Genomic DNA, 57671 nt, shown 5'->3' on the forward strand with positions numbered 1-57671 from the left:
TGGATCTGCTTATAATATATATCTGTAAACGTATGATAATTAAGGGATTTATATTTTTAATTTTTAATCTGTCATACTTCCTGTCATACTATTTGTTCCCGTACAGCTCCTTCACTAGTTGACCAACCCTTTGTTTGCTTAGGTTGAGATTTCTAGCGATGGCGGTTTGATTTAGCTTTTTATTGTTAATTTTAGCTATTTTGAGCTCTTTTTCAATATCTGAGCGTAGCTTTTGGTTTTTATCTTTTCTCACGCTTCTTGATAAAGATTGCTCGGTAATTATGCTTAATGCTTCAAACCTCGCTATTGTGAACAATAACTGAGTAAACCATATTTTACTTTCTTTTTTTGTATCATATGCGCTTATCTCGCTTTCTGCCTGAGTGATATTTTTTGTGCCCAAAGCAAAGTGGGTTGCTAAAAGTACTTTATGGATCGATAGATTTAACTGATTAATGTGCTCACCCAGTGATCCAAGGCGCTTAAAGCTAACAGGATAGTATAGACGCGTTGTTTTGAGTAACTCTTGTATCAAACCCTTTGCAGCCCTTATTTCAGTGAGTGTTAATTGTTTTGGATCTGCGACAAGCGTCGATGTTAATTCATCTAAGTTGGCCGCTTGTTTAATCCGCATATCACTTTTGGTTAACGCGTCTTGATATTGCGAGACCCATTTATCCAGCATCCTGCGGGCGCGCATATATTCGCTCTTCGACTTACCGCTAGGCTTATGAAGCCTACAATACGTTTCTAACCCACCTCTTTTAGCTTTCTCTGTAATCGGCCGCCAACAACATAGGCAATAAGTAGGTCTAATGATGTTTATCGATTCATTCATGGCGCAAGCATATATTAAGCTGCATCAAAAAGTAAATAGATAAGTGTGGAACTGGATAAGATAACTTCTTAAACAACGTTATTATGAGGAGTGCATTAAATTTGTTTTACTTAATATGGAGGTTAAATTTATGCACTTCAAACAACCGTTTATTAGGCAGCATCAACTAGCTGAAGCTTTAGGTGTTAGTACAGTCACGCTGTGGAATTGGAGAAGGCGAGGCTACTTACCTGAGCCGGTGCAACTTGGGCCGCGTTTTGTTGGTTGGAAGCGTGATGTGATTAATGAGTGGCTTGAGCAAAGGTAAGTTGCTCTACTCTCAGCTACCTTATTAGTTGTCGAATTCATTCACTCGAGGGACGGTAACAAGAGCAATAATCCCAGCTAGTTGCTCAATATTAGTGTCAAGATAATTGCTCAGTTTGGGCGAAGGAATGAAAATCAGCTTGCCTAGTTTTTTAGCAGTATTAACCGCATGCATAGTACCGCCATCAATCGAGGTTTCAATTGAAAAGATTGCATCTGATAGCGCAGCTTGTAGTCTATCCCGTCTAATAAATGAAGTAGGTCTCACTGCAATATTGGGAGGGTTTTCCGCCAACAATAGGCCGCCACATTCTAAGATTGCATCTGCCAAGCCTTTATTTTTTGCAGGTGTAATTTTGACTACATCAACTACAATAGCAATAGCGTGTGCATGCTTCTCAACACAAGCCCAGTGAGCAACGGCATCTATTCCTAGCGCCAATCCACTGACAATAATGTAATCTTTTTTCATCAGCCCTTTGGATACGATGTCGGCAATACGCTTACCTTCATCGGTATTATTGCATGTTCCAATGACAGTAGCCGTTTTTGAACTGTTCAATAAATTAATATTGCCTCTGCAAAACAATAATGAAGGTGCATCATCTAATTCATGGAACCTTGTTCGATAGTTAGGGCTAGGTATCGGAATGACGGTCACACCCTGCTCCTCCCATCCTTGAATCGCAGCTTTTGCCACACCAAGTGCGATGGTAAGGGATTTGGTATTTTGCTCACTTAATAGCTTTTTATAACGTGACAAAGGCGGATCCCTTGACAATGTTATAAAATCACAGGAACGCAACGTTTTAATCTTCACCAATGGCAAAACTAACAAGTAACGCGGTCGAGTGTAAACACCGGTCCAAAACCGCTGTTGTTTGCCGAAGTTTAGATTCCTTTTATATATCCGCCCTTTTTTAATGTTTTTGAGTTCTAGCCAAAGTTGGTTATAAGTGATTTTTTATAACGTGAATTTGGTTTTCTTTGGTAATCGACATTGGCTAATTTTGCCAATGAGCTAACAAGCTACTATTCGCCAAAAGTTAACGATTATTCGTAACTTAACCAAGGTTTTGTGATTTATATGCATGGTAGCTCTAGACTGTATGGTTGTCTCAATTGTAATAGCCCATTAGTTATTTGTAGGCATTGTGATCGGGGAAATAGATATTGCAAGCCATGTGCACCAGCCATGTATCTAAAAGCTCGTCGACGGGCTAATAAGCGCTATCAAAGTACCTATCGAGGCCGCATCAATCATGCCGCCAGACAAAAAAGCTATAGAGAGCGCCAGAAACAGAAAGTGACGCATCAGGGTTCCAAAGGTTGGTCTGTTCGTGATTTACTGATTAACAAGCGAAAATGTGCCTCATTGACGCTAGAGACAGACAGAAAACGACCCAATAAAGATGTTTATTGCCATATATGTAATGAAATTTGTTCACCGTTCCTCAGACATGACTGGTTAAGGAGCACCGATTATCGTAAACGTGCAGAGGTAGTTAATGCAAAAAAATTAGCCTTTGGATAAATGATCTAGTTGTGCCTGTTTTATACAGTTTTTGAATGAAAACTTGGTTTTTATGCTTTTAACGTCAATTAAACTTCGGCAAATAGCTGCGGATCTTCACCGGCGCTAACAGCTGTCGCTAGACGGGGTTTAAGCTACGCTTACTTTAGATAAACAAAAGGCAGCACACAAAGTTGGAAGGAACGACTTCTTTAAGACTTGCGAGTTGACAGATCAGGCAGTCGATGAACTAGAAGAAAAAAGTTAATTGTTGGAAGCTTTGTTGTAAATTACAACTGTACGGTATGACTATTAAAATAGCGCGATGTTCTAGGGTTTCTTTAATAATATGACACCATCAGATAGCCGTTGAACTAGCGTCTGTTGCTCAGTCATTTCAAAATAAAATAACAAGTTGATCATACAAATAAAGATTATTGTAAGGTTTTTATAAATTACAACAGCATCTGACATCGCCATAAAGGCATTTGCATGGTGTTTCAGCTTAGCAAGGCTGCAGCAAATCAATATTGAATCCAGAAGGCGTAGACAGGGTTATTGCTAAAAACTTCTGGTCTATATAGTCTATTTCCATGGGCACCGCGCCCACCATATTTTCGATTGACAAACTATTAATACATTTTTTCAAGTCGCTAACCAAAACAGCACCACGGAAAAAGCCTATCGCGGGGGGTGCTGCTTTCGGGTACAAGTTATTCCCCTTCACTTTTTCATACTTAATTAACTCGGCTCTGCCAAATCGATGACTTGCTTCGCCCAACAACTGCATGGTCAAACTTGCTCCTTTGGGTAGACCAATCATTTTCTCTATGTCTGGACCTTTAAGGCAATGACTGTCAAGCATGTCGAAGCCCAATAAAGTGTAGAATTCCGCCTCTTCATAAATATCTTCAACTATTGTGACAACCGAGGTAATACCACCAAACTGACGAGGAGTTAACGCAAGGGTCTCACCGACTATTTCGGTAAGCACTACATTCACGTCATCACAGGCCATTACTTGCACTTCCCATACATCAAGCTTGTCTATTGCGTAATGGACCGGCTCTGATCGAAGCGAATAGCCGGCTGCTTTAAGCTCAGATACCCTATCGTGGAAATTGACAACGTTAATATCAAGGTTTTTAGGGCAAAGATCGAAGGCTTGGGCACCGTGTCTAACGCTTTGTGAATTTTCAGTAAAATCTACTAACATAACTCGTCCACACGGCGCAGATGGTGTTTCAAGTAGCACAAGTGCACTTATTGCATTAGGCTTTAGGGCCCAAAGTGCCTCTAATCCTCTACAGTCGCTTGCGGGTCTGTGGCTGAGCGAGAAGCCTAAGATATCGTGCCAAAGCTTCAATGATTCGTTAATATTTCTAACGCCAACATATAAATGGTCATACATTACGTTTATTCACCTTTTGTACTCGTTTGTGTGAATGGTGCATATTTACACAAATACTGTGTTTAAAGCACCTTTTCTAATTGTTGACATACACATGTAAAGCTCTGGATCTTCACAAACTACAGCTCTACATTAAGTTTCCGCAAGTTCGATTTAAAAACTATATTGATACATTAATATAACAATCAATTAAAAACAACTATTGATTATCTTGACGTGTTAAAATTTTGCATCTAAAGTTAAAATTAGAGTTATTGTTATAACAATAAAATTAACACAGCATAATACTATGTGTTTGTAACTTAGAGGTATGTAAAATTTCCATTTATGGTGATACTACCGTATTTTTTTAAGGGCTAATCGCTCAGTTAAATACTACAAGGCTAATTGATATGAAAACCAAATATGAAGAATTCAGTACGGGCTGGAAAGTCCTATTTGCTGGATTTCTGGGCGTTGCTCTGGGCGCATCACCATTACCGTATAATATTATTGGATTTACCGTTGCGCCACTTTCACAAGAGTTTGGCTGGACCACCACCCAAATTGTATTTCCAATTACCATCTTTGGTATAACTGCATCACTAATGGCCCCGCTATTTGGTTGGCTAGCGGATAAATATGGGGTAAGGCCTGTCGCCCTTTGGTCATTATTTGCGTTTGGCTTATCGTTCGCGGCCATTTCACTCACGCCCGCTTCTCTTCCGGTTTATTACGGCCTTTGGCTGCTAGTAGGCTTGGTTGGAATTGGTTCAACTCCAGTCACATGGAGTAGAGCAATCAATATGTGGTTCTTTAAGAGTCGCGGATTAGCACTAGGTTTGCTACTAATGGGCACTAGCTTACCGCCCCTGTTTATTCCCCATATTGCAGTATGGGCCATTGAAAATGAAGGCTGGCGAAGCATGTTTTATATTGTTGGGCTTTTCCCGCTGTTAATTGCTCTACCGGTCTGCCTATGGCTTTTCCGCGAGCCTACCGCTGACGAGTTACCTAAAGAAATTAAAAGTGCCACGGGTAAGGTATCTGGGGTTACACTTTCAGTTGCGTTACAAGACTACCGATTCTGGCTAATTTGGGTGTCTATTATGCTTGTTGCCTTAGCGTTTGGCGGTGCCTTTATCAACATGGTACCTATTTTGGGCGACCGTGGATTTACACTTAGTCAAAGTGCGTCTGTTATGTCGGCCCTAGGTGTAGGCATTTTTTCAGGACGCATTATTACTGGTATATTGCTAGATCGATTCTGGGCCGGTTTTGTAGCTTTTCCATTACTATGCTTACCGGCTATTACAGGCATCGTTTTACTTGGCGATGACATCCTATTCCCTGTGGTTATTTTTGCCGGCTTTTTCTTGGGCTTTGCAGCGGGTGCCGAAAGCGACTTAATTGCTTATCTCTCAGGCAGATATTTTGGCATGGCAAACTATGGAAAAATTTATGGCATGTTATATATGGCCTTTGGCATTGGCTCAGCGCTATCGCCGCTTATTTATGCCTATGTACGCGATACAACAGGTAGCTACGATCAGATGATCTTTGCATCAATATTCCTGTTCGTAGCCGGTGGTGCCTTACTTTTACTGTTAGGTAAATATCCAACCACATTTGGAGACGATCCGGACGAGGAACTAGATTCGTCACAAGTTTCTAAAGCGGCTAAAGATTAGTTCAGCATAAGCTAATCTAAGATGACTTAGTAGGTTCACATTATGAATCAGCAGTATTTTATTGTGTTAAGCGAAAGGAAATTAACGGCAACGCCATTGCTACAATTTAATTAATTATAAAAGCCGGTGCATGAAACACCGGCTTTCTTGTGTTTGTCTAATTTTTATTCAAAAAGCTCCTTAACAAAATACTGTCTTGTATCTAAAAAGTTGAGTTCATGCTTGACATTACATAAAGATATAATAATATGGCATTAGGGCCATATGTTAATTTTTGTTACAAAAATTTCACAACAAGTGTTATTTAATTACACCGAATCTACCACGACTCAGGGAATCATTATGCAAACTCAATTAAAATACCGTTATCTTCGACACGCAGTTTTTGCCGCACTATGCGCTAGCACAACCACTTCAGTTTATGCTCAAGAAAGTATCGCTGACAATATTGCAGAAAATGAGGAAGGTAGCGTAGAAGTTATTAACGTAACCGCACAACGCCGCGTACAATCAATTCAGGAAGTTCCGCTTTCAGTTACCGGTTTAAGCGCCAATGCCCTAGAAACAAGACAGGTTAGCAACGTTCTGGACTTACAGTACCAAGTTCCTAACATCAGCTTAGCCGCAAACACCGGCACGGCCAACGGCGCGCGTATATTCTTGCGTGGTGTTGGTGAAGATGAGTCACGAATTTCTGCAGATCCAGCGGTAGGTATTTACGTTGATGGTATTTATATTGGACGCCAAGTTGGCGCATTGTTCGATCTAGTTGATTTAGAGCGCCTCGAAGTACTGCGTGGCCCTCAAGGCACTCTTTACGGCAGAAACTCTAACGGCGGCGCGGTAAAGCTTATCAGCAAGGGTCCTGATTTGGGCGAAAACTATGGTATGGCAAAAGTAAGTGTTGGTAGCGATGCTAGGCTTGATGCGCGCTTAACTGGAAACTTTGCAATTTCAGACTCAACAGGCATTAGAGCAACCGCTTTAACTCGCAGTCGCGATGGTTTTCATACTCTTAATCCAAACGGCGACTTCGCTGAGTTTGCGGGCACTAATTTAGGAAAACAGAGCACTAAAGCGTTTAAGGTTAACCTATTGCACGAGTTTAATCAGGATTGGTCTATGAATGTTGGGGTCGATTATACTGACGACGATTCTGATCCAAGTCCCGGTAGCACCATGGCAGGTCGCGATGGTGACAACAACATATTTACCATCGAGCCTATTAATGGCACAGTATGTAGTGCCAACACGCCAGTCAATTTTTTACCCATAGGATGTTTTACGGGTCACTTCGCTGAAGTTAAAACCTCTGGGGTAACCTTGAACGTACTCGGCGCTATTGGCGATTATGATGTGCAGTTTCTGAGCGGTTATCGTACCATGGAAGACGATATGTTAAGCCGTATTGGATTTGTGTACAAACAGCAAACTGACCAAGACCAGTTCAGCCAAGAAATTACTGTATCTTCAAACTACGCTGGCAATTTTAATTTTGTCACCGGAGTCTACTATTTTACCGAAGACGCGCAGCTTGATACCGTGTTCGTGTTTCCGTTTGAACTAGGTATTAAAACTGACGCACTAGCTATTTTCTTCCAAAGTGACTATAAGTTCTCTGACTACACCTTAACCACAGGCCTTCGTCACACCACAGAAACTAAAGAAGTAGATGCGCTTGCGGTTTCATCTGGCGCGACTAAAGTTGAGTCTCGTGACTTTAACAATACAAACTTTACCGTTGCTTTGAACCGTCAGTTTACCAAAGACATTATGGGCTACGTGTCGTATGCGACTGGTTTTAAAAGCGGCGGTTGGTCACCAGACTGTTTCGCGGCAACGGCCTGCTTCTTGCCAGTTGACGAAGAAACGGTAGATACCCTAGAATTTGGTCTTCGTAGTGATTTGATGAATAATCGACTGCGGGTAAATGCAACCTATTTTATTAACAATTACGAAGGACTGCAAATTGGTTCAACTGTCCCAGGTTTAGGATTTACACGCTTCAACGTTGATCAAACGGATATTTCAGGTTTAGAACTTGAGATTATCTACGCTGCGACTAAAAACTTATCTTTTGACATTATTCTAGGAACCTTGGATGCAGAATATTCCTCGCTGACGCTTGATCAGGCCGGTGGTTTGACCAACGCGGGGTCATCACCCGCGTGTAATGGAATAGCGAGTATTGAGTGTGCGTTAGCTTTAGAGCTTAAAAACGCACCAGAATACAAAGCCACCTTAGGTATTACGCATATTGCCGAATTAGAAAGCGGCATAATTGTGAGCCGTCTCGATGCTTCGGTTGAAGATGATTCATGGAATTTGGTTGCGAATGCGCCAGAAAGTGCATTAACAAGCGTGGGTGCAATGGTGAATGCACGAGTATCGTTTGAACCTTACAGCGAAGCATGGAAGGTCGCTGGCTGGGTACGTAACCTTGCAGATCATACCTATTCGCCGGCCTCAACGGCAAACAGCTTCCAACAGTTTGCAGCAGCGCCCTTAACGTGGGGTGTTGATCTTGAATACCGCTTTTAAACACGCATGAAATAGTGTGAACAAGGATGTTCTGCTGCATGGTGAAGATGGCTAAGTGGGATAAATTTGCTATTTTATTAAAGGTAAGTGATTTTGCTTACCCTTAACCATTTGCTTACAAAGCTTGCCGCATAAATCATTTAGCACGTTTATCATAAAAGTAGACAATATGAAAAATCCACTCCAGCAACTAATGCCTCAAATACTGCAGCACAGAGGTATGTGGCGCGGAACTTATCGACATATAAATACCGATGGTAATATTATTGATGAACATAAAAGTCAGGTTGAGTGTGTATTCCCAGAATCAGGCCCAGTAGTTTATACTCAACGCAACCAATTTACTTGGGATGATGGACGCACGTTTAATGTTGAATTTGACGGCACTATTCGCAACCAAAAGATATTCTGGGATACGCCAACCTTCTCCGGCTTTGGCTGGCAGGCCAGCCCACATATCTTTTTGCTTGAATTAGAACGCAAAGACGAGCCCGGTGCATGTTTTTACGAAAGCATTGTAATGGGCGCAAGTGGAACGAGTCGCGCACGCACTTGGCACTGGTTCAAGAACGGCAAGTGTTTTAAACGCACCTTGTGTGATGAAAACCTAGTATAGGCCTAAAGCCTTATTTGCATGTTCTACTTAGCCTCAATAGGAGCTGAGTTTATAACGATTTAACATTTATTGACAATGTACTATGGGGTTTAGGCAACAATTTTACATCAATAGAGAGTAATGCAATGAAATACTTTCTAGGAATAGTGATCGGTGTTGTCCTTGGTGTTGGCGGCTCAGCGTTTATACACGTATGGGTGATTGGGAACGGGAGTTACGCCAAGAGGATGTTCAAAAGCAGTCTACCGCTTACAGGCTTGTACTTGACGAGGTGTATGACCGGGGTGCCTTTATGTCGGGCTATGCCGCCAAACTTGGGCACGCTATGAAAAATACGACGGTGCGTATATCGCCATTGGTAGAGGCGATGCAATAGAGGTGCTAGAAGGAGAATATGCGCGTCGTTTCTGGAATAGCCAAGGATATGACGAGCTGCGCCGTGCCCGAATAGACGGTAATTGGGGTAAGTTTGATGTACTGCTTATTGATGGTTTGCGAGAATAAGCATCTTAGTCTTGACTAACGTCAATAATAAGAACGCCAATTTAACAAAAGTGTTACATGGTTGCTATATGTCAATTAGCTTGCTTATGATTAGCGTTATAAAGGATCTGGACAAAACTATATAAAAATGGAAGGTTTATGCAATCTACGGTAGCGCAAGCAAAAGATAATTCAAGTAAGGCAATGCATTGGACCATAGTGTTCATTGCTATGCTGAGTCTTATGATTTCAAACGGGATGATTTTTACCGGTATCACTGCTTTTGACAGCGCAATTTTGGCGGATTTTCCAGAGTGGAGTCGTGGTGATTTAAAGTTACGTGAGCTGATAACCCTCATTGGCGTGGGTATTCTTGCGCCGCTTTTTGGGATTTTGATTGACAAAGTCGGGGTTAAAATCCTTATGATTGTTGGGTGTCTGGTATTGATCCCTAGCTACTTTGCCTATGGTTATGTTGAAAACCTAAGAGACATCTACATCCTGCACGTTTTCTTATCTATTGTTATGGTGAGTTGCGGGCTTAACGTAGGCGTGATACTGGTGTCAAATTGGTTTGTAAAAAATCGCGGCACCGCCATAGGTATCGCGATACTAGGCACATCTTTAGGTGGGGCAATATTAGCGCCTTTGTTTGGTCATTGGCTTAGTATTGGCATTTCGTGGCGTCAAGGCTTTCAGTATGCCTCTGCAATTCCGTTTGCACTGCTCGTATTAACTATTTTGCTAGTAAAGAGTAAGCCCTCTGAAACGGGCCGAAAGCCATACGGTACAGAGCTTTATTCACAGCAATCGCGAGACGATCTGTCAAAGCATGGGCTCGACTATAAAGATGCCATCAGAACCCGTTCATTCTGGTCAATTACGCTCATAGCAATGTGCACCTTTTACACATTAATGGGACTTCAAGCTAATTTAGTTCTGCACTTACAAGACTTGGGTTTTGATATTTTGTCTGCGTCTGCTGGCCTTAGTACCTTATTTATACCAGCGTTAGTAGGCAAGCTCATTTTTGGTGTTTTTGCAGATAAATTAGAAGGCAAAAAGCTGCTTTACGGAAATATGGTTATGATGCTAATAGGCTTGTTTGCGCTAATTGCCAGTGATGCATCTACCGTACTGTACAGTGTGGCGTTAATCGGTTTTGCATGGGGTGGATTTTATACTTTGCTACAGCTTAATGCGGTCAATAACTTTGGCTTAAAGGCTTCAGGTAAAATCCTTGGAACCATCACTATTTTAGACGCCTTAGGCGGTGGTTTAGGTATTTATTTAACCGGCGTAATATTTGATGTTTATGGTAGTTATCACTACGCCTTTGTAATTTATGCAGTATTGTGTTCAATTGCACTAGTGCTGATCAGCCAAGTTAAAAAGCACGTTTAGTTTCAATCTTAGTTACCCGTTTGGTCACCAATAAATGCATATATTTATAGGCGGATATTTTTGCCGAGGTTTTAATTATGCCTGAGAAGCTAGCAGTCAAAATTTAATACCAGCTAAGCTCATATAACAGCTGTCATAAGCGTATTAAATCGCCATTTCACCATAATAGCCTAGAGTATTCATTAAATAAGGCACTATACGAAAACGTTCAGCAAACATCTGGCGGTTCAACTGTTTCAAGCGTTTGCTCAGAAGAAGTGTCTGAAAACCGCTGTGGCTGATCTGCTAGTGATTTTAACACGAATTGTGGTCCTTCAATGGGTATCACCTTGCTGACTTTACCGACTAAAGTGGCGAGCATGAGTATGATGGGCCGTCCGTTTGGTTTGATGGATCAGGTGTTCAACGCAACCTCAGGACTAGCAGAAGCTATTGGCATAGATTCCCTTGACGCTTCACTGCTTAATGGCTTAACCGCGGTAATTGTCAACATGCCAGTCGCCTAATTTGGTGAAACGCCAAGCTATAACAACACCTCAATTAGCAGAGAAGGCGCAGGTTGGCCCCACAGCGGTTCTTTTGGCCCTCGCGATCTTTTGGCTGGCTCGCAAACTTATTTCACACCTACCGGCCAAGTTGCCATACAAGAGTATTCTGTCTTGCTATTGCACGGCTCTTACGAGGCGCAGTTAGTTGCACTGCCAGCGCCTTTGGCCGACAAGCAAAACTTTTTAGAATTGCCAATAATAGGCTCAATAAAAGGCAGTTTTTAATCCCACGACCCTGTGGAAAAGGCATAGAGCAAGAAGAAGTAGAAGTTGATGTTCAGCGGGTAATGGAAGATTTCATGTCGAATTTTGCGCCGAATATTAATCCTATCCCAGCGATGTCCCCAGAACCCGATGTGCCACCAAAAAATACTACATCTGCGAATGAGCGGTTAAATGGTGCGTGCGACTGTTCTTGCAGCGGTATGCGCAAATCAATTGCTATCCTTGAAGCATTAGAGTACACCTAACGCCAACGCCAAAATGGTTGAGAATGTGATGTGCATGATGACCTGGGCATCGCATTCTCAACAGTGCGACGAATATTAGTAGGGCACGGCGCTAACCAAATCATCTATTGGCAAGAAAAGCTAAGGAAATCGCTCCTTGGCTTTTATATTAAGGATTAAGCTTAGGGCTCGTCTGCGTAATCAAATAGTCAATTAATTGCTCAAGCTCTGGCTCTGCTGAGTCACCGCGGTATATCATGCTCGTTCCGGGCACCACCTTTTCAGGTGTTGTTAACCATTTTCTTAATATATGTTTATCCCATACAATGCCTGCATTTGTTAATGCGGGTGAGTAATTAAAACCTTCGCGAGTTGCGGCGGGTTGACCAAAAAAGCCATACAAATTAGGACCTAACTTACGTGGTCCACCTTCGTTTAACGAATGACATGCCATACATGTAACGAATAATGATTTTGAGTCATCCGCTGCTGTGGCAATTACATGTTTACTCTTATTACGCAATATTTCACTTACCACTCGCTCGGATGATTCCATTGCGCCTTCCATGCCAGTGTTAGATATCGCGGTATGTTCACCGGCAAAATACAAACGGCCATGGGGCGGAGAAATAGCGTCGCCAAGCTCACTTACTTGTCCGGGTTTGTAAGCTGGCCAAGTGCCAAGAGTGAGTGGGTCACTGCTCCAATCTACCACTTTTTCTAATGTTACTAGGCCTTGTGATTGCGGGTAAATAGCGTAGAAAGTTTCTAGCATGGCCTTGTCGCGCGCATCGGCTTGCATGCCACTAAAGTGCTCTGAGTTTGCGCCCGTTAGCCAATTTTCCCATTAGGAGCAACAATTAGCGAGTTACCCCCCATAGACGCCCAATCACTATCTTGGGGGAATGTTATGTTGGCCATGGTTGAATAAAAGTTATTAAACAGCGCAATGGCTTGTACATCAGCTTCAAAAAACAGCGTTGAGGTTCTAAACCTAATTTCAGTGCCGCGCATAGCAAAAGCAGCAAACACCATTGGGTCTATCTGTACGGTACTCACAACAATATTCCCAAATTCTGTTTTAAGTACCGGAAACTCTTCTTCAATACCGTATTTTTCACGATACTTATCGCGCACCGACTCTATCGTAGTGGTGGGTATTTCACCTGAGCTGCTGCCAAAGCGCTTAACGTTACGTGTTTTCCAAAATTTCTTGGCTATATTGCCATCTCTATTAATGACCGAATTAATGCTTAGAATATGGTTTGGCCAATCGACATCACTGGCATAGCTGCCAAAAATAATGTAGGAGTCGCATTTTTTAGCCGTTTTTCCAAGTGCCGCTGTTTCAGGGCCAGGAATAGTAATCGTGTACTTTAGTTTTTCGGCGCGATCGCCAAAGGAGTATCCGGTTAATGGAAATTCATTGTATAAAATAAAATCAGGCTTTTTGCCAGTGCTGCAGGCTTTTTCGGCGTACTCAATCATTTTGTCAAGGTTGGCTTGAAGTGCCGCCGCCGGGTCGTCAAACTCTTGAATGTTTTTAGCACTGGCCTGCACAATCTTAACCAATACGTTTTCTTCTTCAAGCGCCACGGTGTGGTAACTGCCACTGGCGTTTACTAACACCGAGTTTGCCTCAGCGTTTAGCGCTACAGCAAAAAGTGCAAGCCCAACACTGGCAACAATGGCTTTAAATACGGATACATTATTCATAGTAACTCCTGAGTGCTAGTACAATTTAGAATTGATTAGAAGTCTGGCTACTAACTAAGCATTGCAGCCTAGACAGTAGACCTTAGAGTGTAATAGGAAGCGCTTAGGAACTCGTTGCTAAAAAGCAAATTGTTCATAAAGCGTTATAAACCAGTCGTCTTTAGACGATGAAATTTTACGCATATCAGATGAATCAGCGTCGCTTTGAAAAGACGTTGAATATTGAATAATATTGCCCACGTTAATATCGGTTATTGCCGGCTCAGACTCTAAGGCGAGAGCGGTAAACCATTCATTTTTTGCCATGAGTAAAGTCTCTGCTCTTTTTTGAATGTCGTTAGGCTCTAACTGGGCGCCACATATTGCGCGCGCATGCTCTCTGTCTCTTTTAAACCAAGGCGTAAAGAGTGTTTCCCAGCGGGCAATTCTCCATGCTCTAGCAAGATGAGATCCATCCCACTGCGGCGCTAGTTCGCAATTAAATGAGTCGAGATCTTGCCAGTCTTGTTTGCTGAGCTTTTGCTGAATATCGATACATATAGCCTGCTGACAGTATTTTTGCTTAAGCATTTCATTAGCAATTAATCCGCCAAGGCGCTCTCCAACTACCACATAATTACTCACACCTAGCGCTGCGCAAGCTTCATGATAGCTTTTTGCTAGCGTGCTAATGTTGTGCCCGCTTAGAGTGCTGTCGTCGTTAGAATAACCGTGGCCGGGTAAGTCAAAACTAAGCGTGTTGGTATATAGGTTCATCGACTTTGCGAGTCGAGTATAGATGCCGCTTGAATCCCCCGAACCATGCAGAAACACGATGGTTGGTGAGTCAGACTGCTGCCAAGGATCGCCCTGCCAGTATACTTGGCCTTTATCAAATTCAACGAAGCCGCAGGGCGCCTCAGCTTGCGCTTCAAGGGTCACTACGTCGGTTTTGTTGGCATCAAATAAGCGGCTAGCGCTTGCGTACATTTCTTCGCGAGTTTGATATACGTAGGGCGTCACGTGGTCAAGCCCTGGTCGACTAAGATGCTCTGTTAACACATCTTCAAAACTGGCTGCGCATATATACGGGCTTTTGAGCAAACCAATCCAGTTGCCGGGGTTAAACTTAAGTGCCTCGGTATAGGGCTGAATATAGTTGTTTTTTGATTTAAGCAGGTCCATCACATTGGCATGACAGCCTTGTGCGGGAGAAACGTTATAATCCATTCTGTAATGAGAACTTGCATGATGCCAAGGAAAAAACACCGTTTGTTCTTCCATTCGCGCCCACAGCCAAGTCATATGTGAGCCATCCCAAATAGGCTCAAAGCTGGCAAGATAGCCAACCAGACTTTCGCGCTCATCAGCTGACCAATTAGGCAAACCATCAAAAAAGATACTGTTTGTTTTGTTGGGATATAAAGCCGCATATGTACAGGCAATCGCCGCGCCTGTATGAAAACCGTAAATGCCGTGGCTTTTTATACCAAGGATTTCTACAAAGCTATGTAGCGCAGATGCATAATCGACAATGGTGATTTTTTCAGAGCTTAGCAAAGGGTCCGACAAGCCGTTTCCTGGTGTGTCTGGTGCAATTACTACAAAGCCTTTTTGGGCGAGGACTTCGCAAACGTGTGCCACAGCCCTAGCAGATTGCGGAGAGCCATGCAGTGCAAGAATGACAGGTCCGGTGGTGCCCCATGCGTGATAACTGATTGTGTTACCATTAACGCTTACAAACTTTTTCATGACAATGTATTCCTCGTAAAATATTCTTTATAAAATATAAGTTAATTATCGATATGCGCTGCTTGTAACATTTATGGTATCTGCCACCATAAAATTAGTTTATTGTTACATTAATATAACAATAAACTAAAAACAATGCTTTAGCCGCTTGACAAGTTAAAATTTTGCATTTAATTTGAATATATTGTTATAACATTATGCTTTTTATATTTAATTGGGGATAGTTATGATTAGTCTTTCTAGAGCAACATTCTTTTGCAAGGATATAAACGCTTCTTTACACCTTTATCAAAACAGATTGGGTTTAGTGATTATTGACGATAAAAAGCTTTCAGGACCGGGTGCGGGGGGGCTGTTAGGGCTCGGCAGTTGCACCTTGCGCATCGTATTACTGGCTAGCGATAGCAATAGCCAGCCTGTTGTTGCATTAATGACAATAAGTGAGGCTGAGATCCCGAATATGCCCACTCCGCCAGAAGGTATTGCTGCTGGTCAAGCGGCAACGGTATTTCAAATTACCAACTTTGATGAAATTTGTGCTCAACTAGAAAATGATGGCCTTAAGTTTTTATGCGCTCCAGTTGAATATCCGAAACCCACTTCATCGCCCGGCTCACCCGCGGGCCTGTATAAAGAAATGATATTTTTTGATCCCGATAACAATCTTATAAGTTTGCTGGAAATTATCCCGAAAAAATAAACCATTACTTATTATTAGATTAATTAAATAGGAACGACGTTAATGAAGAAAAAAGACATAAAAGCCCCTTTCGCTATTGTTGGTAAAATTCACTATACAAGTTTAAAAGAGGGCAGAGAACAACAAGAGCGAGGGCGTGAAGCGTTTCGTATTGATATTCAAGATGATGGATCAAAAACAGTATCTGCGCACGGAGAAATTGATGATGAACCGATGATTACCCGCGATGTTTTTTCTGGCTTAAATTCAGACTTAACACCCCAAGACTGCTTTGTCCGAATTTCAGTAGGTAATGAGTTTAGAGGCTCAGCTTGGTTTACATTTGAAGATGATAGATGTGAGTGCGAGGTTTTAACATCTATTGAAGGCCGCTTAAGTCAAACGGTTAAATTATCTAAAAAAGCGACAGCTTTTGGAAACCACGCTATGGTCAATGATGGCTTACTTATGAGCCAATATAACTTAGAAAAAGGACCGGGAACGCAAATAATAAAAGACCTGCCCCTATCATCACCCGATCACAGGGGAGCTACAGGACCCATGCTATTTTTGGTTGATGTTGCCATTGAATATGTGGGTAAAGAGACCCTCACCGTAACAGCAGGAACTTTTGAAGCTTTACATTTCAAAATTGTGGATGTGCCCGGATTGCCATTAGACCACCCAGAGTACCATATTTGGTGCACCTCTGATGGACAGTATATTTTGCTAAAAGCGACCGTTGGTGGCTATATGCAAACTCATTATGAGCTTACAGAATTAGCATACGTGCCTATAGGAAGATCCGCAGTATGATTACCGTACTATTAGTCGCTCACATTGCGGTGCTAGGTTATTGGTTAGGTTCAGAGTTCGTTATAAATCATACCTTCAGATATGTTTCTTGGTCTGCGGGTATGCCGTTCGACGAACGTAGTCGCCTTATGTCACATGTAATGAACGTTGATCAACACGTTCGATATGCTCTTGTGCTACAGCTTGGATTAGGATTTGCGTTAGCGGCTTTATACGGCTTCATCCCTGGTGGTGAAGCTAGTGCATGGGCCTTTTTGCTGTTTATGCTGGCTTGGCTAGGTTTTGTAGAGGTGATTCATCACTTAAGAACTGGCCCTATAAGTAATACCTTAGCTTTAATAGATCGCTCATCACGATATCTACTTATCATTATTTTAGCGGGTATAGGTATCTACAGTCTTTTAAAGAGTTCTTCAATACCACATTGGCTGTCGTGGAAACTTATCTGCTTTGCAGGCGTCATTTCAAGTGGTGTAGGAATTCGTATTGCACTTATTCAGTATTTTACGATATGGAAAAGGATCGAGAAGGAAGGTTCAACTGCAAGCAACGAACGAGCGATCAAGTCTGCATATAAAAAGGCGACTTCTGTGTTACTCGTGCTTTGGGTATTTATAGCACTCATTGTATACCTAAGTGTTTGGAAGCCCATTTAACCACAAGGTATAACTGCACAATGAATATTGACAAGCAATCCAAGTCTGATGATTTAGAAAAGTTAAAGCAAAATTTGCACCAGGGTAGTCTGCTAACTGATGAAGTTTCTAGAGAACTTTACTCAAGCGATCTTTTTGTAAAGGGAGAGCTTTGCGTTGCGGTTGCTGTGCCTGCAAGTGAGAGCGAAGTATCCAAAGTGGTATCAACTGCAACAGCACTTGGGCTGCATGTAATTCCTAGAGGCGCGGGGCTGACCTATGTTGAGGGCTATACGCCGAAAAGCGAAAAGTCTCTAGTTATTGATCTTAGTAAAATGAATAACATTCTAGAAATTAATAAAGAAGATATGTACATCCGCGTCGAAGCGGGCGTGACTTGGAAACAAATTTATGAGGCTTTACATCCGCATGGTCTTCGACTGCCCTTTTTAGGAACCTTTTCTGGCGCAAGAGCAACCGTAGGAGGTGGATTGTCAAACGGTGCATTATTCTTTGGAAGTGCTCGTTATGGCACCTCTGCTGAAATAGTGCTTAACATAGATGCGGTGTTGGCAAATGGTGATATATTACGCACAGGTCAGCGCTCAGTGCTTAACTCAAGATCTCCGGCTTATCGTACCTTCGGACCTGATTTAACAGGTCTTTTTGTACATGACTCTGGCAGTCTTGGCATCAAGACATCGGCTACATTAAAAATCATAAAGGTCCCACAGTATTTTGGATATGCATCTTTTGGTTTTAAAAGTGTTGAAAACGCAATTGCTGCTATTTCTGAAATTGGACGATCTGATTTAGTTGAAGAAGCATATGTGATGGACCCGAATAAAACCAAAGAGTCCTTGTCTGCTAGCGATTTCAAATCAGACTTGAGCACGTTTTCTAAAGTCATAAAGCAAGAACGAAATCCTCTTAAAGGTATGAAAGCGGGCTTTAACCTAGCCATTAATGGTAAACGCTTTGTTGATGAAGGTATTCATTCCTTGCATATGGTTTGTTCAGCAAGGTCTGAAGCAGCGCTTGAACATGATCTTCAAGGTTGCCGAGACATTGCGCACTCGTTTGACGGCATTGCTTTACCCGACTCAATTCCAAGAGCGGCACGTGCCTCTTTGTTCCCGCCACTTGATGCCATTGTAGGGCCAAAAGGTGAACGATGGGTCGCATTAAATGCCAAGGTGGCGCACTCACAAGCGCTTAATTTATACAATCGTGCTGAAGCGATACTGGCCAATTACTCTAAAGACTTTGAATGTAACCATGTTGAAGTCACTCGACTCTTAATGATCTTATCTAACTTTAGTTTCAGTTATGAGCCGGTTTTTAACTGGAAAGATACATGGCTACCTATGCACCATACTTCACCTGCAATAAAGAGAAATAAAATACCTGAACCAGAGCCAAACGAAGAAGCTAGGCAACTGGTTGAGAAAGTTCGTCAAGAACTTATCAATTTATTTCATGAGATTGGAGCCGCTTCGAATCAGATAGGTAAAACGTATCCTTATATCACAGCGCTTCATTCTGAGCCTGCGTCCTTAATTAAGGCGATAAAAAAATCGCTTGATCCAGACAATTTAATGAATCCGGGCGTTTTAGGACTCTAGCTAGCAGCCTTATGTTTGAAAAAAAACGGTTAAATAATTTCTGCTAGTTTTGATTGCCATTCAGCAAGCATAGTTATAACAAGGATAATTTTATGAAAACCAATTTTGAAGCGTTCAAACTAGCTTTAAAAGATATCGAAACAACAATCAATTGGATAGTGAACTATGCATAAAATTATTCCTCCAAATTTCGGGCAGCAAACAATACAAGCTAATTCAACCTTACTTGTTGTAGGCGGGTGTGGTGGCATTGGTTATGGCTTAGTTGAACAAGCCTTGGCACTAGGCGCGAAGGTTGTGGTAATGGATTTACCAAGCGCAGGGATTCGACGAAATATTTCTGCACTAACGGAATTTATAAAGATAGATTTACGTGACAAAGACAGTATTGTTAGTGCTTTTAACAAAGTAGATAAATTAGGTACTAAATTCGACAGTGTGGTGATTACATCGGGCTATACCTTAGGTTCTGAATCGATATCTGTACTCGATATTGATAAATTTGACGACGTTATGTCTGGTAATTTACGTGGCCCTGTTATTGCTTTGCAGTGCGCAAGCCGTTGTTTATCAGAACAATCTTCAATCGTGTTGCTGTCAACCGCAATCGGCCAAATTGGCTCGCCAGGCTATAGTGCTTATGGCGCGGCCAAATCAGGCCTTAACGCGATAACACGGATTCTTGCTTCAGAGTTATCGCCAGTTCATAGAGTAAATGCGATAGCGCCAGGCGCGGTAAATACAGCTTTTATTCGAGGTGGCTATGCCGCGGGTGCAAATGAAGACGGTGCGGCCTCACGCTTTAATGAGGAGGATTATAATAAAAAAATTCCGCTTGGCCGTATGGCAAACATCGATGACATTATTGGACCTATATTGTTCTTGCTATCAGATAGCGCTAGGTATATTACCGGTCAAGTCATCCATGTAAATGGCGGTGGATTAATGCGAGACTAGAAGAGAAAACTTATGTTTGAACCTTATTTTTTATTAGTAACCTTACATATTATTTTATTCACCTACTGTTAGGTGGTGACTATGGTGTATTTGTTTGCGCGATATACATTGTTAGGCCCGATCTTCCGGTTGACGAACGCTTGAGATTTTTAGGTGCTCTGTTAGCGATAGATGTCTTACCAAGAACGGCCATTATGTTGTTACCTATTGTTGGATTGCAAATGGCTTATATGCGAGGCTCTGTACTAATTTCACAACCCCTCTTGATAGTACTTGGGTATTAGCCATCGCTTGGTTAGGCGAGTTTATAAAACTAGGTTGTCACCTAAAGGTGTTTTTGGCAGACGACTGACTTTGTTTGGCGAATGATACTAATACTTTTCTTAATTGGTTTTGGCGTAAGCACAATTAGCACACAGTGGCCGATAACCGAGCCTTGGATTGGTATTAAATTAGTGGTTTATGCGATGTTATTAGTGATAGGGCTTTACTTGCGCTTAACTATAGCAGATTGGAAAAAAGGTTTTATAAATCTCAAAAAAGGTGATTTTGGGCCGCATATAGATGCCTTATTTATTAATGCATTACGTAGAGCAAAGTATGGGCTTTTACCTTTTGGACGTTAATTGCAATAATGGGTTGGCTTGGGGTAACACAGCCTAGTTTTTAAAGTGCCGCGACATCGAAACTGTAAGGGCACTAGCACAACTATCTCCTTTACTTATTAAAACATTGGTTTAGCAATACCAACGCCAGCTTCAATCACTAGCACAACCCAAATAGTCACCACCCAAGGGCGCATTCTATTGAGGCTGCTAATCATGGCTTGATTATCTTCGTCGGTATGGGTGTTACAAAGCAGTTTTGTATAGGTATTAATAAAGCCGCCCATATTAAGGCGGATCATTAGGCCGCAAAACACCATAAACGCAAAGCCAAGGAGTTTAACGATTAACCAAGGCGCTTGTGCTAGGCGTCCGCTGGTGTAGGCATAAATACAAGACCCAATAATAATAGCAATAAGCGCCCAGCGAAAATACAAGTCGATGCGCGTTAAAACAGGAATAAACTTAGCGCCGTGTGCTAAGTGTAAGGTAAGCACCATTGTAAGCCACATTGGACCAAGCAGAATGATGGCGGCGAGTAACCATGGCTCATACTGTATGCCCATTTGATAGCTTAGGAGTCCGCCCACGGTAAGCGTTAAACTCATGCAAATACGCGGTAACAAATCACAATCAAGCATTATTTTAGCGGCCGTTAAGCGGCCCGATTGACTGCGGTTTGGGTCAACTACAAACTTACTGGAATAAAACACGCCTACGTCACCGCCCAGCCAGTAACAAAACAAAATAATATGGATCAGTAGCGTTATTTCATAAGCGCTCATTGCTTTTTTCCTTGAGGTTGAGTGTTTATCAGTTCAATCAGTTCGCCGTCGAGACCTTCAATGGTGGCGGTGATGCGTCCATAGTAAGGCGCTTCGGTTTTTGCGCTCGGTGGGGTAATAAAAGTGAGGTTTGATGCGACTAAATTTTCATATTCGAAGCTCACTAAAGCGATACCTGCGGGCAACCCCTGGTGGGGCTTGTTAATAGCGGCTGCTTCGATTGGATATTGATCAAGTTCTAGTAAAAACTGTGAAGGCATTTGCGCTAATGAAATATTATAGGTAGTTGCAACAGGTGCATTATAAGTGTTTGACAATACGTCAATTCGATAAGGGTAGGGGCCTGCCACTTTATTCCCAAGCTTTTCTTGATAGAACGCAGAGGTTGCCGCTAAATTGCGGGTGCCAGCGACCATTATAAAAACGTTGTCTACATAGCTTGTGGCCATGCCCAGATCAAAGTTCGACTTTGCGGGGTCAAGTATACGGGTGAAGTAAAGCAGTTCGTTGTCAGGACCAAGCGCTTGAAATGCTTTTACGTTTTTCTTCTCTGTGAGAAACGCGGGTTCGCCAATAATGCTGAATTCGGTATTTCGTAGTTTTTCAGCCAGCTCATCAGGATTTTCGACTAATATTTCGGTCGCGTTCCAGCCTAATTGCCGCATTGGTTTATAATTTGCGGCGTTAGGCTGTTCAACAAACCGTATAAATACAGATTTTCCACTTTCAGGCTGCATCACTACGTAGGGAGCGCCTACCGCTTTTTCGGCTCCCCAACTGGCGGCAAGTATTTCTGAAATAACACCTTTTTCTACCGTATTATACGCCAGATGCTGCGTGTATATTGATTCAGAGTGTTCAACATTGGATGATAAAATTGTCACTACGACAATAGCTTTAAGCATGTTTTAAACCTCATCTATATGATAAATAACGTGAAATAGTATGTTTACATTAACGTACTGTATAAATCACCGGCTACTGAAAACTTTTAGACACCGAGTTTTGTATTAGTTTTGTTAAAGTTATATTAATATAACTTTAACACTATAGCTTGACAACTATTACATTGAATTAAAGTAGTAATAGTTCAATTTATTTGATTTTTATAGACACAACTTGGCTGCGCATAATCAGCCTACATTTGCTGATGTAAGTGCGCGCTTTGTCGTTGGAGCGTTAATTGCAGAGCTTAGTACCGCGATTAAAAAAAGCGAGTATGTTAATACAAGAAATGAGCGTAAAAAATGAAACATGACACTTTTGCCTTTGCTGAGTTAGCCCATCAGGCTGCAAAGGAAACATGGGACTACCTTATAATTGGCGCTGGCACCGCTGGATTAACCGCCGCAATTTTTGCTGTAAAGCGCGGCGCAAAGGTGTTACTGGTTGATGCGGCGAATGACATTGGCGGCACATTGCACTTATCTGCGGGGCAGTTAAGTGGCGCAGGCACACACACCCAAGCGAAAAAGGGTATTGTTGATTCACCTAAGCAACACTTTGACGATATTATGCGCCTGTCTAACGGCAAGGCCGACCCTTCCTTAGCGAAGCTTGTAGCAGATAATGCAGGCGACACCATTAACTGGTTGCTAGAGGGAGGCCTCACGCCGCTTGCTGATCATCCTATAGCGAGCGAAGGCAATAGTGCCGCCTACAGTGTTGCTCGCTATTTGTGGGACAAAGAGCAAGGCCGCGCGATTTTACGCATTTTACGGCGCGAAGTAGCGCCTTTTATTGAACAAAAAAAAGTAAGCCTGTTACTTAATACGCGCATTAGTTTGCTAAGCACCGATGCCCATGGCGCCACTATCGGCGCACAAGCGCAAGTGGGTAATAAATATATTAGCTTTAGCGCTAAACGCACTATACTCTCTAGCGGTGGTTACGCTATGAATCCAGCACTGTTTGAACGTTTAATTAAGCGGCCAGCCTATGCAGCAACAGCATATCCATTCTCCCGTGGCGACGGGCTGAACTTAGCCACCGCCACCGGTGCGGTATTACGCGGTGGTGACTTGCACCGCCCAGGCTCAGGCTCAATCCTTACTAGTAATCAATTTCCGGCCAAGGTCTATGCTCGTTTCAATACCGATCCTCATCAGCGCAAGCCATGGGAAATTTGGGTGAATGATACAGCAAAGCGTTTTGTTCGTGAAGATGCGCCCAATATACTCGAGCGCCAACAAGCATTGCTTGAAGAGCCCTCACTGCGTTATCGTATTGTTTTTGATCAAGGAATTTTAGATGCATCTCCGCTTGGCATATCTGGCTGGACAAAGGCTAAAATGCTCGCGCATTTTGGCAATCACGAAATGTTTTCGGTTGCCAATTCAATAGCATCACTTGCCACTAAAATTGGCGTAGATGCTGATACCCTGCAAAGTACCGTTGTAACGTATAACGCGGCCGTACAAAGCGGTTTTGATCCACTTGGACGTTTGCATCTACCTTTAAAGATCGACACCCCACCTTACTTTGCGATCACCCATATTGGACACAGCGCTACATCATCAATAGGGCTGTGTGTAGATAATAAACTACGCGTTTTAAAAGCCGATGGCACGGTCATTGCCAATCTGTTTGCTGCCGGTGAAATACTCGGCAGCGGCGTTAATGTTGGTAATGGATTTGTGCCTGGCATGATGCTCACACCCGCGCTCACTTTCGGGCGCCTGTTAGGCCAAGACCGCTTAGCCTAGCTATATAAAACCACACAGGAGTTAAGATAAATGCCAGTAGTTAGACGACACTTCACACAAGGCGATTTTGGCCAAATTCACTTTCGAACAGCAGGCGAACCAAGCGGCATTCCTGCCTTAATTTGTTTGCACATGGTTGCAAAATCAAGTCGGTCTTTTCATCAAATAATGCCGCTGCTGGCGAAAGAGCGTTTAGTGGTTGCGGTGGATTACCCCGGCTATGGCGAATCGTGCGCGCCACCCTCTCCGTCTTTAGCCACTATTAAAAATTATGCACAGGCCATGCTGCAGGTCATGCAGGCGATTGACATTAAAAGTGCAGACGTTTTTGGTTACCACACCGGTTCAATTGTTGCAGTAGAACTTGCCACACAAGCGCCAACGACAATACGTAAGGTCATTAATATATCTGCACCAATATTTACGCCAACCGAGGTGGCTGATTTTCATGAGCAGTACGCCACTCTGCCCCTAAATGAAGAAGGCACAAGGTTTAGGACCATGTGGGAGCGGATTATTTTTCATCGTGGCCAGGGTATGACCTTAGAAATGTGCGCGCAATCGTTGGCTGAAACCCTTAGAGGTGGTGAAAAATATGAATGGGGTCATTTCGCCGCATTTGACGCAAGCGCGACTTATCAACAGCAACTGCCAATGTTAACGCAAGCAATAATGGTGATGAATTTACACGACGACTTGCAAAAATACACCTTGCGTGTGGATAACTTGATGAACAAAAACGTGCGAGTGGACTACCCACAATGGGGAGCGGGATTTTTAGATGCCCATCCAGATGCCGTAGCCAAAGAAATATTGTCATTTCTAAATAAGCATGAAGATGAGTAGTTAGCCGATAGCAATCAGACGCTTAACACGCTAGCTACTATGGCTCAGTTGATGTTGCTTAGTTTCTTTGTAACTCAACAGTTTCATTTATTGTTTTCATAACACGAGAATCTACGTCCTTTAAAATTGTTGCTAATATTCAGTTGTTTTGATAAATGTCATATCTGGTTCTTTAATTGTTGCTAAATTAGCGATGATGTTGAAAGCGTTTCGCAAAGGTTACATAAAACCTTGTTCGCTAGCATATGTTTTTTTGATAAAGGTATATACACGCAAAACCTAGCCTACCTCAATTTTTACAAGCTAGAGTGCGTTAAGCCGCATAGGGTCAATTTCTCGTTTAATGATGATATGACTTTTAGCATAAAAACAGTGGTTTCATGGGGTAAGCAAAATTTAGTATTTTATATAGTGAAGCGATTATTGTGGCGAGTTTATCATCAGTTAAGCAGTGGGATTTAGAAACAGACATATTGATCTTAGGCTTCGGTTTGGCTGGCGCAAGCGCCGCCATTGAAGCACTAGACACCGACCCGAATGTAAAAGTCACAATCTGTGAAAAAAATCCAGAGAAATATGCGGGTGGCAACTCACGCGCATCTGGACAATCATTGCTGATTGCGAAAAATCCCACCGCGCTTAAAGCCTATCAAAAGTCTATGAGCACCTCAAACCCTATTCCCGAAGATATGCTAGATGAATGGGCCTTGCGCATGTCGCAGTTAGAGCCGTGGATCCAAGCAAGAGCCACGCAAGCCGGCGCGCAATACATTAAAGGCACTGGTTTTACCGAGCGCGAAGCGGTACTAGAATTCCCAGAATTAGGCGCTGCCGACGCAGTAACCTATACCGCCACGATACTGCCAATACCGGCAGGCGTATGGTTGGCGTTTAAAAAGAATATTGATCTTCGTCCGGTTGAGATCCTATACGAGTCGCCGGTAACTGATTTGGTCCAAGACCCTGACACGCTAGAAGTATTTGGCGCAATTATTGAGCAAAATGGCGTTAAAAAAAGCATCAAGGCAAAGCGCGGTGTGGTCATGGCCGTGGGCGGCTTTGAAGCCAACTTAGACATGCAGCGTAACTATTGTGGTTACGAAGAGCTTCATCCATTAGGAAACCCCGCAAACACCGGTGACGGCATTCATATTTTGCAAAAAGCAGGCGCGGATATGTGGCATATGCGAAACAAAGGACAGTCTGGTGGAATATGGCCGGGTCTCCAAATTCCCGGTTATAAAACTGTCTTCTTACGTAACTTATTCTGGCAAAGCTACAGCTGGATAGAAATTGCGGCTGACAATAAACGTTTCTACAACGAAACAGCCGAGCTCCAATTAACCCATTATAAAGAGAAAAAACATAAGCATTGGGTAGACACGCCGCATATTAACGCCGGCCCTATTCACATGATATTTGATGAAACTACGCGTGAATATAACTGCTTAGCACTCAAAGCCTCCACGTGGAACATAGCCGCCGAAAACCTTGATTGGAGTGACGATAATCAGGTAGAAATTGAGCAAGGTATTATTAGTAAAGCCGACAGTATTGAAGCACTTGCAGAGCTAATTGGCCGCGATATTAGCGAGGTGACCGCCGAGGTGCAAAAGTATAATGATGCATGTAAGGCAGGCCAAGACGATGAATTTAATCGCATTCCAATTACCCTGCAGCCTATTGCTAAAGCGCCTTTTTATGCGGTTAAAATTGTACCGGCAGTGGTGTGCACAGGCGGAGGAGGTAGACGTAATATCGAGTCTGAAGTATTAACACCTAGTGGACATGCAATATCGCGTTTATATGAAGCGGGTGAGCTTGGTTCAATGTTTTCAAACTTGTATCAAAATGGCAGTTATTTAACCGAAGCTATGATATCGGGCCGCGCGGCAGGTAAAAACGCAGCCAAACAGAAAAGCTGGGATTAGGGGATACGTGTATGCAAGTTAAAAGTGTTGCTATGAAAATGGGTGTGCGCATAGAAAGTGCAGAAGCAGTAGGCGACACTATCGTTTTACACGGCATTGCCGGCACCATGCCTTGTGAAACAATTATAGGCGCGGTAGAAGCCATACAAGTATTCAAAATGTGTTTTAAACTCAGCGTGTTAAAAATACTTGCGAAATCTCTATTTTCCCGAAAAGAAAAAATGGATCAACGCTAAAAATGAGTGCATGTTTGCAAAATCTTACAGGGACATACAATTGCGAAAGATCAAAAAGGTTCACTGGCATTTACAATAACAAGGCCCTTGAAAGCTATTTTTTGATACATTATTTTGGCGCGAATATAAGGAAAAAAACATGAGTGCATATTTGATAATTCAAGGCACGGTAGAAGATTGGGATAAATTTAAAGCCTATACCACTGTTGTTCCGCCCTTAGTGCAAAAATTTGGCGGTAAATATTTGGCCATGGGCAAACCTGAGCTGCTTGAAGGTGATTTTGACCCTAAGAGCACGGTTATTTCTCAATGGCCAGACAAACAAGCCGTTCACGATTTTTGGCATTCGCCAGAGTATACACGAGCTAAAACGCTGCGTGAAAATGCTGGCGTATTTAACGTAATGCTAGTAGATGGTTTACCAGCCAGTAATAAGGAATAAATGATGTCGATTGCCTACACGAGCCTTGCCTTGCAAACGCGCTGCTTTGCTATAAATAAGTTAAACGTGGCCGACTCTAGAGCCAAAATATTTGAAAATATTGATAGAGTTGGTCGTCATCTAAATGGCAGTAAAGGCTTTATTGGCCCAAGCGTTAAACTGGTGGTGTTGCCCGAGTATTTTTTAACCAGCTTTCCGATGGGCGAATCACTCCCTGAATGGCGCGAAAAAGGCGCTATTTCGGCAACTGGGCCTGAATATGAAAAGCTCGCGGAAATTGCCCAACAGAATCAAGTTTTCTTGTCGGGTAACGTATATGAATTAGATGATCATTTTACTGATCTGTATTTCCAAACCTCTTTTATTATTGACTCTAGTGGCGAGACTATTTTGCGCTACCGACGCTTAGTGTCAATGTTTGCACCCACACCACATGATGTATTAAACGAGTACTTAGACGTGTACGGCGAAGACTCTTTATTTCCCGTTGCTAGCACTGAGCTGGGTAATTTAGCCTGTGTTGCATCTGAAGAGATTCTGTATCCTGAAATTACCCGATGCTTAGCGATGCGAGGCGCGGAAGTAATACTGCACAGCACCTCTGAAGTGTCTTCAACTGAGCTCACGCCCAAAGATATTGCTAAGCGTGCGCGAGCAGTTGAAAACTTATGCTACGTTGTTTCGTCAAATACAGCCGGTATTGCCGATATCGATTTTCCGGCAGAATCTACCGATGGCTTGTCTAAGTTAGTAGACTTCAAAGGCCGCGTAATGTGTGAAGCTGCTACAGGTGAGTCGATGGTGGCAAATGCTGAAATTGATATTGATGCACTTAGGCGCTACCGAAACAAACCGGGTATGGGCAATATACTGTCGCGCCAACGCAATGAGCTTTTCGCGTCAACGTACAATAAATCAGTATATCCAGCCAACTCTATGCTTGATAAAGACAATAAATACCACGTGCCCCAACGCAGTCATTTTATGCAAACGCAGGTTGACACTATTAATGCGCTGCGTGAAAAGGGCGTAATCAAATAAAGTGCCTAAGCAAAGGTAGCGGCGTGCAGGTAGATTAAAAGAATGCACTTGTGTGGCGCATGTAATTGCCCCACACAAGTGCAATAAGAGAGTTACAGCAACAAGGTGTGAATAAATTACCATGAAAACCTTAGCAATGAATAACCCACGTTCGGGAAAAGAAGACTTTAATGTGCCTGTGTTTAGTCAGCAAGAAGTGGCCGATATAGCAAAAACATTGCGCAAAAACCATAGCTACTGGTGGCAAATCGGTATACAGGGGCGCATAAAAGTAATGCTTCGTTTTGCTGATGAGTTAGCTAATCGTAAAGACGCATTAGTGGCAGCGTTGGTTAACGATACAGGCCGTTTAAGCGAATCGGTGTTAGAAGTTGATGTAACGGTAAGTACTATTCAACGGTGGTGTAAGCAAGCCCCACCTTTACTTGATACAGGTGCATCGCGCTTAGCTGAAATTCCCTTTATTGAACTGCAGCAACGTTATTTACCCTACACCTTAGTGGGCGCAATAAGCCCTTGGAATTTCCCGTTATTATTGTCGCTGGTTGATATTATTCCGGCTTTACTTGCCGGCAGCGCTGTTTTATTAAAGCCCAGTGAAGTGACCTCACGATTTGTTGAGCCGCTTCAAAAGGTAATTAATTTGGTGCCTGAACTCCAATCCGTATTTGCCGTTGTAACTGGCGCTGGAGATGTTGGCCAAGCGGTACTTAATGAAGTCGATTCGCTATGTTTTACGGGCAGCGTGCCCACTGGACGTAAAGTGGGAGAAGCCTGTGCGAAACGCTTCATTCCCGCATTTTTAGAACTAGGCGGTAAAGACGCCGCAATAGTGTGCGCTAACGCCGACTTAGACATTGCCGCTAAAGCGCTTTGTTGGGGCAGTATGGTAAATGCGGGTCAGTCGTGTATGTCACTAGAGCGCACCTATGTACACAAAGATGTTGCTCAAGCGTTTTTAACTAAACTGGTTGATTGCGTAAAGCAGCTTAAACATAACTACCCTGATTTAAAAGCAGGTCAGGTAGGCCCTATTATTTCGGCCAGCCAAGTGGGAATTGTAAAAGCGCAGCTAAGCGATGCTAAAGCCAAAGGTGCCAAGGTCTTATGCGGCGGCGAGGTAGTTGAACTCGGCGGCGGACAATATTGTCAACCCACCGTGTTAACCAATGTTAGCCCCGACATGAAAATAATGAATGAAGAAACTTTTGCCGCCATCTTAGTGGTAAACGTGGTTGACTCAGACGAAGAGGCCATAAAACGTGCGAACGATTCTGAGTTTGGTTTATCCGCGGCGGTGTTCAGTAAAGATGTAGACTATGCTATGGGCATTGCTGAAAAACTTGAAGTAGGCGGCATTAGCATTAATGACGCATCGTTAACCGGACTCATCCATGAAGCGGAAAAGCAATCCTTTAAGTATTCAGGCTTAGGCGGCTCACGCATGGGCGCTGAATCTATTCGACGCTTTATTCGCAAAAAAGCCATTATTAGAAATACGGGCGTACCTTCGCCTTGGTGGTTTTAACTAAGGTATAAAACCTCAGCTAGCGCTGAATTGAGTTGAAATTAATGGTGCAGGAAGGTATCAAGCTCTGAATCTTTGAGCGCTGTTAATCGGGCATTATCTTAGATAGATGAGCTATCCATATTTAATAGTCTAGCCCGTTAATCGCTTGATCGCGCTCTTTACTCAATGAATTTGCGTGCTCTCGGATCGTATCCTAACTAACAATTAAGTAGTCGGCTAAATCCCCTAGTTGAACATCATTCAAAGTGGCGCCAAAACGCGTAAAATGACGGACATGAAAATCAACTTAACTATGGTTACCGTCGCCTATTAGCAACAGTAGCTACCCCAACCGCTACAGGCATTAGTATTTAAATTGTAAGTATTGATAGCAACGGTTGGTAAAAAATTCACTTGCTATTAGGATATAACACGCTAGAAAGGCTAAACCGTTTAGCTGGATAAATGCTCTGTGACACTAACAAAATTTCATCTAAATTGCTGCAGTAGTAACGGCGTGTAATTTTCATAGCAGCACTATTTGCAGGCGCGTCAAGCTGATAAGCCAGGGACTCAGGCAATAAACAGGCGTCTGTATGTTGTTCTATTTTGCCAATATTACTGCTGCGTAGTACTTCCATGATCGCATAAATGGCTGTTTTGGTGTCTTTGAATGCTTCATCATATTGATCTGCATGAGGCCGTCTGTATATGTGCGAAAAGCAAATGGGTTTTTTATCATGAGCTTCAACTCGTACCCCGCCAATGTACAGGCATAGCTCGCTGGTACCTATGTTAAGCAAGTTCGCTAGTTCAATATCAACGGCGACCAAGTCACTCGTTTTCACTTCAAACTTGGTATGCTGACCAAACTGAAGCAAATCATTCACCGAATTAACGAAGTGATTAATTTGCTCTGGCATTTCGTTACGCTTAACTAAAGTGCCTGAACCTTGTTTGCGTTCTACCAATCCGCATTTTTCTGCATACCTTAAAGCTTCCCTTGCAGTATGGCGACTTATGCTAAACTGAAAGCACAGCTGCTTTTCAGTGGGTAATAAGGTATCAATGGCGTATTCACCAGAGAGTATTTGATTCACTAGTGTTTCACCAATTTTTTGGTACTTCGGTATCTTGAGCTTATTCGCTGTAGATTTCGCTGAATTGATTTTAGTCATTTATAGATGCCATATATTTTCAAATTGACTCGAACAAATAGTGTTAACCTGCTATAAATATGTCCGTACAAATAGCAGAGTATAGGATTAATTTTATCTTGCCAACGAATCATTCACTAACTCGTCAGTGTGTAATTGACATTGAGCAAATGAAGGTCAACCCCAGCGATTTGTCCCGAGCAGGGCAGCATATATTGGATTGGATTGCGTGTTCTAGCTTAGGAAGAATTTCCCAAGCGGGTACCATTTACAATTCTCTCATTGATTTTAGTACACACAATAATGCATCAAAGACCATAGATAGCGAAAATCAAAAATGCACCGCTATTGGCGGTCGTAAATGCCAGTGGCAAGACGCACTTAGTCACAACGGCGCGCTGGGCAATGTACTTGAGATGGACGATATTCATCGTAGCTCTATATTACATCCTGGTCCGGTGGTTATTCCAGCCGCTTTAGCAATAGCCGAGCATATTGATGCAAATCTACAAGATTTTCTCACCGCCGTTATTAAAGGCTATGAAGTGACTATTTGGCTAGGCCAGATTATTGGTCAAAGTCATTACAAGTACTTTCATAATACGGCTACATGCGGATCTTTAGGTGCCGCCATGGCAGTGTGTTCATTATTAAAGCTTGATCAACAACAAACGGTTTGGGCCTTAGGCAACGCAGGCAGTAAAACCGGCGGTTTATGGCAAATGAGAAATGAAAAAGTGCTGACCAAACAATGGCATAATTCAGAGTCGGCGCGAAGCGGGGCAATGGCTGCCATTTTAGCCAGCCAAGGTCTCAGTGGTCCTGAGTTTATTTTGGAAGGGCCGCAAGGTGTTTTTAGCGCGATGTCTAGTGATGCAATATATGAGCGTCCAAGCGCAATGAATATTCAAATTACTGATAGTGCCCATAGCAGTGAAAACGCTGTCAGTGCAAATAGCGGTGATAGTCTTGAGCACACTAATATTGCTAATAATATTAACCAGGGTAGTGGCGCCGGTTCAATAAATCACCACAACTGGCGAATGTACGACTGCAGTTTCAAACCTTGGCCCGCATGCAGGCACGCCCACCCTGCAATAGACGCCGTGCTCACTATTTTCGAGCAACACCAGCTAACACCTGGCGCAGATTTACTTGCACAAATAAAGTCTATTCACGTGGACGTTTATAAAGACGCTATGATTTTTTGCGACAAACCAAACCCCGAAACTGAACTAGAAGCGAAATTTAGCATTCAACATGCGCTATCAGCTATTGTAATGTGGGGAAACCCAGAGCTAGCGCATTATTCACCGGGTGCTTTCAATAACAGTGATATTGCAATGCTTCGCAAAAAAGTGAGCATTAGCACTAATCAAGCCATACAAGACAAATATCCTCAACACTTTGGCGTTAAATGTACCTTGCAGCTGCATAATTCAAGGCTTCTGAGTGTTGCATTACAAGACACCTTAGGCGACCCTGAGCGGCCATTATCAAACGCTCAACTGAATCAAAAAGCTACTATGCTGCTACAAACCTCCGGTATGGGGCAACGCAATATTCAATCGCTGTGTCACTTTAATTGGTCACAAAACACCAGCATTCATACTCTAACGCAGCTATTTAATTTTGAAGCCAATACTAATGACGTCTAATAAAGCCAATACGCAAACACATAAACTGAGCGCTATAGAGCGGGTTGTTCACCACGTAATTAACACGCACTACAGCAGCCTAAACGAAGCGACTATATTAGCCGCTAAAACCTTTATTCTCGATTCTATTGGCGTGGGCTTAAGTGGTTCTCGTATAGCGCAAGTACAGCAAGTTAAACAAGCGGTATCGCAGTGGGGAGATGCCAAACAAGCGCAAGTATGGGCTACGGGCGAGTGGTTGCCCGCGGCGTCAGCAGCAATTGTTAATGGCTATCAAATTCATAATCAAGAGTGGGACTGCGTGCATGAGCCTGCGGTTGTGCATCCTATGGCGGTCATACTGTCGGCGCTTATGGCCTATGGGCAGTTGCATAAAGTATCTGGTAAGCAGCTTCTTTTAGGCGTGATTATTGGTGTAGATGTGGCCACTTTAATAGGGCAGTCGGCCACCTCTGGCCTTAAGTTTTTTAGGCCTTCGGTATGCGGCTGTTTAGGCGCAGCAGCGGGGATCTGCGCCATGTTGTCGCTGGATAAAAACACGACCCAAAATGCCTTAGGAATTGCCTACAGCCAATTAAGTGGCACTATGCAGGCACATATTGAGGGTTCACCCATGCTGGCGATGCAAATTGGCCTGAATTCACAGGCCGCTATTCGCGCGCTAGATTTAGCACGAGCTGGGTTTGAAGGCCCTAAAGATATTTTAGAAGGCCCCTTTGGCTATTTTAATCTATTTGAAGATACCTTCGATCTAAGTCCGCTACTGTCAAAGTTAGGCAAAGAGTTTCAAATTGAGCAGGTGAGCCATAAGCCTTTTCCCACCGGAAGAGCCGGACACGGCACTGCTGACGGTTTGTTAACATTGCAACAAGAACACAATTTTGCCCTTGATCAAATTGTTACCATAACAGTTAGTGCAACGCCGCTCATTAATAGGCTAGTAGGGCGACCTGTAAAAGACAACATGACCCCAAGCTACGCTAAATTATGTAACGGTTATATTGCCGCAACCGCGTTATTAACGGGCAACATTACGGTTGAAGATTTTGAACCAGAAAAACTGCAAGATCGCGAGCGTTTGGCTTTGGCTAAAAAAGTTACGACGCAACTAAACGACTGCGACAATCCCAATGCGCTTGCGCCTGTGACCGTGGCTGTAACGCATAAAAACGGGCAGATGTTTAGCATAGATTTACCGCATATTTTAGGTAACCCCTTAAAACCCCTCACCAGAAATGCACAGTTAATAAAATTTGAGGCCGCCTGTAAAAGCGCTGCTGTGAGCTTTTGTGATGAGCAAATTAGTGAATTGACAAATCTCATAGACGAACTTGACGGTATAGAAGATATTGGTCAGCTAATACATAAATTTAGCAAACATTAGGCTTTAACTACCATGAACCAGAACGCATTAGATCAAACTCAAGCAGAATATCCTACTTACTATGAGTCATTCGACTATCAGGAGATGTTGGCGCAATATCCAATCGGCCAAAAGTTTACTAAGATGTATCAAGGCATGTCCAAAGCAACCTTACATGAGATGCAAAACGAGCGTTTCATGCAGGTGATTAAACGCGCATGGGAAATCCCTTTTTATCAGCGTATTTGGGGCAATGCGAATGTAAAGCCCAGTGATATAAAAAGCCTAGCAGACATTGAAAAACTGCCTATTATTTCAAAGTCTGACATTATGGACAGTGTTGAAAAGTATCCACCAATAGGAGACTTTCACGGCATGGATAATATCCCTGTTGAACAGCGTCCACCGATCGTTTTTCATACCACGAGTGGTACAACAGGCACACCTCAACCCTTGTTATTTGGCCCTAAGAGTAGAGAAATACAGTCGCTGTTAGTAGGTCGTTCATATCGTTTTATGGGTTTAAAGCCCGGCTCAACCATCCAGTCTTGCTATGGCCATGGTATGATTAATGGCGGTCACTACATAAGAGAAGCCGTCACACGCTACACTAACTCGATGTTTTTATCGGCTGGCACAGGGGTAGAAACGCGCTCTGTACAGCAAGTTAACCTGATGAAAACCTTTGGCGTAAATGTACTAGTAGGTTTTGTAGATTACATTAAACGCTTGGCCGATGTGGCGAAAGAAGAAGGCTTGGTGCCCGGCAAAGATATAAAAATTGACATGATTATTGGTCACCTAGGCATGGAAGGCAGAGACACCATTGCAAAGCTATGGGGAAACCCTGAATTATTCGATTGGTATGGCGTGGGTGATACCGGTACCATTGCGGCAGAAGGCCCTGATCACGACGGTATGCACGTGTGGGAAGACGCACACTATTTAGAGCTACTCGACACCGAAACTAACACCCCTGTTAAACAAGGTGAAACCGGCAATATGGTCGTGACCTGCTTATATAAAGATGATGTATATCCTATTATTCGCTTTAATACTCACGATATTACGCAAGAACTCGCCGGTGAAAATAAGATGGGGCTGCCGTTTAAGCGCATTAAGGGCTTTATGGGCCGCTCCGACAATATGGTAAAACTAAGAGGCATCAATATTTATCCACAAGGCGTGGGCCCTATGCTTGACGAGCGCCCTGAATTTTTAGGCGAGTTTGTATGTAAAGCCGTTCGAGACGCCAAAGGTCGCGACAACATGATTGTGTACGCCGAAGTGAGCACGCCTATTGAGCAAAGAGACAGTTTACTAGAGATATATCAAGAGCTTCTAAAACGTAAAATAGGCATTGCAGTACTTGTAGAGCTTGTGTCTGAGGGCGATTTAACTGCTATGACTCAGGTTGATGTTCGCCAAAAACCTATTCGCTTGCTTGATGAACGTTTTAAATGATAGATTTATCACTACTAGAACTCGATTTAACCGCCCACATTAGCTTGGTTAAATCGGGTAAAATTAGCGCATCTGAAATTGTTGCACAGCAGTTAGCATGGATTGAAAAAACCAATCCTGCTATTAATGCGTTTATTTCAATTGCCGAAGGCAGTACCGCATTTTCGCAAAACCAGCAAAGCGAATTAGCCGGGCTAGGTGTGGCGATAAAAGACAACATTGATGTGAGTGGCTACGCTACTACCGCAGGCATGCAAACCAGGGTGGGTAGAATGGCTACAAGCGATGCTTTCGTAGCGCAAAAGTTACGCCGCGCGGGCGCAAGCTTTCTAGGTAAACTCAATATGCATGAGGGGGCACTTGGCGCAACAAACCAAAATGAATACTTTGGGAACTGCATCAATCCACACAAAAGCGGCTATACGCCGGGCGGTTCTTCAGGCGGTTCAGGTGCCGCTGTTGCCGCCGGTATGGTCTCTATAGCATTAGGCACAGACACCATGGGCTCGGTTAGAATTCCCGCGTCTTATTGCGGTGTGTTCGGGTTTAAACCAACGAAGGGCTTGGTGAGCAATCACGGCAGTGTTGTATGTAGTCGAATAATGGACAATATAGGCCCCATTGCTCGTTCAGCCAATGATTTAATGCTATGCATGTCGATAATAAGTGGCTACGACCGCTTAAATCCACTTTCGGATACTAGCCACTCATTCGCAAATTCTCAGATTCAAAGCCCCATGGTAATGATGGTGCCCGATGATTTATCAGCACTAGGCGTAGCACGCGACATTATTGAAGATTTTGAACGCAACATAACGGTATTTAAAGATTTGGGTTATAAAATTAACACCTTCTCTTTTGCTGATTATAACTTTGCCGCCGCCCGAAGAGCTGGCTTGCTTATTTGTGAGGCGGATATGCGCGTTGAACATGCCTATGATTGGGCTAATCACCGCAGTAAGTTCTCGCCTTACATGCAGTCTATGCTGTCATTTATAGAAACTAAAAGCCCGATGGATATAATGGCGTGTGAACGCGTGCTTGACCAAGCCGAGGTATTTGGCCGAGGCTTATTCGAAAATGGGGGTTACTTGCTGCTTCCTACAACTCCTCAGCGAGCGTTTTCATTTGCCGAAGCGGTGCCCAGCAATCAGGCCGATTTAACCAATCTTGCTAACCAAGCCGGTCTGCCTGCGGTGTCAATGCCGATGTTAAGTGATCATGAATTACCCGCTGGAATACAAATTGTGGGCCCAAAAATGAGTGATAAGAGCCTATTGCAAATAGCCCAGCGGTGGCAACAAGTCACTCAATTTAAATATCAACTGTCTGAAAATATAAAATCTCATTCTACCAATTCCCGTTTTTGACACTTATCAATGTCAGTTTTAATGTGACTCGTTAATCTGATATCTCAAACAATAATTGTGGTTTAAGAAATAGATATTGACTGATCCTAAGCACATTACACAGTTAAGGTCACAATATGTCTTTTATAGAAATGTATGAACTGCCCATATTACGATGGTTACACATTGTTGCTATGGTGTATTGGTTAGGCGGGGAATGGGGAGTATTTCAAACCTCGTATAACGTTATAAATCAAAAGCTAGCGATGGATGAAAGACGCAGGCACATGGAAACTGCCTACAGAATCGATATTCTGGCCAGAACAGGCATTATTATGCTATTGCCCCTAGGTTTACATATGGGTCATATTTGGGGCATACAGCCTTTAGGTGGTGCTTGGTTGGTAGGTATGTGGGTGTTCTTCGCTTTCTGGTTAGGTTTATGTTGGAGCGCTTTCATTTACCGTGAAAGCGACAAAGGTCTTGTACTGACTAAATTAGACGAATACATCCGCTTTATCGTAATACCAGCACTTATAATAACAAGTGCGTGGTCGTTATTTGGAGATGGTCCATTTAGCGCTGAAGATGGTCAAAAGTGGTTTTCTATTAAAATTTTTATATATGCTATCACGCTAATGATTGGTTTAAAACTTCGTTTTATTATGCGTGAATGGACATTACTATTTCGCAAGCTGGCTGAGCCGGGCGACAACTCTACAACGGAAGCGATTCTTGATAAATCTATTCGATTTGGCCGTAGCTTAGCTTACTTTTACTGGATAGCAATATTAACGGTAGCATTCTTTGGTGCCGTTAAACCCATTTAATTTCGTTAGTATAAAACTTACGCAAAAAATAAGCGCTATTAAGCGCTTATTTTTTATCTTTCTTTTGCGTGAATTCTTACTCGTGAGAGGTTCTTCATACACTTTGTCGCTAAACTAATCGAATCTAAACTCCCTCTGGTGTTAAATCCATATAATATTGAAAACGTTCGGGATGATAACGAGCATGTAAATAATCGACTAAATTTTCATTCTTATCAAAAGAGCGTCTAATTAAGGTTAATAACGGATAACCCGGCTCAACATCTAACGCTTTTGCAATCTCTACGCTTGCAGCTTCCGCGCTTAGCATTTGCTTGACGCGTTTTATATCTATACCGTTCATTTTGAAAATTTGAAGCCTTGTAGTGCTTTCTAACATATTTGTATCGATATGTTTTTCTAAACCTTTACTCCAACTTGTATAATAAGCAAATATTTCTTTGCCCCTGCTTCTTACCCTTGTCATTTGCAGCAATGGTTCTTTGTTCTTCAACTTAAATTCTGCTGCAATTTCTCTAGGGGGATGTATGGTCGCGGCATCCAGTACTTTGGCATGTGAGTGCTGTCCCATAAACTCAAGCTCTTGGAGCATCCCAATAAGTGGTGCTTTGATGGGTTTTGGCTCATATTTATGGGTAACGTGAGTTCCTTTGGCTCGTTTACGCGCTACTAAGCCTTCGGCAGCGAGCTCGTCTAATGCACGCTTGGCTGTGATCCTAGAAACATCAAACTTTTTTGAAAGCTGAAGCTCAGTAGGCAACTGCATACCATAATCGAGTGTACCGTTTACTATATTCTGCTTTAGTAGTTTGTAAAGCTGATAGTAAAGCGGCGTAGGGGACGATTCGCCAAGCGTAGTATCGATTAAAAAAGGAAATTGAGAGTCTAGCGGCATGTACAGAAAATACTCCAAAATAGTGAATAATGCTTTATCAATAGGTTAATGTATCTAAAGCTATAAGGAAATAATATTCTTATACGCAATTTACATGGTTTAGATTCAAATCACCATTATTTCTCCCTTGATGACTTTGCTATTTATCAAAATGTACTGATTAGAAGATGTTAATTATTAGTTAACCCATGACTTAAAGGTCTATTGATAGTACATTATAGTTAATATATTTTATTAATCCAAATAAATGAATAGGAAGTTATTATGTCTGGCCTAGCTGAAAACAAAAATAGTACTGTTTACGACGCCCTCCAAAGTGTTTTAGGTGCATCAAATTTACTCGTTGATGACCACTCTCGAATCTTGTTTGCACAGGATGTATTTACAAAGGATAAAATGGCCTTGGCGGTTGCAAGACCCACTAGTAAAGACGAATTATCTGCGGTGCTAAAAGTTGCTCAAGAATATGCGCTTACTGTGGTGCCAAGAGGCGGCGGTATGTCGTATACCAGTGGTTACGTTCCGTCTAAAGATGACACTTTAATTATAGACATGGGCTTGATGACCAAAGTACTTGAAATCAATAAACAAGATATGTATGTCACGGTTGAGTGTGGATGTACGTGGAAAAAATTGCATGAAGAATTAAAAGGTAGCGGTTTACGTACACCGTTCTGGGGAACGCTGTCAGGTAGCTTTGCAACTGTGGGCGGCGGACTTTCGCAAAACGCTGTGTTTTGGGGGACAGGGCAGTTTGGCACAGCAGCCGATTCGGTCGTAGGCCTAGAAGTTGTGCTGGCCGACGGCAGCGTACTTAAAACCGGCGCGGGCGCACAAATTAATAGCGGGCCATTTTTTAGACACTACGGACCTGACCTAACAGGACTATTCACATGCGATGCGGGTGCATTAGGCTTTAAAGCACACGCTACCTTAAGATTAATTCCCGAAATGCCGGCTAAAGGGTATTTAGCCTTCGATTTTAAAACCGCAAATGACGCACTTGACGCAATGAGTGAAATATCGCGCAAAGGCTTAGCGGCAGAATGTTTCGGTTTTGATCCCTATTTACAAGCTCAGCGCGTAAAACGTGAAAGTTTGGGCAAAGACATAAAAGCCTTAGCTGGCGTGATGAAATCTTCGGGTTCAGTTTTAGGCGCACTTAAAGACGGCGCTAAAGTAGCGTTAGCAGGCCGCGGTTATATGAAAAACGTGGTTTACTCGGTGCAGATTATTGTGGAAGACAGGATCCCCGCAGGTGTTGACGCCAGATTGGCCGAAATTCGTCAAATAGGTACAACGTTCAGCGGTCGTGAAATAGAAAATAGCATTCCTAAAATAACCCGCGCTAATCCATTTGGCCCAGTTAACAACATGCTCGGCCCTGAGGGCGAAAGATGGGTTCCCATTCACGGGTTATTTCCTCATTCAAAAACAAAGCAAGCTTTTGCCGCAATCGGCGAAGTGTTTGAAAAAAACAAGGATTTGATTAATAAATACAGTATAGGGACCGGACATTTATTTGCCGTGGTTTCAACCAACTGCTTTGTACTAGAGCCCGTGTTTTTTTGGCCCGATGCATTTACTGAAATCCATGAGGCCTACGTTGAGTCCGACCATATAGCCAAGCTTAAGCGTTTTGATGTGAATTTAGACGCACGCAAAGCGGTACAGTTATTACGTACCGAAATAGGCACAGTGTGCAAAAACATTGGTGGTGTGCACATGCAAATAGGCAAGGCATATCAATATAAAGAAGGCATAGAGCCTAATTCATATGAGCTGGTGAAGGCGCTTAAAAAAGTACTCGACCCACAAGGCCGTGTGAATCCGAATGCCTTAGGTTTGGGATAACGATTTTGAGTCTGCGAGCCTATGTTAACCTGTCTTGTAATGCAACTGCTGCTTCGATAGAAGAATGGCAGTTGCATTATCGCAGTCAAGGCGCAGGAGCAGATGTTGTGCTGCTGCACCCTTCTCCGCTTTCGTGTGAATTTATGCAACCCATAATGGACTTGTTATCAGATGACTGCCGAGTTTATGCCTTAGACACGCCCGGATACGGACAATCCGATCCATTGCCTCAAAGCTGCAAAGGTCTAAGTGGTTACGTAGAGGCTTTACATCAATTTATTGTTGCTTTAGAGCTTAAAACGCCGCTTATTTATGGTTCTGCAACCGGCGCTCAAATTGCCATAGAGTATGCTAAAGCTTATCCAGAACACACGTGCGGTTTAGTGCTTGAAAACGCAGCGTGGTTTACCGATGAAGAACGTGACATTATGCTCAGCAAATATTTTCCGAGTATATCCGCACAAGATGATGGCGGGCATTTATCGCTCGTATGGAATATGGTCAGTCAGCTATATGAGTTTTTTCCGTGGTTTGATACCTCAGCAAGCGCCAGAGTAAATAGCGCAGAAATACCCGCGGCGTTTAAACATAAAACATTAATGGGCTACTTCACCGCGGGTGAAAACTACGACCTAGCGTATAGAGCAGCCTTTATGAATGAAAAGCCAGAGCAGCTCCGGCAAGTCACCGTGCCAACCCATATACTCAATTGGGAATCGGGCTTACTAAAAAAATATGTTGATAGGCTATACGAAGCAGCTCTACCTAAGAATATCACTATTAAGCCTGTCTCAAAAGGCCTAGAGTTCAGATTCCGTGAACTTAAGTCCTCGGTGCTAACGTTACTTAGCGACACATATAAGAAGAATTCATAATCGTGGGTACAAAAATGGCTAACACATTATTTGAAAAAATTTGGCAGCAGCATGTGATCAAAAATCTAGAAGGTGATACATCGCTGTTGTACATAGATAGAGTTTTTTTACATGAACGTACTGGCTCCATTGCTCTTAAAAGCTTACGTGCAGATGGCCACAAAGTGGTTAATTCAGAGCAGGTATTTTGCACCATGGATCATATAGTCGACACATTTATAGGACGTAACGACACCACCTTAATGCCCAGCGGCAAAGATTTTATTGTGGCCACACGAGAAGCGTGTGCTGAGGCAAATATTAAATTGTTTGATGTGAACGATCCGCAGCAAGGGATCGTGCACGTAATATCCCCTGAGTTGGGCATTGTTCAGCCCGGGTGTACCTTAGTTTGCCCCGACAGTCATACCTGTTCACAAGGTGCCTTAGGCGCACTTGCATGGGGTATAGGATCAAGTGAAGCGGAACACGTTCTAGTCACCAAAACCCTGCGCGTAACTAAGCCAAAAACTATGAAAGTGGAGTTCGTAGGAAAATTGGTGGAGGTGGTTTCGGCTAAAGACATGATCCTACATTTAATAGGTCAATATGGTGCTGCCGCAGGTGCAGGCTATGTGATCGAGTTTTGTGGCCCCGCCATTGAAAATTTAAGCATTGAGGCAAGACTGACCCTGTGCAATATGGCCGTAGAGTTTTCAGCTTTTTCGTGCTTAATTGCACCCGATGAAAAAGCCATAGAGTATTTACAAAATAGGCCATACGCACCCAAAGATGAACAATGGGATCGTGCAGTAAAGTATTGGCAAACGCTGTATTCCGACAGCCAAGCTACATACGACAAAGTTATCACCATTGACTGCGCCAACATTGGCCCTACTATTACGTGGGGAACAAGCCCTGAGCATACTTGTTCTATTACGGGTATGATACCCGAGGTTAGACTAAATAATAATGGTCTACCCGACCAATCCTATATTCGTGCAATGGATTATATGCAGGTGAGCCCGAATATGCGATTAAGCGATTTAACCATAGACGCGGCCTTCATTGGTTCTTGCACTAATAGCCGTATTAGTGATTTAAGAGTGGCAGCGAAAATACTAAAAGGGCGCAAAGTGGCCACCGGTGTTAAAGCCATTTGTGTACCCGGTTCAACCTTGGTGAAAAAGCAGGCTGAGCAAGAGGGTATTGACAAGATACTCATTGAGGCGGGTTTTGAATGGCGCGAGTCAGGATGTTCTATGTGTTTTTATGCCGGTGGTGAGAACTTTGGTTATCGAAAAAGAGTGGTAACAAGTACCAATCGTAATTTTGAAAGCCGCCAAGGGCCAGAAACGCGATCACATTTGGCTAGCCCTGCAACAGTCGCCGCGTCTGCGATTGCAGGGTATTTAGCCGATCCCAGAGATTACCTATAATGGAAAAATTTACGCAACACCTAGGCGTAGCAGCAGCTTTACTGCAGGCTAATATAGACACCGATGTAATTATTCCTTCACGCGAAATGAAACGTGTTTCTAAGCAAGGACTTGGTGAAGGTTTATTTGCTAACAGGCGCTATACCCTGCCGGGTAGCCGAGAAATAAACCCTGATTTTGTGCTTAATAAGCCTGAATATGCCAATACAAGTATTTTACTCTCAGGCGACAACTTTGGCTGCGGCTCGTCTAGAGAACATGCGGTTTGGGCGCTAAAAGAATATGGTATAAGAGCGATTATTGCGGAAGGCTTTGGTTCCATATTCTACAACAACTGTATTCGTAATGGGCTGCTGCCCTTGGTGCTTTCAGAAAAAAAAATTGCTAGTCTAGTAGACAGTGTTTCTGCTGATCCACAAGCTAATCGCATTAACATCGATTTAGAAAAACAAAAGGTAACAGCAAGTGCGGGTCAGGTATTTGATTTTGTGATTAAACCCTCTCAGAAGGAAATGCTGGTACACGGGCTTGATGCAATCTCATTGACTATGACGTTGAGCGCTGAGATAAGTGCGTTTCAGCAGCAGTATGTTAAGATTTATACTTGGTTGAATTAAACCCTAGTGAGGGTTACTCCTGTGAATTGGCAATCACTTCAAACTCAACCATAAGCTCTGGAAGCGCGAGTGCCTGCACCTGCAAGGTAGTATCCGCGGGCTAAGGTTATGCAAAATAGCGATGGCTCATTGCCACATTATGCTCAAAATTAGCCATATCTGTCAAATAAATCGTTATTTAAAAATGCGCTCAATACTTGAGCCGTCCGATACTTGCGCCCGTTTAATATTCGCCATCGCCTGCTCTATTTGAACGTTAATATCATCAGAGCCAACAACTTCTCCAGCGTCATTAATACTGGCTTGGCCTGACAGAAAAACTAAATTACCTATGCAGTGCCCTTGGCCTATGGTAAACGCACTAAATACATCTGAATCTACTTTGACTGGCTTTGTTCCAATTAGTCATGGCTGTTTCATGTAATGTTCTAGAAAAGATAAAATACATCATGTCAGTGTGTTCTGGTCAAGTTCAAGTGTATTTGCGCTCTAGGCTGTTAAAATCTGACACAGCCCTATACAACTTATCAAAACCAATACACTGCCTAACAGCCGATAGAATTTCGCTTGTTCACCTTCTAGCAAACGCTGATGAAAATACTGACCAATAAAGTGGCCTGTATTGGCGCAGGACGGAAGGCGCAAGTGCCGTATGAGTTGTAAATCAATGCCTACGTAAATGAAAAAATACGGTAGGATTAACGTTGTGTTCTACTATTAGTTCAATATCTTGCTTTACGCCGATTAACGACCACTGATCTGGATAGTCGTAGGCTTCTTTGTTATATTTATTCGTGATGTGGTCGGGGTCGGTATCTCCTAAGCTCATAAATAGAAGACTAGGCACACCTTGCCCAAAATTATTTCTGCGGCAGCTAAATCTATCCAGCCCATTACAGGTAACTGCGGTGCGTTCTTGTTGTTGTCTATTAGGCTATACTTATTGCCGGTATTTGAACTTTCTACCACTGATCACGGATACGCTGCCGGCGCAGCTCAATGCACAATGAAAACGGCAGAGGTTTCTGTGCGTGCGACCTCTACATACTTGTAGGTCCTGCGGCCACAGTAGGTCATTGCATTACCGGTAAAGAGCTTTCTGTTTATACCGGTTAGATTAGTCTCTCACCACACCTAGCTTAATGAGTTTATCTATTTGAGCATTGTCAAAACCTGCTTTTTGAAGCGTTGCAATTGAATTTCCGTGGTCACTCGGAATATCTTCTCGCAGAGCAAAACGCTCATTATCCATTTCCAAGGGTAATCCGGGCAACTTAGTTTTTGTTCCGCAAGGTAATGTGACATTTACTAAGCCGCCTGCGTTTAAGTGAGGATCGTCAAATAAGTCTGAGGGCTTGTTTATAGGCGCAAACGGTAAACCTGACTTTTCAAGCTTATCCATAAGTTTGAATTTTTCCATACTGGCAAACAAGCGAATAATTTCAGGCAGTATTTTATCCCGTTGGGCTACTCTGTCATTGTTAGCGTCTAATGATTTGTCGGCGGCGAATTCAGTAAAACCGAAGACCTCACAGAACATCCGCCATTGGCTATCACTTACTACGCCTAAAAACACTTGTTCGTTGTTAGCGCAATCGAAAATATCGTAAATTGCCCATGCGGAACGGCGCATCGACATGGGCGGCGGGGCTTCACCAGTTACCATTTGCTGGGCCATGTGTTGACCTACCATAAAGGCGGTGGTTTCGTATAGCGAACTTGTTACCATTTTGCCAAGCCTAGTTTTGTGTCGTTCTTCAAGTGCCGCTAATACGCCAATAGCCCCAAACATACCGCCGGTTATATCAATAACAGACGAGCCTGCGCGCATGGGTTTGCCGGGCAATCCAGTCATGTAGGCTAAGCCGCCCATCATTTGAGTGACTTCATCTAACGCAGTGCGGTGCGCATACGGACCGCTTAAAAAGCCTTTCAATGAACAATATATCAATTTTGGGTTTAGTGCAGACAAGTCTTTATAGCCTAAGCCTAGTTTGTCCATGGCACCAGGGCGAAAATTTTCTAGTACCACATCGGCACCTTCAATTAGAGATAGCGCAAGCTCTAAGCCTTTTTCAGACTTTATATCTAAACATAGACTTTTTTTATTACGGTTATACATTGAGAAGTAACCGGCACCTGAACCTTTTAAGCGCCTTGTGTTGTCGCCATTTAAAGGTTCAATTTTAATCACATCGGCACCTAAGTCAGCCAGTATCAAACCCGCAGCAGGACCCATTACCATATGTGTAAATTCGATAACTCTCAAGCCAGCTAAAGGCAACTGTTTTATTGTGCTCATAAATAGATTATTCCTTGTTTGTAGGTTAGGTATAAACAATATTGATAATATTTATGCCTTTATTTGATTTTGCATTATTTATCTTTTAATTTATGATATAACAATATATCAATAGTGTTTATGTTGGCAAGCTCCAATTTGTTAAATGTCAATTTGAAGCAAACACCCACGTGATAATGTTTGTATACAAAAATACAACGCTGATAGGAATGAAGTAATGGCAAAGTTCGACATAGAAATTAGTGAAGTGGGTCCGCGCGATGGCTTGCAGAGTATTTCTGCGATTATGTCGAGCAAAGACAAAATGGCGTGGATTGACGCCTTGGTTGCCGCCGGTATTCCTGAAATAGAGGTAGGTTCGTTTGTTCCTGCAACATTATTGCCTCAGCTGGCCGACACGCATCAATTAGTTGAGCATGCTAAGCAATATAAAGGTTTGTCGATTGCTGTTTTAGTACCTAATTTGCGCGGCGCTAAAAACGCCTTAAAAACCTCTCCTACTAAAATGAGCATACCGGTGTCGGTGAGTGAAACCCACAGTTTGCGCAACGTTAAACGCACGCACAAACAAATGTTGGAAGAGGTTACCAATATAGCCAAGTTCATTAAATCTCAGCCAGTTGAAAACAGGCCCAAGTTTGAAGGCGGTTTAGCAACCGCGTTCGGTTGCACAATAGAAGGCAGCGTAAGTGAAGATAAGGTAGTTTCGTTGGCCGTTGCGTTAATGGACGCCGGTTGCGATGAGGTGGGTTTATCCGACACCACAGGCTCTGGCAATCCTGCCCAAGTCCAAAGGCTTATTAAAAAGGTGTGGGCTGCGGTGGGTAAGCAAAACCTAAGCGGCATTCATTTACACAATACACGAGGGCAAGGTTTAGCCAACGCCCTTGCCGCAATTGAGACCGGTATAACTACTGTGGACTCTTCAATGGGCGGCATAGGTGGTTGTCCGGCAGCGCCAGGGGCGAGTGGCAACATTGTTACCGAAGACTTGGTGTTTATGCTCGAAGCTATGGGCTTAAGAACCGGCATTAACTTTGATAAGTTATTTGAAGCTCGCGAAATTTTGGCGAAAGCGCTACCTAACGAATCGCTTTATGGGTTTACGCCAAATGCAGGTTTACCAAAAAACTTTCAATACGCTTGCTAAGCATTTCTAAGAAGTGCACGGCTCAAATAAAGTGAATGGTGCAACTATAAAATAGCACTCGAGCAAATTGAAAACACAGTAAAGATTAACAAGGAAAACACAATGCGCTTTATCAATTTAGACCACTCAGCCTTCGCTGCAAGGGTTAAAATACAAATTCTGCATAAAAAATTGCCGATAGAAATAATATCGCCTTTACATGCCTTGCGCACGCCTGAATTTTTAGCAACGTTCCCGCTAGGTAAAATCCCTTTGTTAAAACTAGACAACGGAGATTACTTGCCAGAGTCGACCGCGATCATGGAATATCTTGAAGATATTCACCCGCAAGTGCCTTGTAGGTCTAAAGATCCCCTTGAAAAAGCAAACATGCATGTGACTATGGCATACGCCGATACGCATCTTTGGCCGGCATTATTGCCCTATTTTAAATCTATATTAATGACCGATTTCGAATTTGATAAACAAGCGCAACATGAACTGCTAAGCCAAACGCTTGCGAAATTTGATCGCTGGCTTGCCATAAACAGCAGTAACGATAGTGGTTTTCACAAAGCCACTATTGACTTGGGCGACATGGCACTATTTCCTATCATGTGGTACGTAAAAATCATTATTCCCATGTTTCACACGCATAACGTATTTGCTCATGTGCCCGCTATACAGCAGTGGCAGGTATGGATGAATGAAAACGCAGCGGTGCTAAGCGTTTCACAATCAATGGACACCGCGTTTCATGGATTCTTAAAATCAAAACAAGAGACAAAAAAATGAAAATAAATACTCAAGTTACGCTCAAATCTACCCCTGAAGGCGAGCCAAGTGTAGGCAACTTTGCCTTAACTGAGTCAGCCATTCCTGCATTAAGCGACAAGCAAGTGTTGTGTAAAACGCTCTATTTATCACTTGATCCCTACATGCGCAGTCAAATTGCAGGGCGTCATATATCGGGTACTATAAAGCCTGGTGACTTACTTCAAGGTGAAACCGTAAGTGAGGTTGTTGAGTCACTTGATGAGCACTATAAAGTAGGCGACAAAGTAAGGTGCATGGGTGGATGGCAAGAATATTCGGCGCACAGCGCAAAGGAACTCACGAAAGTCAGTGAGAAAATTGAACCGTCGTCGTACGTACTTTCTGTATTAGGCATGCCTGGGCTTACTGCTTACGCAGGCCTTGTTTGGCAAGCCAAGCCAAAAGCTGGCGATGTTGTGGTGATCCCAGCGGCAACGGGCGCGGTAGGCTCAACGGCTGGGCAGTTAGCAAAAAGCTATGGTTGCAAAGTGATTGGCATTGCCGGCAGTGACGAGAAATGTGCATATGCAAAAGAGCAGCTTGGGTACGATGAATGTATTAATCGACGCACCGAAGACTTAACCAGCCGCCTAGACGAGTTATGTCCCAAAGGCGTTGATATTTACTTTGATTTAGTGGGCGGTGAAATACTAAACATGGTATCGGCAAGACTTGCCGTAGGTGCACGCGTAATATTGTGCGGCCTAATGGCTGAATACAATCAAAAAGAAAGAATAGGCGGGCCGCCCCCCGGTTTTTGGATACGCTCGCGCGCCATGGTTTACGGCTTAGTGGTATACGATTTTGAGCATCGCAGACAGGAGTTTATTGATGCTTGCTTGCCGCTAATAAACGACGGCAGCTTAAAGATGCGCGAAGACATTGCACAAGGCATAGCGGCTGCACCTGAGGCATTTTGCCGCTTAATGCAAGGCGCTAATATGGGTAAAGCGCTTGTTAAAGTGAGTTAAATTGGACTTAAAGGGCGTGTTAAGTTAAGCGCTCACCAGCTCTATTAACTCGCCTGCTGCGCCTTTTAACAAAATGATTTTACTACCCGGATAATAAGTATTATTGGTTTGGGTAATCGTTACCTTAAAGTGCGCCGCAATCTCGTCTATATTTTTAACAACGCAGGTCACCATTGCGATGCCCGAGGGTAAAGAGCCCTCGTTATTAATAATAGCTTGCGCCTGCGGAACTTGGTCAATTTCAAATAAGCACTTGCCATCTAACTGCAGGGTAGCCACTTGGTATTGATGCTCAATGTCTTTGTTCCACGCGCTATTTAAAATGGTAATTTTTGTATCAAACTTTAGGCCTTCTTGGGCCTTGTTAATAGACTGATAAAAAGCCAAGCTGGCGTCTCGGCTAGGCGTGCACAAAACAGGAATAAATAGGCTCGACGTTCTTGCGCTTGTCATGGGTAATTCAAAGGGCGGCACCGGCCGCTCAATATGAGTTAAATAAGTCACTTCGTTGGCAGGACCTATCACCTGCATTGCTTTAATAGCATCGCTTACTTGCAAATAGGCCGGTTCGCCAATAATGGTAAACGCGTTTGTATCTATTTCATTTCGTATCACATCCACATCGGCCACGTTTGTCTCAAGCGACATCCAGCCATGTGTTTTAAGGGGTAAATGTGTTTGACTATGTTTATCTTCAACCAGTCGGAGCCAAGCTTGACCATCGGATGATGCCAATATGTGCGTTTTATTCTGGCGCAGGTTAGGCGTACTCCAGCATTGTATTTGTGCGTCGTCTATCACGCCACTGCTTACTAAAGAGTAACCCAGGCCATTTTGATAGGCTTTACTCACTTTGTCTATGTTTTGGCATAGTAATGTTGCCCCTAAAACGGGTCCTAATTGTCTTTGTGTCATATCTTTTCTCTTTGATGTGTAGCGGTATTGATAAATAGCAATTTAACCCGCCACTAATTAAGTGATACTTTGTCGTATACTACTCACTCCTTACTTTAGAAGCGCATGATAAATGTCAACTATTAGCCTTACCTATGAAGATAATATTGCTCGTTTGTTATTAAACAGACCAGAGAAATACAACGCACTCACGCAAAGCATGTGGCAAAAAATTGCTGAAGCCTGCGACCAAGTTGAGCAAGAAATAAAGCCGCGAGTGCTTATTGTGGAAAGTGCCAGTGAAAAAGCGTTTAGTGCGGGCGCCGACATACAAGAACTACAAACGTTATTGGCAGCGCCCAAGACGCTTGCAGAAAATAACGCTTGGGTGCAAACAGCGCAACAAAAATTAACAAAATTATCGTGTGCAACCATCGCTAAACTAAGCGGTATTTGTGTAGGCGGCGGCTTAGGCATTGCCACCGCGTGTGACTTTAGAGTGTCAAGCCCGCAAAGTCGTTTTGCGATAACGCCGGCAAAATTAGGCTTAGTGTATAGCATTAGCGATACGCGCAGACTGGTCAATATAATAGGTTATGCCAAAGCTAAAGAGCTTTTGTGCACCGGCAAGCAAATAGACGCTAACACCGCTTTGCAGTGGGGCTTGTTGACCGACTTGGTTGAGGCTGAAAAATTAGACGCCAAGGTAAATGAAATCGCCCAAAGCCTGTGTAACGCAAGTAGCTATTCTATTTGCTGCGTAAAGCAAACCTTAGACTATTTAGCCGGCGCGAATGACATGAGCGAGGCAAGCGTTCAAGCCTTATTTGACAACGCATTTAAGGGTGATGATTTTACAGAAGGGGCTCAAGCATTTTTGCAAAAACGCACAGCGAAGTTTATATAATATGACTGATTTAACGCAGCAAGGTTTCACACTCTGTTCACCGCTTAAGGGTTTTTCAGCGCTGGCCGGTCCCTACTATGAAAAGCATGAAAACCAAGTAATTACTCGTGCATTCGTTATTGAAGATAAACATTTAAACCCAGAGGGCGTAACTCACGGCGGCGCACTGCTAAGTTTCGCTGACTATATTATTTACCGCGCGATAGGCGATGAGGTTGGACATATTTTGAAATTTGCGACCATAAATTTGAACAATAATTTCGTGTCTGCGGCTAAAGCCGGCGACATTGTGTATGGCACAGGCAAGGTTGTGCGCAAAGCCAGAGATGTAATTTTTGGTGAAGGGCAGATATTCACCGAGCAAAAAACGATTATGCATTCTAGCGGCATTTGGAAAATCATTGTATGAAATTGATATTTCTCAAAGCGTAAAAATTGACTACGCGTAATGCAACGATCAGTTAACAAATGCATGCTACTACAAAAGGTATAGAAGGAATGACAATATGAAGATAACCAAGTTCGTATCAGCACCCATTGCTGGGTTTTGCATAAGTGCTTGCGTTCTGGCGTAAGCGGCGTTAATTTGAACACCCCTAAGGGTGCCAATATGGAGATACGAAAAATACAGTGTTCAAGTCTAAACGGCGAGCCCGTTTTTTACTGGTGGACAGGTAAAGTTTTTCTCGTCGGCAATGTGAGCCATACCAACACATGTTTAGCGAAGAAGGCATTAACATGGGCCACTGTGGCACCGTTGACGGCGGCAAGCAAGGTAACACGTGTAATTTGATTACCTGCGAAATACTGTTATATACAGACGCTAAAACCGGTAAATCTTTAAAAACGTGGACCAACCCATGGACCGGTGAAGAAGTTGAAGTACTGCAAGTACTCAACGAGCCGGTCAATCAGCCCGCTCGCTTCCCTAGAGATAAAGACTGAAAACCCTTTCAGTGCGCCCAGTCTTTTGGCGCCGAACAGCGTGAGCACACTGGTGGATGTCGTTCCCAATTCTGTTGTTTTACCACAATGTACTAGGCGGCGATTATCAAAAGCAAGTGGGTGGTGTTTATCACGCCACAGAAATGTTTAATTACTCAGGTGATATTGCAAGCCTTATTGACCCTGAAACCGAGACTGCAAATGCACACGTAGGCTGGGTACGTTTATCAGACTGGTTGCCGTGGATGATGATGAGTGGACGCGAAGGCATGATATACATACATGCAGCGGGTCGTAAGGTCAGTGGTTTTGAAGGAATGAGCGAAACAATGAAGGATTATATTAACGAATATGCGCCTTTGTACAAAATACCACCGACACTTGATGACGATAGAGAGAATGAAACTAGCTGGACAGAGTATAAAAAACAAGTTGAAGGCGGGGAGTTCAAACGCCCAGGCGCTCGCTATTTAGCATCTTTTGATATACAAAAAGGCCAGTCGTTTATAGCGACTGGCCCCAGAGCACTATTATCGATAATGCTCGTTTCATTGACAGATTCGACATAAAGGGCGAGCTTTTAAGTAGGCGAGCGTATGGAACGATCTTAGTAACGCTAACCCAGCTTACTATTTAATTATGCGTAAAAGCGTGCAAAATATCGCTTGCAGATGCATTGTAAACATCCTGGCTCATTACGTACTCCAATATTTCTTCCAGCGCATGTATTCTATGCGGCTGCCCGAGTAACCATGGATGAATGTTGAGCGTTAACATTCGGCCTCCTTGAGTTTGCGCCTCTTGTAATAGAAAGTCACAGGCATCCTTTATTTGTTCAACATAAGAGGATTCTGAATGTAGATTGGTGTCTAGAATGAACTTGTCTTCTAGCTCATTTGAGAGGGGCATAGCCCACAGGTTTTTGGTTTTCGTTATAAACTCGAAGGGCATGTCGTCGTTAACCCAATCGCAAAAATACTCAATACCGTTATCGGCAAGTAATTCAGGCGTATTTTCGCTTTCATTACGGGCAGGACTCATCCAGCCGGTAACGTTTTGATTAGACAAGGTTCTTAGTTCGTCTAGTGCTTGGGTAATAATCGCACTTTCTTGCTCTTTGTCTTGCCCGCCATAGTGCAACGCATCCATGTGCATGCCGTGACACAATATTTCGTTACCGCGCTCTTTAATGGTGTCTAGTAAATAAGGGCTACGTTTAGCTAGCTCTGTATTAAAGGCGAAGGTTGGGGTGACCCCATATTTATCAAACGCTTTTAAGAACCGATATATCCCAACTCGGTTGCCGTAATCGCGCAAGCTAAAGTGGCGTAAATCGGGATAGGGCATCGTCATTCCGCCGGGGACTGCAAACGGCACGCCTTTTTGATCGAGCGGGAAAAACTGCAAGGGCACGTTTATCCACAAAGCTAGTTTTTGACCACCTGGCCAGTTGACTTGCTTACGATCGGTCAACATAGACCATTTATAACGGTCGTGGTCCATACCGTACTGGCGGCGAGGATATTCTAAATGTGATTTGTCTAAGGCCATTATGCGATCCTTTGTTTTTTTGCGGCAATATCAACTAAAGCATCATCAAAATAATGCTCTAAATAATACTCAGCAATTTCACGACCCGTAGTTACCCATACATCTTCATGGCTGGTGATATAATCGAGTGCTTCTTCATAGGCTTTCATTCTATGCGGGCAGGCTACCTGATAGTTATGTGTTGGAATGCACATAATAGTGCCTGACTCTTCGCCTTCTTTATAAAGTTGGTCAAAGTTATTCTTGAGCATTTGCCTATAGCGGCGAGGCTCAACTTTATTGACTACATAAGCAATGGTGTCGTTCATTTCTAATGAATAAGGAATAGACACGAATTTTTTATCGCTGCGCAAATTAATAGGCGTAGGTTGATCATCATGAAACAAATCGCAGGTATAAATTCCGCCGTCGTTGCCAAATAGTTCGGTCCCTACTTCAGCAAACAAGTCTAAGGTGTTTTCAGAATGCGACAGTGCGGGAGCTAAATAACCCGCGCATTTTTGTTGAGTATGCTTGTAAATGGTGTCCATCGCGTCTTTTATCATGTCTCTTTCTTGTTGCTCTGACATGCCGTAAGTATAGCGAGTGTTATAAATGCCGTGGCTGAAAAACTCCCAATCGCGCTCTTTGCACAATTGAATAATTTCAGGATGGTGGTCGCATAAGGCGGTAGACAAAGAGATTGATCCACGAATTCCGTATTTGTCTAACAGCGCCATTTGCCGCATATGACCCACCCTATTACCATAGTCTCGAATACTATAGCCTTGGGTTGCCGGATATGGCTGAGGCCACGCTTTGCGGCTTGGGTTTACGGGCGGATTCAACTCATAAAATTCAATGTTGGGGGCGACCCAAAACGCGAGTTTTTTACCCCCTGGCCAGCGTATTTTAGGGCGATTTTGGTAGGGCCAATAATCGTAAAAACCGGGGTCGTTTTTCATCTTGCCTCCTGCTAATTTTAATTGTCTTGGCTATTTAACCACTGCGTAACTTCTTCTAACTCCAGCACATCAGCGTACTTTAATGACAGGTCAGTAAGATTGGCAAAGTGGTAGCTTTCATGCTTGTCAGCCACACATTCCTCTATTACGATGGTGCGATAACCGCGCGATAAGGAATCAACCGCAGTGGCTCTGATACAGCCCGATGTGGAGCCGCCGGTAAGAATAACGGTATCTACCTTATGCCAAACAAGTAACGATTGCAGCTGAGTTTCAAAAAACGCCGAGGGCATTTTTTTCAAATACACAGCGTCGGTGCTTCTATCAATTTCTAGGCGATCATCAAATTCATTGCGTCTTGAATTAAATTTAATATTTTGAAGTGAGTCGGGCGTGTTTGTGCGTGTGCCCCAAATGCCTGCATCTTGAGCATTGTCCATGTAGGCGACATGCGTCCACACTACCGGCCAATCTAAAGCGCGAAACTTCTTAGCCAGTTCGTTGGTGTAATACATTTGGTTAGGATCTGTCTCATACGCGGTGTTAAATTCGCCCACCATGGTGTAGGCCTTTTGCGGATCGACATTCACTAAAACGGCTTTATTGCCAAATCCAAAACGCTTGCGCGCTGGATTATTTTTCACTTCATAGTAAATTTCTTTTGCTGTTTTATTCGTCGTTTCCATAAGTTTCCTCGCGCGCGATTGATAATTATCATGGGCTTTTGTGCCGTTAGTGGCAACATCAACTTGGTTTCATTAAAACCACACTGGTCAAATTAGTTAAAAAGTGCTATTGATATAACAATTGTGTTTATAACCTAAGTAGCACCGATTTTGCAAGCCTATATTAGGCAAGATTTAAATATATAGATAATCATAAAGAGTCGACAATGAAACATAGAACTATACGTGGCACTATTTTATATACGAGTAAAAAACCAGACCGCATGGACCAAGAAAGAGGCCGTGAGTTTTTTACCATAACTTCCCAAAGCGACGGCACAATGGTCATGCATGCTCACTGCGAAATTGATGATGAGCCCAACGTTATTCGTGACGTTGTGCAAGCAATGAACGCAGACTCAAGCCCGATTGATTCAAGCGTGCGCATAACCGTTGGCGATAAATATGAAGGTTCAGGTTGGATGCGATTTACTGACTCTTATGTTGAATGTGAAACGCACAACCAAAGAGATGGGCGAATTACTCAGCGTATTGAATTAAGCGATAAAGTGAAATGGTTACAGGCGCATCCTATTGTGGCCGATGCTTTGTTAATGAAGCTTTATGATTTAAGCCAAGGGCTCGGCAAAACTTTTTTCTCCAATCTTTACTTAACCTCTCCCGATCATCGAGGAGCAACGGGCCCACTGCTGTTTAAAACAGGGTTTGGTATTCGCTATGTAGGCGAGGAGTCCATCACCGTAAAAGCGGGTACTTTTAACGCCAGACATTTTCAGCTTGTTGACACCGCAGGCAATTTACCTGAAGAGCACCCTCCCTACAATTTGTGGTGCACGGCAGACGACGACTATTTATTACTCAGAGCGGGTGTTGAGGGCTACATGCAAACTCACTATGAGCTAATCGATTTTGAAATTATAGGAGAAACCAAATGAGTGCATCTAAAACCCTACCTTCATGGAATGTATTAACTAAACATGAAGTATTCCCCACTGCAGATCATGATGAAGTGGCTAGGCTTAATTTTCTAACTCACCTAAACGTTTACTTAAGTGCGCAAGTGCTGCCGGGTGTGCGAGTGGCCTATGAGAAAGAAGTCAAACCAAACTTTGTAAAGCAAAAGGGGCGTGAGCCAGAGACACGACATGAAATTCGCAAAGCGATGATGGCTAACAAGTATTTCCAAATGTGGAGTGCGCTGCGCAGAAATACTATGGAAATGCGTCATCAAGCAGCTCGTGGCCAAGTACTAAGACAAATAGAAGACTTAGTTGAAAAAGTGTCACGTCTTAATAAAGATGCAGACACGCTAGAGCTAAACCCCAGTATTGAAATCCCGGAAAACGTAGGCTCTGTCGACATTCATTGCCAACCTGGCTGTTATTACACGGAATATTTTGAAGACGATGTCACGGTAGCGGCAAGCTACGATATTGGCTTATTTGCGACCACTGCAGGTTTATTAGGGGCATTAAGTGACGGCGGCGGACAAGCAATAGGCAAATGGTTAAAAGAATCCCACAGCAATTTTAAGCCCAAGCGTATTTTGGATGTGGGATGCACCATTGGCCATAACGCAGTTCCATTGGCGCAAGTTTTTCTTGATGCCGAAGTGATTGCAATTGACGTGGCGCGTCCTAGCCTGCGTTATGCGCACGCAAGAGCAAAGTCTTTAGGCGTGAATAACATTCGCTTTGTGCAAGCAAACGCTGAAAACCTCGATCAGTACGATGATGAATCGTTCGATTTGATCACAACATCCATGTTCCTGCACGAGCTATCACACAGCTCTATGCCTAAAATTTTAAAAACGATTAACCGGCTTCTTAAACCAGGTGGTTTAATGCTGCATTTAGAACAGCCTCAGTATGAAGGCATGGACTTATATCAGCAGTTCGCGCGCGATTGGGACACCTACAACAACAACGAACCCTATTGGGGACCCATGCACGACCTAGACTTAAAGGCCATGTTCACCAAATGCGGATTCAACGCTACCGACATGTTTGATATAGGCCTTGTGTCGATGGTGGATGAAAAAATATTCGGCAAGCGTGAAGCAGACGATGAGGGTGAAGATTACGGTAGAGCACCTAAGTGGAACGCTTACGGTTTGTGGAAAAAGTAATTCGAATTCAAAGGAATAATTATGACAGATATTAATAAGCTCGATTTAGCGGGCACTAAAGCTAAAGGCCAACGGCCTTACTTTTTAGAAAATAAGCAAACCGAGCAGGTCATGTCCATTGCTATGGCGCTGTCGATGGAGTTAACCGTTACACGAGAAAGAGTCGGCACATTGGAGTGCTTGCTTGAAGAAAAAGGCGTGTTAACACGTACCGAGATTAATAGTTATCAACCAAATAAACAAGAAGTGGCGAAACGGAGTAGCGATACTCAAGTCTTCTTAGCACGTATTTTAAGAGTGTTACAACAAGATAGAGAAGAAATGCAAGGCAACGATCCTACGATGGAAGAAGTACAAGAGTGGCTCACTCGAGAAACATAACCGCACTTTCGTAAAATTAAGTTGCCAAAAAAGCGACTTAATGTGAGCTCTTAGAGGATGTTAGGTACACCTAAGAGCTCGCAAATTTAACAACTAAATTACATGCTGCTTCTCGCGGATTTTTGTTTTTCCTTTTTTTGTAAGCCTCTCAGGAGATTTTTCCCCGCCAGTCAAATAATTTAAAGCTCAATATTTCATTACAGATATTTAATTATGACAAATATCAAAAACGGCCTTCATCAAAGCTAATTAAGAGGATTATTTTGTTATGTTAATTATCTAACAACTTAGAGGAAACAACATGTCGAAATTAAAACTTAAGGAAACTTTTCCACTACTCGCTCGTCATGAGGGCGTTTGGGAAGGATGGTACAGGCACTTTGATATAAACGGTGATCAGATTGACATCCATAAATCAAAATTAGTTTGTCGTATTCCCGAGGACAAGCCCAATATTTATCATCAAACCAATCATTACACTTGGGAAAATGGTGAAAC

The 57671-nt window shown here is 43.1% G+C and carries 60 protein-coding genes and 1 pseudogene (1 of these 61 running past the window's edge); 42 read left to right on the forward strand and 19 right to left on the reverse strand.

Features of this window, described 5'->3' with window-relative positions; all coding sequences use genetic code 11:
• Positions 1-88: 88 nt before the first annotated feature.
• A complete protein-coding gene (locus BAE46_RS13140; RefSeq protein WP_141729349.1) occupies positions 89-838 on the reverse strand; it encodes a hypothetical protein in 750 nt (249 codons plus the stop codon).
• Between the two features lie 130 nt (positions 839-968).
• Between BAE46_RS13140 and BAE46_RS14425 the strand changes: the two genes are divergently transcribed.
• Positions 969-1145: a helix-turn-helix transcriptional regulator gene (locus BAE46_RS14425; RefSeq protein WP_083256880.1), complete on the forward strand. Its 177-nt coding sequence runs from the start codon at positions 969-971 to the stop codon at positions 1143-1145.
• A gap of 24 nt (positions 1146-1169) precedes the next feature.
• On the opposite strand, the gene BAE46_RS13145 is transcribed toward BAE46_RS14425, so the two are convergent.
• Positions 1170-1907 (reverse strand): DNA-processing protein DprA, encoded by a 738-nt coding sequence (locus BAE46_RS13145; protein WP_070113156.1) that lies wholly within the window; start codon positions 1905-1907, stop codon positions 1170-1172.
• 1255 nt (positions 1908-3162) lie between these two features.
• A complete protein-coding gene (locus tag BAE46_RS13150) occupies positions 3163-4068 on the reverse strand; it encodes a VOC family protein (protein ID WP_070113159.1) in 906 nt (301 codons plus the stop codon).
• Between the two features lie 392 nt (positions 4069-4460).
• Between BAE46_RS13150 and BAE46_RS13155 the strand changes: the two genes are divergently transcribed.
• The 8 genes from BAE46_RS13155 to BAE46_RS14865 all read left to right on the forward strand — a co-directional run bounded on the left by BAE46_RS13155 (position 4461) and on the right by BAE46_RS14865 (position 11555).
• Positions 4461-5738 (forward strand): MFS transporter, encoded by a 1278-nt coding sequence (locus tag BAE46_RS13155; protein WP_070113161.1) that lies wholly within the window; start codon positions 4461-4463, stop codon positions 5736-5738.
• 342 nt (positions 5739-6080) lie between these two features.
• The gene (locus BAE46_RS13160) at positions 6081-8279 is read left to right on the forward strand and encodes a TonB-dependent receptor (protein WP_070113283.1); all 2199 of its coding nucleotides are present in this window, start codon (positions 6081-6083) and stop codon (positions 8277-8279) included.
• 169 nt (positions 8280-8448) lie between these two features.
• The gene (locus BAE46_RS13165; RefSeq protein ID WP_070113163.1) at positions 8449-8895 is read left to right on the forward strand and encodes a hypothetical protein; all 447 of its coding nucleotides are present in this window, start codon (positions 8449-8451) and stop codon (positions 8893-8895) included.
• A 193-nt stretch (positions 8896-9088) separates the two neighbouring features.
• Positions 9089-9271: a hypothetical protein gene (locus BAE46_RS13170; RefSeq protein WP_070113165.1), complete on the forward strand. Its 183-nt coding sequence runs from the start codon at positions 9089-9091 to the stop codon at positions 9269-9271.
• Positions 9272-9273: 2 nt separating this feature from the next.
• On the forward strand, positions 9274-9399 hold the full coding sequence (locus BAE46_RS15110) for a hypothetical protein (RefSeq protein ID WP_280513161.1): 126 nt from the start codon (positions 9274-9276) through the stop codon (positions 9397-9399).
• A gap of 138 nt (positions 9400-9537) precedes the next feature.
• Positions 9538-10782 carry an MFS transporter gene (locus BAE46_RS13175; protein ID WP_070113167.1) on the forward strand — a complete coding sequence of 415 codons (1245 nt, stop codon included), beginning with the start codon at positions 9538-9540 and terminating at the stop codon, positions 10780-10782.
• Between the two features lie 317 nt (positions 10783-11099).
• Positions 11100-11288: a hypothetical protein gene (locus BAE46_RS14675; RefSeq protein WP_141729350.1), complete on the forward strand. Its 189-nt coding sequence runs from the start codon at positions 11100-11102 to the stop codon at positions 11286-11288.
• 90 nt (positions 11289-11378) lie between these two features.
• Entirely contained in the window at positions 11379-11555 is a 177-nt protein-coding gene (locus BAE46_RS14865) for a hypothetical protein (protein ID WP_171901039.1), read from the forward strand.
• Positions 11556-11607: 52 nt separating this feature from the next.
• Here BAE46_RS14865 and BAE46_RS14870 read toward each other — a convergent pair whose 3' ends face one another.
• The 4 genes from BAE46_RS14870 to BAE46_RS13190 all read right to left on the reverse strand — a co-directional run bounded on the left by BAE46_RS14870 (position 11608) and on the right by BAE46_RS13190 (position 15226).
• A complete protein-coding gene (locus tag BAE46_RS14870) occupies positions 11608-11763 on the reverse strand; it encodes a hypothetical protein (protein WP_171901040.1) in 156 nt (51 codons plus the stop codon).
• Between the two features lie 185 nt (positions 11764-11948).
• Positions 11949-12581, reverse strand: a complete 633-nt coding sequence (locus BAE46_RS14430) for an FAD-dependent oxidoreductase (RefSeq protein ID WP_083256882.1) — start codon at positions 12579-12581, stop codon at positions 11949-11951.
• A 29-nt stretch (positions 12582-12610) separates the two neighbouring features.
• The gene (locus tag BAE46_RS13185; RefSeq protein ID WP_070113169.1) at positions 12611-13495 is read right to left on the reverse strand and encodes a nitrilase-related carbon-nitrogen hydrolase; all 885 of its coding nucleotides are present in this window, start codon (positions 13493-13495) and stop codon (positions 12611-12613) included.
• 117 nt (positions 13496-13612) lie between these two features.
• Entirely contained in the window at positions 13613-15226 is a 1614-nt protein-coding gene (locus tag BAE46_RS13190) for an alpha/beta fold hydrolase (protein WP_070113171.1), read from the reverse strand.
• A 226-nt stretch (positions 15227-15452) separates the two neighbouring features.
• Here BAE46_RS13190 and BAE46_RS13195 point away from each other — a divergent pair, with 226 nt between their 5' ends.
• The 6 genes from BAE46_RS13195 (at position 15453) to BAE46_RS13220 (ending at position 20564) form a co-directional block, all read left to right on the forward strand.
• Positions 15453-15926 carry a VOC family protein gene (locus BAE46_RS13195; RefSeq protein WP_141729351.1) on the forward strand — a complete coding sequence of 158 codons (474 nt, stop codon included), beginning with the start codon at positions 15453-15455 and terminating at the stop codon, positions 15924-15926.
• Between the two features lie 42 nt (positions 15927-15968).
• The gene (locus BAE46_RS13200; protein WP_070113176.1) at positions 15969-16721 is read left to right on the forward strand and encodes a DUF3108 domain-containing protein; all 753 of its coding nucleotides are present in this window, start codon (positions 15969-15971) and stop codon (positions 16719-16721) included.
• Positions 16718-17377 (forward strand): hypothetical protein, encoded by a 660-nt coding sequence (locus tag BAE46_RS13205; RefSeq protein WP_070113178.1) that lies wholly within the window; start codon positions 16718-16720, stop codon positions 17375-17377. Before BAE46_RS13200 ends, BAE46_RS13205 begins: the two co-directional genes overlap by 4 nt.
• 20 nt (positions 17378-17397) lie before the next feature.
• Positions 17398-18981 (forward strand): FAD-binding oxidoreductase, encoded by a 1584-nt coding sequence (locus BAE46_RS13210; protein WP_070113180.1) that lies wholly within the window; start codon positions 17398-17400, stop codon positions 18979-18981.
• A gap of 165 nt (positions 18982-19146) precedes the next feature.
• Entirely contained in the window at positions 19147-19938 is a 792-nt protein-coding gene (locus BAE46_RS13215; RefSeq protein ID WP_070113182.1) for an SDR family NAD(P)-dependent oxidoreductase, read from the forward strand.
• A gap of 365 nt (positions 19939-20303) precedes the next feature.
• The gene (locus BAE46_RS13220; protein WP_070113185.1) at positions 20304-20564 is read left to right on the forward strand and encodes a hypothetical protein; all 261 of its coding nucleotides are present in this window, start codon (positions 20304-20306) and stop codon (positions 20562-20564) included.
• Positions 20565-20662: 98 nt separating this feature from the next.
• On the opposite strand, the gene BAE46_RS13225 is transcribed toward BAE46_RS13220, so the two are convergent.
• Together BAE46_RS13225 and BAE46_RS13230 are read right to left on the reverse strand one after the other, a co-directional pair.
• Positions 20663-21328, reverse strand: a complete 666-nt coding sequence (locus tag BAE46_RS13225) for a hypothetical protein (RefSeq protein WP_070113187.1) — start codon at positions 21326-21328, stop codon at positions 20663-20665.
• On the reverse strand, positions 21325-22233 hold the full coding sequence (locus BAE46_RS13230; RefSeq protein ID WP_070113189.1) for a VOC family protein: 909 nt from the start codon (positions 22231-22233) through the stop codon (positions 21325-21327). Before BAE46_RS13230 ends, BAE46_RS13225 begins: the two co-directional genes overlap by 4 nt.
• A gap of 342 nt (positions 22234-22575) precedes the next feature.
• On the opposite strand from BAE46_RS13230, the gene BAE46_RS13235 reads away from it, so the two are divergent.
• The 7 genes from BAE46_RS13235 (at position 22576) to BAE46_RS13265 (ending at position 30057) form a co-directional block, all read left to right on the forward strand.
• The gene (locus BAE46_RS13235) at positions 22576-24033 is read left to right on the forward strand and encodes an FAD-dependent oxidoreductase (protein ID WP_070113191.1); all 1458 of its coding nucleotides are present in this window, start codon (positions 22576-22578) and stop codon (positions 24031-24033) included.
• Between the two features lie 30 nt (positions 24034-24063).
• Positions 24064-24879: an alpha/beta fold hydrolase gene (locus BAE46_RS13240; RefSeq protein WP_070113193.1), complete on the forward strand. Its 816-nt coding sequence runs from the start codon at positions 24064-24066 to the stop codon at positions 24877-24879.
• Positions 24880-25304: 425 nt separating this feature from the next.
• Positions 25305-26810, forward strand: coding sequence for an FAD-dependent oxidoreductase (locus BAE46_RS13245; protein ID WP_070113195.1), 1506 nt, complete (start codon positions 25305-25307; stop codon positions 26808-26810).
• A gap of 11 nt (positions 26811-26821) precedes the next feature.
• Complete coding sequence (locus tag BAE46_RS13250) at positions 26822-27046, forward strand: hypothetical protein (protein WP_070113197.1); 225 nt, start codon at positions 26822-26824, stop codon at positions 27044-27046.
• A 139-nt stretch (positions 27047-27185) separates the two neighbouring features.
• Entirely contained in the window at positions 27186-27488 is a 303-nt protein-coding gene (locus BAE46_RS13255) for a DUF1330 domain-containing protein (RefSeq protein ID WP_070113199.1), read from the forward strand.
• Between the two features lie 3 nt (positions 27489-27491).
• Entirely contained in the window at positions 27492-28529 is a 1038-nt protein-coding gene (locus BAE46_RS13260) for a nitrilase-related carbon-nitrogen hydrolase (protein ID WP_070113287.1), read from the forward strand.
• A gap of 121 nt (positions 28530-28650) precedes the next feature.
• Complete coding sequence (locus BAE46_RS13265; RefSeq protein WP_070113201.1) at positions 28651-30057, forward strand: aldehyde dehydrogenase family protein; 1407 nt, start codon at positions 28651-28653, stop codon at positions 30055-30057.
• A 392-nt stretch (positions 30058-30449) separates the two neighbouring features.
• Here BAE46_RS13265 and BAE46_RS13270 read toward each other — a convergent pair whose 3' ends face one another.
• On the reverse strand, positions 30450-31217 hold the full coding sequence (locus BAE46_RS13270) for a GntR family transcriptional regulator (protein ID WP_070113203.1): 768 nt from the start codon (positions 31215-31217) through the stop codon (positions 30450-30452).
• A 98-nt stretch (positions 31218-31315) separates the two neighbouring features.
• Here BAE46_RS13270 and BAE46_RS13275 point away from each other — a divergent pair, with 98 nt between their 5' ends.
• The 5 genes from BAE46_RS13275 (at position 31316) to BAE46_RS13295 (ending at position 37860) form a co-directional block, all read left to right on the forward strand.
• Positions 31316-32854, forward strand: coding sequence for an MmgE/PrpD family protein (locus tag BAE46_RS13275; RefSeq protein ID WP_070113205.1), 1539 nt, complete (start codon positions 31316-31318; stop codon positions 32852-32854).
• Positions 32844-34238: an MmgE/PrpD family protein gene (locus tag BAE46_RS13280; RefSeq protein WP_070113207.1), complete on the forward strand. Its 1395-nt coding sequence runs from the start codon at positions 32844-32846 to the stop codon at positions 34236-34238. Before BAE46_RS13275 ends, BAE46_RS13280 begins: the two co-directional genes overlap by 11 nt.
• 12 nt (positions 34239-34250) lie before the next feature.
• Positions 34251-35681, forward strand: coding sequence for a phenylacetate--CoA ligase family protein (locus BAE46_RS13285; RefSeq protein ID WP_070113209.1), 1431 nt, complete (start codon positions 34251-34253; stop codon positions 35679-35681).
• On the forward strand, positions 35678-37051 hold the full coding sequence (locus BAE46_RS13290) for an amidase (RefSeq protein WP_244885022.1): 1374 nt from the start codon (positions 35678-35680) through the stop codon (positions 37049-37051). The genes BAE46_RS13285 and BAE46_RS13290 overlap by 4 nt, the downstream gene beginning before the upstream one ends.
• A 116-nt stretch (positions 37052-37167) precedes the next feature.
• Positions 37168-37860 carry a hypothetical protein gene (locus BAE46_RS13295; RefSeq protein ID WP_070113211.1) on the forward strand — a complete coding sequence of 231 codons (693 nt, stop codon included), beginning with the start codon at positions 37168-37170 and terminating at the stop codon, positions 37858-37860.
• Between the two features lie 124 nt (positions 37861-37984).
• Here BAE46_RS13295 and BAE46_RS13300 read toward each other — a convergent pair whose 3' ends face one another.
• Positions 37985-38755 (reverse strand): GntR family transcriptional regulator, encoded by a 771-nt coding sequence (locus BAE46_RS13300; protein WP_070113213.1) that lies wholly within the window; start codon positions 38753-38755, stop codon positions 37985-37987.
• 264 nt (positions 38756-39019) lie between these two features.
• Here BAE46_RS13300 and BAE46_RS13305 point away from each other — a divergent pair, with 264 nt between their 5' ends.
• From BAE46_RS13305 to leuD, 4 genes are read left to right on the forward strand one after another with little or no spacing between them, the layout of a single operon-like run.
• On the forward strand, positions 39020-40609 hold the full coding sequence (locus tag BAE46_RS13305; protein WP_070113215.1) for an FAD-binding oxidoreductase: 1590 nt from the start codon (positions 39020-39022) through the stop codon (positions 40607-40609).
• Positions 40610-40614: 5 nt separating this feature from the next.
• Positions 40615-41484, forward strand: a complete 870-nt coding sequence (locus BAE46_RS13310; protein ID WP_070113217.1) for an alpha/beta fold hydrolase — start codon at positions 40615-40617, stop codon at positions 41482-41484.
• 14 nt (positions 41485-41498) lie between these two features.
• Entirely contained in the window at positions 41499-42902 is a 1404-nt protein-coding gene (gene leuC, locus BAE46_RS13315; protein WP_070113291.1) for a 3-isopropylmalate dehydratase large subunit, read from the forward strand.
• Positions 42902-43519, forward strand: coding sequence for a 3-isopropylmalate dehydratase small subunit (leuD, locus tag BAE46_RS13320; protein WP_070113219.1), 618 nt, complete (start codon positions 42902-42904; stop codon positions 43517-43519). The genes leuC and leuD overlap by 1 nt, the downstream gene beginning before the upstream one ends.
• 174 nt (positions 43520-43693) lie before the next feature.
• On the opposite strand, the gene BAE46_RS15245 is transcribed toward leuD, so the two are convergent.
• The 4 genes and pseudogenes from BAE46_RS15245 to BAE46_RS13330 form a co-directional block, all read right to left on the reverse strand.
• Positions 43694-43921 (reverse strand): RidA family protein, encoded by a 228-nt coding sequence (locus BAE46_RS15245; RefSeq protein ID WP_083256888.1) that lies wholly within the window; start codon positions 43919-43921, stop codon positions 43694-43696.
• Positions 43922-44183: 262 nt separating this feature from the next.
• Entirely contained in the window at positions 44184-44348 is a 165-nt protein-coding gene (locus BAE46_RS14875; RefSeq protein ID WP_171901041.1) for a hypothetical protein, read from the reverse strand.
• Positions 44349-44383: 35 nt separating this feature from the next.
• Positions 44384-44623 (reverse strand): annotated as a pseudogene (locus BAE46_RS15050) (protease-associated domain-containing protein); the annotation flags it as partial.
• Positions 44624-44636: 13 nt separating this feature from the next.
• Complete coding sequence (locus BAE46_RS13330; RefSeq protein ID WP_070113223.1) at positions 44637-45821, reverse strand: CaiB/BaiF CoA transferase family protein; 1185 nt, start codon at positions 45819-45821, stop codon at positions 44637-44639.
• Positions 45822-46038: 217 nt separating this feature from the next.
• Here BAE46_RS13330 and BAE46_RS13335 point away from each other — a divergent pair, with 217 nt between their 5' ends.
• The 3 genes from BAE46_RS13335 (at position 46039) to BAE46_RS13345 (ending at position 48737) form a co-directional block, all read left to right on the forward strand.
• Positions 46039-46971 (forward strand): hydroxymethylglutaryl-CoA lyase, encoded by a 933-nt coding sequence (locus BAE46_RS13335; protein ID WP_070113225.1) that lies wholly within the window; start codon positions 46039-46041, stop codon positions 46969-46971.
• A 102-nt stretch (positions 46972-47073) separates the two neighbouring features.
• Positions 47074-47745, forward strand: a complete 672-nt coding sequence (locus tag BAE46_RS13340) for a glutathione S-transferase family protein (protein WP_070113228.1) — start codon at positions 47074-47076, stop codon at positions 47743-47745.
• A complete protein-coding gene (locus tag BAE46_RS13345; protein ID WP_070113230.1) occupies positions 47742-48737 on the forward strand; it encodes an NADP-dependent oxidoreductase in 996 nt (331 codons plus the stop codon). Before BAE46_RS13340 ends, BAE46_RS13345 begins: the two co-directional genes overlap by 4 nt.
• A gap of 24 nt (positions 48738-48761) precedes the next feature.
• On the opposite strand, the gene BAE46_RS13350 is transcribed toward BAE46_RS13345, so the two are convergent.
• Complete coding sequence (locus BAE46_RS13350) at positions 48762-49652, reverse strand: hypothetical protein (RefSeq protein ID WP_070113232.1); 891 nt, start codon at positions 49650-49652, stop codon at positions 48762-48764.
• A 112-nt stretch (positions 49653-49764) separates the two neighbouring features.
• Between BAE46_RS13350 and BAE46_RS13355 the strand changes: the two genes are divergently transcribed.
• The 4 genes from BAE46_RS13355 (at position 49765) to BAE46_RS14445 (ending at position 52052) form a co-directional block, all read left to right on the forward strand.
• Entirely contained in the window at positions 49765-50538 is a 774-nt protein-coding gene (locus tag BAE46_RS13355; protein ID WP_070113234.1) for an enoyl-CoA hydratase/isomerase family protein, read from the forward strand.
• A 1-nt stretch (position 50539) separates the two neighbouring features.
• Positions 50540-50947 carry a PaaI family thioesterase gene (locus BAE46_RS13360; RefSeq protein ID WP_070113236.1) on the forward strand — a complete coding sequence of 136 codons (408 nt, stop codon included), beginning with the start codon at positions 50540-50542 and terminating at the stop codon, positions 50945-50947.
• Positions 50948-51252: 305 nt separating this feature from the next.
• Positions 51253-51483: a DUF1838 family protein gene (locus BAE46_RS15115; protein WP_070113237.1), complete on the forward strand. Its 231-nt coding sequence runs from the start codon at positions 51253-51255 to the stop codon at positions 51481-51483.
• A 56-nt stretch (positions 51484-51539) separates the two neighbouring features.
• Positions 51540-52052 carry a DUF1838 family protein gene (locus tag BAE46_RS14445; RefSeq protein WP_070113239.1) on the forward strand — a complete coding sequence of 171 codons (513 nt, stop codon included), beginning with the start codon at positions 51540-51542 and terminating at the stop codon, positions 52050-52052.
• Between the two features lie 64 nt (positions 52053-52116).
• Here BAE46_RS14445 and BAE46_RS13375 read toward each other — a convergent pair whose 3' ends face one another.
• From BAE46_RS13375 to BAE46_RS13385, 3 genes are read right to left on the reverse strand one after another with little or no spacing between them, the layout of a single operon-like run.
• Positions 52117-53034 carry a polysaccharide deacetylase family protein gene (locus tag BAE46_RS13375; protein ID WP_070113241.1) on the reverse strand — a complete coding sequence of 306 codons (918 nt, stop codon included), beginning with the start codon at positions 53032-53034 and terminating at the stop codon, positions 52117-52119.
• Positions 53034-53978 (reverse strand): polysaccharide deacetylase family protein, encoded by a 945-nt coding sequence (locus BAE46_RS13380; RefSeq protein ID WP_070113243.1) that lies wholly within the window; start codon positions 53976-53978, stop codon positions 53034-53036. Before BAE46_RS13380 ends, BAE46_RS13375 begins: the two co-directional genes overlap by 1 nt.
• Before the next feature lie 17 nt (positions 53979-53995).
• Positions 53996-54664, reverse strand: a complete 669-nt coding sequence (locus tag BAE46_RS13385) for an isochorismatase family protein (RefSeq protein ID WP_070113245.1) — start codon at positions 54662-54664, stop codon at positions 53996-53998.
• A 206-nt stretch (positions 54665-54870) separates the two neighbouring features.
• On the opposite strand from BAE46_RS13385, the gene BAE46_RS13390 reads away from it, so the two are divergent.
• The 4 genes from BAE46_RS13390 to BAE46_RS13405 all read left to right on the forward strand — a co-directional run.
• Entirely contained in the window at positions 54871-55599 is a 729-nt protein-coding gene (locus BAE46_RS13390) for a DUF3108 domain-containing protein (RefSeq protein WP_070113247.1), read from the forward strand.
• A complete protein-coding gene (locus tag BAE46_RS13395) occupies positions 55596-56792 on the forward strand; it encodes a class I SAM-dependent methyltransferase (RefSeq protein ID WP_070113249.1) in 1197 nt (398 codons plus the stop codon). The genes BAE46_RS13390 and BAE46_RS13395 overlap by 4 nt, the downstream gene beginning before the upstream one ends.
• 21 nt (positions 56793-56813) lie before the next feature.
• Positions 56814-57173, forward strand: a complete 360-nt coding sequence (locus tag BAE46_RS13400; RefSeq protein WP_070113251.1) for a hypothetical protein — start codon at positions 56814-56816, stop codon at positions 57171-57173.
• 301 nt (positions 57174-57474) lie between these two features.
• Positions 57475-57671, forward strand: the 5' portion of a protein-coding gene (locus BAE46_RS13405; RefSeq protein WP_070113253.1) for a DUF3598 domain-containing protein. Its footprint extends 286 nt past the window's final position; the window shows 197 of its 483 coding nt (coding positions 1-197); the start codon lies at positions 57475-57477; the stop codon falls past the right edge of the window.

The sequence above is a fragment of the Glaciecola punicea genome (genome assembly GCF_001756615.1).
Classification (GTDB): Bacteria; Pseudomonadota; Gammaproteobacteria; order Enterobacterales; family Alteromonadaceae; genus Glaciecola; species Glaciecola punicea.

Coding starts and splice junctions, on each gene's coding strand:
- BAE46_RS14425 (WP_083256880.1), top strand. CDS start 969: ATGCACTTCAAACAACCGTTTATTAGGCAGCATCAACTAGCTGAAGCT.
- BAE46_RS13355 (WP_070113234.1), top strand. CDS start 49,765: ATGTCAACTATTAGCCTTACCTATGAAGATAATATTGCTCGTTTGTTA.
- BAE46_RS13290 (WP_244885022.1), top strand. CDS start 35,678: ATGATAGATTTATCACTACTAGAACTCGATTTAACCGCCCACATTAGC.
- BAE46_RS13235 (WP_070113191.1), top strand. CDS start 22,576: ATGAAACATGACACTTTTGCCTTTGCTGAGTTAGCCCATCAGGCTGCA.
- BAE46_RS13210 (WP_070113180.1), top strand. CDS start 17,398: ATGAATATTGACAAGCAATCCAAGTCTGATGATTTAGAAAAGTTAAAG.
- BAE46_RS14675 (WP_141729350.1), top strand. CDS start 11,100: ATGGGTATCACCTTGCTGACTTTACCGACTAAAGTGGCGAGCATGAGT.
- BAE46_RS13400 (WP_070113251.1), top strand. CDS start 56,814: ATGACAGATATTAATAAGCTCGATTTAGCGGGCACTAAAGCTAAAGGC.
- BAE46_RS13345 (WP_070113230.1), top strand. CDS start 47,742: ATGAAAATAAATACTCAAGTTACGCTCAAATCTACCCCTGAAGGCGAG.
- leuD (WP_070113219.1), top strand. CDS start 42,902: ATGGAAAAATTTACGCAACACCTAGGCGTAGCAGCAGCTTTACTGCAG.
- BAE46_RS13160 (WP_070113283.1), top strand. CDS start 6,081: ATGCAAACTCAATTAAAATACCGTTATCTTCGACACGCAGTTTTTGCC.
- BAE46_RS13175 (WP_070113167.1), top strand. CDS start 9,538: ATGCAATCTACGGTAGCGCAAGCAAAAGATAATTCAAGTAAGGCAATG.
- BAE46_RS13205 (WP_070113178.1), top strand. CDS start 16,718: ATGATTACCGTACTATTAGTCGCTCACATTGCGGTGCTAGGTTATTGG.
- BAE46_RS13220 (WP_070113185.1), top strand. CDS start 20,304: ATGATACTAATACTTTTCTTAATTGGTTTTGGCGTAAGCACAATTAGC.
- BAE46_RS13350 (WP_070113232.1), bottom strand. CDS start 49,652: ATGACACAAAGACAATTAGGACCCGTTTTAGGGGCAACATTACTATGC.
- BAE46_RS13330 (WP_070113223.1), bottom strand. CDS start 45,821: ATGAGCACAATAAAACAGTTGCCTTTAGCTGGCTTGAGAGTTATCGAA.
- BAE46_RS13385 (WP_070113245.1), bottom strand. CDS start 54,664: ATGGAAACGACGAATAAAACAGCAAAAGAAATTTACTATGAAGTGAAA.
- BAE46_RS13265 (WP_070113201.1), top strand. CDS start 28,651: ATGAAAACCTTAGCAATGAATAACCCACGTTCGGGAAAAGAAGACTTT.
- BAE46_RS13390 (WP_070113247.1), top strand. CDS start 54,871: ATGAAACATAGAACTATACGTGGCACTATTTTATATACGAGTAAAAAA.
- BAE46_RS13215 (WP_070113182.1), top strand. CDS start 19,147: ATGCATAAAATTATTCCTCCAAATTTCGGGCAGCAAACAATACAAGCT.
- BAE46_RS13295 (WP_070113211.1), top strand. CDS start 37,168: ATGTCTTTTATAGAAATGTATGAACTGCCCATATTACGATGGTTACAC.
- BAE46_RS13335 (WP_070113225.1), top strand. CDS start 46,039: ATGGCAAAGTTCGACATAGAAATTAGTGAAGTGGGTCCGCGCGATGGC.
- BAE46_RS13140 (WP_141729349.1), bottom strand. CDS start 838: ATGAATGAATCGATAAACATCATTAGACCTACTTATTGCCTATGTTGT.
- BAE46_RS13190 (WP_070113171.1), bottom strand. CDS start 15,226: ATGAAAAAGTTTGTAAGCGTTAATGGTAACACAATCAGTTATCACGCA.
- leuC (WP_070113291.1), top strand. CDS start 41,499: ATGGCTAACACATTATTTGAAAAAATTTGGCAGCAGCATGTGATCAAA.
- BAE46_RS14875 (WP_171901041.1), bottom strand. CDS start 44,348: ATGAGCTTAGGAGATACCGACCCCGACCACATCACGAATAAATATAAC.
- BAE46_RS13155 (WP_070113161.1), top strand. CDS start 4,461: ATGAAAACCAAATATGAAGAATTCAGTACGGGCTGGAAAGTCCTATTT.
- BAE46_RS13375 (WP_070113241.1), bottom strand. CDS start 53,034: ATGGCCTTAGACAAATCACATTTAGAATATCCTCGCCGCCAGTACGGT.
- BAE46_RS15115 (WP_070113237.1), top strand. CDS start 51,253: ATGTTTAGCGAAGAAGGCATTAACATGGGCCACTGTGGCACCGTTGAC.
- BAE46_RS13170 (WP_070113165.1), top strand. CDS start 9,089: ATGGGTGATTGGGAACGGGAGTTACGCCAAGAGGATGTTCAAAAGCAG.
- BAE46_RS13255 (WP_070113199.1), top strand. CDS start 27,186: ATGAGTGCATATTTGATAATTCAAGGCACGGTAGAAGATTGGGATAAA.
- BAE46_RS14445 (WP_070113239.1), top strand. CDS start 51,540: ATGTCGTTCCCAATTCTGTTGTTTTACCACAATGTACTAGGCGGCGAT.
- BAE46_RS13340 (WP_070113228.1), top strand. CDS start 47,074: ATGCGCTTTATCAATTTAGACCACTCAGCCTTCGCTGCAAGGGTTAAA.
- BAE46_RS13395 (WP_070113249.1), top strand. CDS start 55,596: ATGAGTGCATCTAAAACCCTACCTTCATGGAATGTATTAACTAAACAT.
- BAE46_RS13380 (WP_070113243.1), bottom strand. CDS start 53,978: ATGAAAAACGACCCCGGTTTTTACGATTATTGGCCCTACCAAAATCGC.
- BAE46_RS13270 (WP_070113203.1), bottom strand. CDS start 31,217: ATGACTAAAATCAATTCAGCGAAATCTACAGCGAATAAGCTCAAGATA.
- BAE46_RS13200 (WP_070113176.1), top strand. CDS start 15,969: ATGAAGAAAAAAGACATAAAAGCCCCTTTCGCTATTGTTGGTAAAATT.
- BAE46_RS13360 (WP_070113236.1), top strand. CDS start 50,540: ATGACTGATTTAACGCAGCAAGGTTTCACACTCTGTTCACCGCTTAAG.
- BAE46_RS13300 (WP_070113213.1), bottom strand. CDS start 38,755: ATGCCGCTAGACTCTCAATTTCCTTTTTTAATCGATACTACGCTTGGC.
- BAE46_RS13165 (WP_070113163.1), top strand. CDS start 8,449: ATGAAAAATCCACTCCAGCAACTAATGCCTCAAATACTGCAGCACAGA.
- BAE46_RS13240 (WP_070113193.1), top strand. CDS start 24,064: ATGCCAGTAGTTAGACGACACTTCACACAAGGCGATTTTGGCCAAATT.
- BAE46_RS13305 (WP_070113215.1), top strand. CDS start 39,020: ATGTCTGGCCTAGCTGAAAACAAAAATAGTACTGTTTACGACGCCCTC.
- BAE46_RS13195 (WP_141729351.1), top strand. CDS start 15,453: ATGATTAGTCTTTCTAGAGCAACATTCTTTTGCAAGGATATAAACGCT.
- BAE46_RS13280 (WP_070113207.1), top strand. CDS start 32,844: ATGACGTCTAATAAAGCCAATACGCAAACACATAAACTGAGCGCTATA.
- BAE46_RS13285 (WP_070113209.1), top strand. CDS start 34,251: ATGAACCAGAACGCATTAGATCAAACTCAAGCAGAATATCCTACTTAC.
- BAE46_RS13260 (WP_070113287.1), top strand. CDS start 27,492: ATGTCGATTGCCTACACGAGCCTTGCCTTGCAAACGCGCTGCTTTGCT.
- BAE46_RS13150 (WP_070113159.1), bottom strand. CDS start 4,068: ATGTATGACCATTTATATGTTGGCGTTAGAAATATTAACGAATCATTG.
- BAE46_RS14430 (WP_083256882.1), bottom strand. CDS start 12,581: ATGCAAGCCGATGCGCGCGACAAGGCCATGCTAGAAACTTTCTACGCT.
- BAE46_RS13250 (WP_070113197.1), top strand. CDS start 26,822: ATGCAAGTTAAAAGTGTTGCTATGAAAATGGGTGTGCGCATAGAAAGT.
- BAE46_RS13185 (WP_070113169.1), bottom strand. CDS start 13,495: ATGAATAATGTATCCGTATTTAAAGCCATTGTTGCCAGTGTTGGGCTT.
- BAE46_RS13225 (WP_070113187.1), bottom strand. CDS start 21,328: ATGAGCGCTTATGAAATAACGCTACTGATCCATATTATTTTGTTTTGT.
- BAE46_RS13230 (WP_070113189.1), bottom strand. CDS start 22,233: ATGCTTAAAGCTATTGTCGTAGTGACAATTTTATCATCCAATGTTGAA.